Genomic DNA, 57,671 nt, shown 5'->3' with positions numbered 1-57,671 from the left:
ATACCGTATCTTCGTCGTACCAAACCGCTGCTTGTCCGGGGGTGATGCTGAATTGTGGTTCATCAAATACTAACCGGACGCGGGAATCTGGTAGGGGAATTACTGTGACGGGTACGGGCTGGGAACGATAACGGATTTGGACTTCGGCGCGAATGGGGGCGACGGGTTCAGCTATGGAAACCCAATTTATCCGATTTATTGTACATTCTGACTGAGTTCCTTTGGTGCGATCTCCTACAACTACCTTGTTATTTGCTGCATCTAATTCAATTACATACAAGGGTTCGGCGGCGGCGATGCCTAAGCCTTTTCGCTGACCAATGGTGTAATGGTGGACACCATCATGTTGTCCCAAAACTTTACCAGTGGTATCCACAATATCACCGGGTTTGGGGGCTAAATATTTATCTAAAAATGCCCGCATAGAACCATTGCTTTCTACTAAGCATAAATCTTGACTTTCTGGTTTATCGGCGGTTTTTAAGTTGTATTCAGTGGCAATTCGGCGAGTATCGGTTTTATTCAGTTCACCCAGGGGAAAAATTGTTGCCCCTAATAAGTCTTGGGATAAGTCATAGAGGAAATAAGATTGATCTTTGTTGCGGTCTACTGCTCGTAACAACTGGTAACGATTAGTGGTGTCATCGTAGCGGATTTGGGCATAATGACCTGTGGCGATTTTATCCGCTGCCAATTTTTCCCTTGCATATTCCACCATTGGACCGAATTTCACCGTTTTGTTACATTGGGAACAAGGCAACGGCGTAATGCCTACGCTGTAACCTGTCACTAAAAAATCAATAATTTCTGTTTGAAAGACATCCCGAATATCAACAATTTCATGGGGTATACCCAATTGTTCACAAATATCAGCCGCGTCGATCATTCCTTCAGAGCAACATTGCCCTTTGCCTTTCATCAGCCAAAGAGTTAAACCAATTACATCATAGCCTTGATTATGCAGCATAGCGGCGGCTACGGAACTATCAACGCCACCGGAAAGACCAACGACAACTTTTTTCATATTTTTCAAAGTCTTTGGGGCTTAATTGTTGCCACAAAGAGATTTTTATTTAACCACAAGGTGCGAGACTGCCCAATTATAGCACACATACTTATCAAGCCTGAAGAGGATGGCAAAAGTAAAGTCTCCAGATTGTCCAGATTAGTGAGAAAATAAAAACTTGCAATTATCTTTACCTTGTATTGTTGACGGACAAAAGGAATTTGAAAAAATGTGGCAAAGAATTACGTTCATTTTATTATTGGTGTTGAGCTTTAGCTTGAGTAGTGTTGGTGTGGCTAATGCGGCTGGACTGAATAGGTTTGTAGATAGTGCTGACGGTTATCAGTTTGATTATCCAAATGGTTGGTTACAAGTTAAAGTTGGTGATGGGCCTGATGTGGTGTTTCACGATTTAATTGAAGTATCAGAAAATGTGTCTGTGGTAATTAGTCCCGTTGCTTCTGGTAAAACTTTGGCGGAATTGGGAACGCCAACAGAAGTTGGTTATAAATTAGGAAAGGCGGCTCTTGCTCCTGTAGGTTCTAATCGGACTGCTGAGTTAATCAATGCGGCTGAAAGAGAAGTAAATGGAAAAATTTACTACTTTCTAGAATATGCAGTTAAATTTCCTAATGGACAGGAAAGACATAATATTTCTAGTGTGGCTATTAGTCGTGGTAAGCTGTTTACGTTTAATGCTTCAGTTCCTGAGCAACGTTGGAAAAAACTACAACGGATGATTGATGAAGTTGTGAGTTCTTTCAGTGTTTATTAATAATTACCCTGTGCAAAATTAATTGAACATTTAAAAATTCCTAAACTCATCAATTTTGTAGGTTCTACCCCCTGTGGTTTCCTCAAATATCGGGGTAGGCACGGGGGCGCTACACTTCATAAACCTCATGAAGTAACCCAATTTCGTGGTTTCCTCAAATATCGGGGTAGGCACGGGGGCGCTACCCCTACATTAAATTCAAATCTTCTAATTAATTTTGCCTGGGTACTGAATTAGAAATGGTGGTAATTGACAATTAACTATTATCAATTACCCAAAAAATTACTTATACAGAAATTTATGAAAATTCCACAATTTGTGCTTGCTTCTGCCTCCCCTGCCCGTCGTCGGTTATTGCAAACTGTGGGAATTGAACCAATAGTTTGTGCGAGTGATTTTGATGAGTCGCAAATACAACTAACTGAACCTGGGGAATTAGTGAAAACGCTGGCTAGGTGTAAAGCGGAAACTGTGGTTTCCCAATTTCCATCGGCTTTAGTGATGGGCTGTGATTCGGTTTTGGCTGTGGGTGGAGGGATTTACGGTAAACCAGGGGATGCTGAAGAAGCGATCGCTCGGTGGCAATTGATGCAAGGTAATTTTGGTGACTTGTACACTGGTCATATTTTGATTGATACTACTAAAAATCAAACTGTGGTTAAATGTCAAGTTACTAGGGTGTATTTTGCGAAAATGAGCGATCGCGCTATTCTTGCCTATGTAGCCACAGGTGAACCTCTTCAATGCGCTGGGGCGTTTGCTTTAGAAGGTTTTGGGAGTTTATTTGTGGAGAAAATAGAGGGTTGCCACAGTAATGTGATTGGTTTGAGTTTACCCTTATTGCGGCAGATGATCGGGGAATTAGGATATGAAGTTACAGATTTTTGGGGATAGTGACAATTGTTTTTAATAGCAAATGTGAGATTTTTTGAATGACTAAAATACCAGAAAATATTCGATTGAAGGAGCTAGTACCGCTTCGCAAAAGTCAAAAGTCAAAACGAATATACAATGAGCTTTCCAGTAGTGTTCCCAGTTAAGAGTTCCCTGTTCCCTTGCCCCAACGACAATTTTTAACGCCCACCTACTTATATTTATAGACGCAACAAAATGGTGCAGATGATTGTAAACTAGGAAATAAATTGTATTTCCTAAAGTAAGATGTCTTCTATTCCTTCCCTTCGTGAACAACAACATCCCCTGATTCATAAACTAGCTGATTGTATTGAAGCGGTTTGGCATAAACACCTAGACTTATCACCATACCATTTACCTGCGGAATTGGGATATGTAGAAGGTAAATTAGAAGGTGAAAAACTGATTATTGAAAATCGTTGTTATCAAAGTCCCCAGTTTCGCAAAATACACTTGGAACTAGCAAAGGTGGGGAATATGTTAGATATTCTGCACTGTGTGATGTTTCCTAGTCCAGAATATGATCTTCCCATGTTTGGCTGTGATTTAGTCGGAGGTAGAGGTCAAATTAGTGCTGCTATTGCTGATCTTTCGCCAATAAACTTAGATCGAATTTTACCAGATGGTTATAATTTGCAACTTAGTAAATTAACCACAGCCAATTTTTCTCAACCCCGTGAATTGCCAGAATGGGGAAATATTTTTTCCGATTTTTGTCTGTTTATTCGTCCTAGTTCCCCCGAAGAAGAGACAAGTTTTTTGTCTCACGTAGAATCATTTTTAGATATTCATTGTACCCAAGCGATCGCATCTAGTCCAGTTGCACCGGAAAAAGTGGCTCAAATTGTTGCTGGACAACATAATTATTGTACCAAACAACAACAAAATGATAAAACCCGTAGAGTTTTAGAAAAGGCTTTTGGTGTAGATTGGGCAGAAAATTATATGACTAAAGTTTTATTTGACTTGCCAGATTTACCAAAATAATCTGAGGAAATATTACCAAAAGTGTCAGCAATTAAAAATTGCTATTACCTTATCTGTAAAATGCGTTACGTTTTCCCTCAACTGATAAATGTAGAATTTATATGAAGTTATCACCACTGATACTTTTGGGAGGGAAAACTAACGTTAATCACTAAAATTCCTAGTTATCTGGTTTTGGCTGATAATTAGTAATTATTAATTGTTAAAATTCTTACCTATTTGCTCAAAAGTTTTATTTTCTCTTGTAAACTGCAACTTTTGAAGTTTCGCATATTTTCTTAAAAATGAAGTGTGAAATCTCAACTACTAATGATTTATTAAATCTACCAATTGTATCCCAGGTTGCTTTGAGACAAAAATTTTCATGTCAAGATAATACACCTGAATAATCACAGAGTGTAGTTTCTGCAAGGTTGATCATACCCAACAATAATTATAAACTTGCCAAAACAAAAGACCAAAAAGGTGTAAGTCTTGCATAAAGTTTGCTGTGGATTTTAATTACAGCTAATTTACTTTTTTAGTTTCATCACCATAATTCAGATAAATAGGTTAAATATCATGTCAAGGGTGAATGAAAAATCAAAATCCCCAGAAAAGGCGCTTGAGCAACCGAAAATTTGGTTGAGTATTGCCGTAGCTTTACCAGTCGCTATAGCGGCTGGGTTCTTAGCTACAGCAAGAATGGAACAATTAAAAAAACTAAGTTCTGCTGTAACTGTAGCCCCAGTTCCTAGTAGTATTACTGCCATAGGACGCTTAGAACCAAGAGGAGAAGTAATTAAACTTTCTGCCCCAGCGGGTTTATCAGGAAGTTCACGAGTCCAGCAACTTTTAGTGAGAGAAGGACAACGAGTACAGCAAGGACAGGTTGTGGCAATTTTAGATAGCCGCGATACTAGTATGGCTGTGGTGGAAGAAGCCAAAGCTAAATTGCAAGAATCCCGTGCGAATTTAGCCCAAGTTAGTGCTGGACCACCAAGAGATGCTCAAGCTCAAAGATTCATTATTTCTCGCTTACAAGCCCAATTGGCGGGGGAAAAAGAGGCTCAACAGGCGACAATTAGCCGAATTGCTGCCCAGTTAAGTGGTGAGAAGATTGCCCAACAAGCCACCGTTAACCGTTTGGAAGCGGAATTATTGGGACAAAGAAATTCCTTGAAAGCTAATATGGAGAGGATTCGAGCCGAACAACGAAATGCTCAGGTAGATTATGGGCGCTATGAATTTTTATACGGACAGGGTGCTATTTCTCAACAAGAACGCGATCGCCGCCGCTTAAGTGCGTTAACTACAAATCAACAGTTAATCGAAAGTCAAGCTAGTTTAAAACGGGCAATAGATACCATCCAACAGCAAGTTTCCGAAGCTAGAGCTAATCAAATTAAAACCCTGGCCACTCTACAACAGCAGTTAATTGAAGCCACAGTCAACCGTAACAAAACTGTCTCCACTTTACAAAGGCAAATAGACGAAGAAAGAGAAAGATTAAGCAGAATATTAGTAGTTAGTCCATTAAATGTCCAAGTAGCTCAAGCACAAGTTACTAATGCCATTGCCTTAATGAGAAAAGCTCAAGTAGAACTTCAACAAAGCTATGTTAAAGCTCCTAGTTCTGGTGAAATATTAAAAATTCACACCAAATCTGGGGAAATCATGGGAGCAAATGGAATTGCGGAAATTGGACAAACAGATCAGATGTTCGTAGTTGCAGAAGTTCCTGAAGATAGTATTAATAAAGTCCGTTTGGGTCAAACTGCTACTATCTCTAGTGACAACGGCGCATTTAACGGTCAATTAAAAGGCTCAATCACATCAATTGGTAGAAAAATTGGCAAAAAAGATGTCTTAAATAATGATCCAGCCGCAGACATTGATGCCAGAGTTGTAGAAGTGAAAATTGCCTTATCTCCGGAATTTACCAAGCAAGTTTCTGGTTTAACTAACGCTAAAGTCACCGTAGAAATTAATGAGAATTAACGTTATATTTCTATGCCAAATATTCATGTTCAACTACTTAATTAGTATCCAGATCAAAAGATTTAGAAAATGGCAGTAAAAATACCTTTATCTTGGCTACAACTGACAAGAGAAAAAACTCGCCTAGCCGTAGCTTTGTCAGGTATTGCCTTTGCTGATATTTTAATGTTCATGCAGCTAGGTTTCCGCGATGCACTCTATTACAGTAATGTCAGAATGCACAGTAGTCTAGTTGGCGATGTAGTTTTAATTAACAGTCAATCTAATGCTGTTTTGGCGATGAAAACCTTTTCCCAACGGCGTTTATATAAGGCGTTAGATTTGCCCACAGTTCAATCGGTACATCCTATATATTTAGACTATACAAGCTGGAGAAATCCTGTTACAGGTCGTCCTCGCAGTATCTTAATTTTTGGCATGAATCCAGAAGTTAATCTTTTTGATTTACCCGGAGTCGAGGAAAATTTAAATAAACTCAAACTGCCTGATGTGGTTTTATATGACCGTTCTTCTCGGGTAGAGTATGGTCCGATTGCTGATAGTTTTAATGCCGGAAAAGTTGTCACAGCAGAAGTTCGCAGAAGAAAAGTTCAGGTCGGTGGATTATTTACATTAGGAGCGTCTTTTGGTGCAGATGGAAATTTAATTACCAGTGATGTTAACTTTTTACGGATTTTTAATAACCGTCAACGGGGATTAATTGATATTGGTATTATTAAGTTAAAACCTGGTGCAGATCCCATAGTAGTAGCTCAGGAATTGCGGAGTTATCTACCTACAGATATTAATGTTTTAACTAAGGAAGAATTTATTGAATTTGAAAGAAATTATTGGGCAAGTAGTACGGCTATTGGCTTTATTTTTACATTAGGAACAATTATGGGTTTTATTGTGGGAACTGTAATTGTTTATCAAATTTTGTATACAGAAGTCAATGATCATTTATCTGAATATGCTACGCTCAAAGCTATAGGCTACACTCAAAATTATTTACTAACTGTGATTCTTCAAGAGGCTTTTTTATTAGCAGTTGTTGGTTACTTACCTGGATTTGGCTGCGCTCTGGTTCTTTATAATGTTGCTAGGGATGCTACACTTTTGCCTATATTTATGAGTTATAATCGCGCCATTATGGTAATCATGTTAACTATTTTAATGTGTTTTATTTCGGGGATGATTGCTATTCGGAAATTAAGCTCTGCTGATCCAGCGGATATTTTTTAGATTAGTTATTGGTCATTGGTCATTGGTCATTGGTCATTGGTCATTGGTCATTGGAAAAAACAATATTTATTTTTCCTTCTTTCTCCGAACTCCGAACTCCGAACTCCGAACTCCGAACTCCTTTTATTATGATCAACAAAGAACCTGTAATATCTATTAAAAATATCAATCACTACTACGGTAAAGGATCGTTGAGAAAACAGATTCTATTTGATATCAGCTTGGAAATATATGCCGGAGAAATTGTGATTATGACTGGACCATCTGGTTCAGGGAAAACGACTTTATTAAGTTTGATTGGTGGGTTAAGGTCGGTACAAGAGGGAAGTTTAAAATTTTTAGGTAATGAATTGTGTGGTGCTAGTCAAAACAAACTGGTACACATGAGACGTAAGATTGGTTATATTTTCCAAGCTCATAATTTATTGGGTTTTTTAACGGCTCGACAAAATGTGCAAATGGCTGTGGAATTAAATAATAGTATTTCCCAATCAACGGCTATTTCCCAGTCAGAGGAGATGCTGGCATCTGTAGGTTTACAAGAACGGGTTAACTACTATCCAGATAATTTATCTGGTGGACAAAAACAAAGAATAGCGATCGCTCGCGCCTTAGTCAATCATCCTCCCCTAGTCTTAGCCGATGAACCAACAGCCGCATTAGATAAACAATCAGGACGTGATGTAGTAGAAATTATGCAGCGTCTGGCTAAAGAACAGGGAACTGCTATCTTATTAGTAACTCACGACAACCGGATCTTAGATATTGCTGATCGCATTGTAGAAATGGAAGATGGTCTTCTCACTCGTGATGCTCAAAATATTACTTCTGGGCATAACTCGTAATTTGGGTGATCCGTCTTCTTAAATGCATATTATGTATTGCCAGTCAAAAGTTTTTCTCAGTTTTGAATTTTTTGATATTTGTTAGTAATTGAAAGTGGTGATTATTTCTGAATATAGTAGTATGCACTTGAATGAGATACAGAATTTACAATAAAAGCCATACGGTAAGAGACTCTTAACTCCTGACTCCTGGTATAGCATCTACAGGATGTTACCCTACTCACTACTGTTGTTTCGTCATAGGAGTTTGACGGCTAGTTCTAAATGTCACATTTACCCCCTCATTTGACTGTTCCAATACCAGCAACGGAGTCGGTTTAGCCTTTTGATCCCAGTGTATATAAACAATCTGACCTTTAATAGTAGGTTGCCAAGTATCGTCATCATCCCTGGGACTAAGGTATGTTTATTTAACCAGCGTTATTTTCCTATTTCCGTAGGTGTGGCAAATATACGCAATTATGAAAATCAGCTACAACATCAACCTACTTATGTGACTACAGCAGCCGAAGGAGATGGTTTTTGCGAGTTGTGTAGTTATATTTTACAAAACTGTCAGGGTTAGGAGGAGTCAGGAGTCAGGAGTCAGGAGTATGGCTAACGCCACGCTCCGCTATCAGGAGTATGGCTAACGCCACGCTGCGCTATCAGGAGAAAGAAGAAAGAAGAAAGAAGAAAGAAGAAAGAAGAAGAAAATTCCCTGTTCCCTCCGAGAAAGTAACCTTCACGACTTTTTTCTCGATCTGCCATCACCTAAAATTAATGTCATCATCTCCTAATGATTATGCAGTTCAGTTAAAGGAGAAAGCTAGATACATCAGTGTTTCCAGCAATTCTCCCTGGAATTACTGTGCTGTTTTCCCACCATTCATAGAGATATTATATATAAAAATACTATATTCAATATCAGAAATCTATAAGCTAAGACTATACTATTTTTATATTTTCTTTGTTATTTTGTATTCAACTGAACAGTTATTCCACACAAAGCCAGTTTAAATAAAAATTAGTTCAACTACTTTACCGTTCTTCAAGTTCAGTGAAAATTTCCCAGATAATTTGTTGTACTTGCCACATTGGCAAAATTCTCTCAATCTCATCTACATAGGACACACAATCATGCTAAAAACAAATAGTCAACCGATGATTCTCTCTAGTTTTGTCAACCCTATCACAGAAAACCATTCAGTTAAAAACAAGTTTGATTTACTGCAAAACATCCGTCAATGGTTCGACGAAATTGAAATTGATAATCGTCGAGTTGCTAGATTAATTGCTAGATTAATTCCTGCCCAATGTCCTTTTGAGCGTGATATCGTGGTTTTTGGTCGAAAAATTGCCCATATTCCACCTTTATGCAAATTTAACCCCCTGTATGAACAGTTTGTCGGCTTGCGTTTTCGTGCATTATGTTATTTAGTAGATAAGTGTGGAGAAGACATCCAATCTTATTGTTAAATACAACTAATGGAAATTAAAGTCGTACATCAACCAAATCTTGCACATCTTAATGAGTTAGATGTATTCAACTGGCCAATTTGGGAAAAGGAAATATCTAAATTTTCCTGGACTTACGATGATCAAGAAACTTGCTACTTTTTAGAAGGTAATGTTGTTGTCACTCCTGATGGAGGACAAGCGGTACAAATGGGTAAGGGAGACTTAGTAACTTTTCCCGCTGGGATGTCGTGTACATGGGAAATTACCAGCGACGTAAAAAAACATTATTGCTTTGATTAATATTTCTGCAATCTCAATAACTAATATCTGAAGATGTGGATTGGATATTATTTAGAGGTTGGCTAAGGATCCCAAAATATCATCTACAACTAAATTAATTTCGGGGAATGCTTGAATTGACATTTTTTCTCCTCGACTTAGTTTTTGAATGTCGCTATAACCATTTTCGCTAGAGTAGCGATAAACTTTTGCTAATTGTATAGTCATAATTAACTTCCTATATTTACCTTTATTTTTAATATAGCAATCAGATCCCCGACTTCTCAACTCAATTGATTGATTATTTATTAACAAGATATAACAAAGAAGTCGGGGATCTAGGTTTACAAATAATCAAAAAATACTTCGGGAACTAATCGTAATTCACCAGATTTGAACCGAGAAATATCTACCCACAATGCGCGATGTTGACGTTCTGGTGTTTCTGCAAAAGTTAAACTTTCGATTTGATAAAACTTGGAATCAGCAAAGTCACATTCATAGAGTTGAATGATTTCATGTCCTTGTCTACCGTCAAAGGTAAATAAGTTTTCAATACAAGTTAAATAGCGAATATTTGTTAATTCGGCTTGAATTTCTTCTTGAAACTCTCTAGCTAAGGCTATGCGGCTAGTTTCGCCAAATTCTACGCCACCACCTAAAGCTCGATAGAATGTCGATTGTTTTGTAGAATCGAATCCTTCAGAAACAAATATTCTATTACCATCTCGAATTAATGCTAAAACAATTACCCGGATTTGACCTTCTTTATTCATAACTACAATTAATTATCGTAAATGGAAGAGGGACGACTTTCACTATCTTCTATAGACCAATCTGGATTTTCGCCACCAATGTATAGTTCTTCGATAGTGACGTATTCTTCAGTTAGTTGAGTGAGGGTGTTGATGAGAATATCTAAGGCGATCGCATCACTTGTACCTAAATCAAACCAACAACGCCCCCATTCTCCTTCGTATTCAAATTCACCCATGTTGTGCATCAAAGCCATTAAGCTCTTATCATAGCCTTTTGCATCATAGTCCATGTAGCTGATATCAAATCCTGCGTCTTGGATTTGTAGATTTTCCGCATTAAATCCCCCTAATTTACCTAGATAAAACCAGGAATTGAATACTTCTTCTACATATTGTTTTTCCCGTTGGGAGGGAACATTGCTGAACTTAAACCAAATCCAAACATCAAAAGGATTAAACTCGCGGAATTGAACTTGCATTTTTGTAATTGGTAATTGGTAATTGGTAATTGGTAATTGGTAATTGGTAATTGGTAATTGGTAATTGGTAATTGGTAATTATTCCTCTTGCCTCTTGCCTATTCCCTCTTGCCTATTCTTTGAATACTAACAGCCTGATTGCGTTCATGTTCAATTTGTTTGACTAAATTAGCAGGAAGTTGGGATTTTTTGGCTAATGCTTTGTCAAAATAAGTTATTGCTTCCTTAATTAAATTCTGGCTTTTTTCCGCCTTCCCCTTTTCATGGAGAATTTGGGCTTTGAGATAGTGAATTTCCGGGTTGTCAGCAGTTGTTTTTAAAGCGCGGTTGACATAATCTGAAGCTTGGGAGTATTGTTTTAAATCTCGATAGGCTAAAGCAATACCTCTATTTACTAAATAATTAGGAGCAGCATTTTTTTCCAATCTTTCAATTACTTGATCTGGACTAGTAAAGGGTAAATTCACAGCTAACATTAAATCCATATAGCCGCGAATTAAGTTTAACTCTGGATCATTGGCAGAAATCTCTTCGGCTTTGTCAAGATATGTATAGACTTTTCTCAACCGACTTAAAGCTTGAGGTACACCATTTACAGTTCCTTCCCGATTCAAAATTACCGCCCCTGTCAAAAAATGACCAACCGCAGTATATAAGTTACCACGTAATGGATCACTGGCGATTAGATTTTGTCCAGTTTCTAGGGTTTTGCTGCTGTATTTTTCTAAACTAGCGCTATCTTGATTTTGATATGCTAAAGAAGCCTGAATGGCGTAAATCAAAGGTTCATTGGGTTCGCTGGAGGCAGCTTTTTGTAAAGCATCTTTGGCTGTGGGATAATTTCCTTGTTGAAAAATAGCATTAAAAGCGGCTTCTGTGCGATCGCCAATTTTACGCGGTTCTCGACTGCGAAAGGGATCACCCGCAAAGGAGGGATTTACCAACATATTGAAAAGGATGGAAGTAGCCACAGTCACCTTAAAAAAAGTAGGCGATCGCCAAAATATCCTTAATTGAGGAATTAAAAACTGTTTAAACATGATAGCCTTTCTGAATAATTACGGTTGAAATTGTTGTATCTATTACCTAAAATGCCAAAATAGTGAATTATAAATTAGTCTATTTCCGCCAAAAATTTTCATATACTAAACACGGGTGAGATTTAAACTTTTGCCAAATGACAAAGAACTCAGATGTGTAGGGGTTTAGAATCAAACAATCAAGCCGTTTTGAGTATAACTTGGTAATTTACACAAATGCTCTATCTTAGAAATCTAACTTATCATCCCACAGCCTGCCCAAAAGCCATTCTCCAAGCGATAAATTTAGAATTACCACCCCAGAAACTAGGTTTAATAATTGGTCCTAGCGGTTCGGGTAAAAGCACCTTATTAGAGATTTTATCTGGATTGGCTGCTCCTACTGCTGGTGGAGTTTTCTGGAGAGAACAGGGACTCATAGCCGAACAGTTACAACAATTAGCAGGTTTAGTATTTCAATTTCCAGAACGCCATTTCTGCGGAGGGACAATTTTAGAAGAATTACGCTTAGGACATCCTGAACTGGGAACGGAACAGGTTAAACAAGCATTAACAGAAGTTGGATTAGATCATTTATCCTTATCTGCATCACCTCATGCTTTAAGTGGTGGACAACAGCGACGTTTGGCTTTAGCGGTACAATTAATTCGTCAACCCAATTTATTATTATTAGATGAGCCTACAGCGGGTTTGGACTGGTCAATGCGTCGTCAACTGATAAATTTACTAGCCAAATTGAAAAAAGATTGGACACTGTTAGTTGTAACACATGATGCAGGTGATATGTTACCAATAGCTGATTATTGTTGGACATTAGATCATGGGGTTTTAACATCAGGAGTCAAGAGTCAGGGAGAAGAGGTAAAATCTGCTTAATTCTAAATTAATTTTCATAATTTTTAACCGCAGATAAACGCGGATAAATTAATGGATTTTATGATTTTGTGCAGCCTCACATAAAATTGGGATAAGACTGGATTTTTCACTAAAGATAACTTAAAAAAATTAATTTTCACCAATGGGTTTAGAATCTTTACCAATAGCTAATTTGCCAGAAATGGCGGAAATATGGCAAAAAACTCTGAATTGGCAACCAACAACTGATCAAGCACAGCAATTTCAAAAGCTTTATCAATTAATTATTGCTGGAAATCGTCAACTTAATTTAACTCGCATTACTGAACCTGACGAATTTTGGGAAAAACATCTTTGGGATTCTTTACGGGGAATTGCACCTAAACAAGTATTTATTCCTGGGATTGAAAAGGGTAAGCGGATAATTGATATTGGTACAGGTGCGGGTTTTCCTGGTATTCCTATTTCTCTGATTTTTCCTAATTCTCAAGTTACACTTTTAGATTCTACGGGTAAGAAAATTACTTTTATCGAGACAGTTTTATCAGCGCTTACTCTGAATAATGCTAAAACTTTACTGGGTAGAGTGGAAGAAATTGGTCAACAAATTCAACACCGACAACAGTATGATCTGGCTGTAATCCGGGCTGTGAGTAATGTTTTTGCTTGTGCGGAATATTCCTTACCTTTGGTGAGAAAAGGCGGTTTGGCGGTAATTTATCGCGGTACTTGGACTCAAGCAGAAAATGAAAGTTTAGAAGCTGCTGTTGAGCAATTAGGTGGAGTCATTGAATTAATCGAGGAATTTTCCACTCCCTTGAGTAATAGTATTCGTCATTGTCTTTATTTGCGAAAAGTATCCAGCACACCAATTAGTTTTCCCCGTGGGGTTGGTATACCTAACCAAAAACCAATTTAATCAACGGATTTCTCGATTTTAGATTAGATTGGTGATTAGATATCTAACAGCGCGAGAGCATCAACATCGTTATAAATGGCTGAACCAAAGGTTCAACAGTAGCTAAACGCTGATAGCGAAAACAAACCTAAAATCCCAAAATCCAAGTGTTAAATTTGTCTCAAAATGGGTGTTCTGTACGAGTTGCTTCTGCAACAGAAGAACTGCTGACACCAACTGCTGTTGCTCTTGGCAAATTTGATGGTGTTCATCTTGGTCATCAAAAAGTGATTCAGCCAGTATTGCAGTCAGCATGGAGTGAGGAGAATTCAGTCCGCCCCTACTCAACCGTTGTTACATTTGATCCCCATCCCCAAGAGTTTTTTACAGGACTTCCCCGTGATTTGTTAACACCACTAGATGAAAAAGTTGCACAATTGCGATCGCTTGGGGTAGAGCAACTGGTATTATTACCCTTCGATAGAGAACTATCTGCCCTTTCTCCCGAAGAATTTGTAGATAAAATCCTGGTTCAACAACTGCAATGTCAACAAATTAGCGTGGGACAAGACTTTTGTTTTGGCAAAAAGCGCATGGGTACTGCTCAAGACTTGCAAGCGCTCGCAGCGAAATACAACATACCCGTAACAATAGTTCCTATAAAAACTGATACAGATATTTTGCCAGCAACAGATGATGCTCGCATCAGTACCTCATTAATCCGCGAAAGTTTGGAAGTAGGTGATATTTCCAAAGCAAATCGGCTTTTGGGCAGACCTTACAGCCTCACAGGTGAAGTAGTAACAGGTGAAAAATTAGGGAGAACTATCGGCTTTCCTACCGCTAACATTCAACTACCAAAAGACAAATTTTTACCCCGTCATGGAGTTTACGCTATTGAGGCAATTCTCCCTAACGAAACTCCAGACAAATCACCCATTCAGCAATTTGGAGTCATGAATATCGGCAACCGTCCCACAGTCAATGGTATAGATACTCGTGTAGAAGTACATTTATTAGATTGGTCTGGTGATTTGTATGGAAAAAATTTGCTGGTACAACTAGTCAAATTTTTGCGCCCCGAACAGAAATTTACTTCCGTAGAAGCACTGAAAAATCAAATTCAACTTGATTGTACAGCAGCTCAAGGATTTTTTAATTCTTAATATTGGGGGAATTTTCAATGGTAATCTAAACAGTACAGTGATTTTTAGGTAAATAAACCAAATTTTAAAGTCTCACGCAAAAGACCAAAGGCGCAAAGTCGCAAAGGAAGAAATTGACACTCTCAACGGACTTAGCCGCTGAGAGTGTCAATTAATAAGGATCTGAATCAAACCTTCCCCGCTTCACACTTCTGAGATAATAACCCCGTGACGGTAATTTATTTAAGTCGAAAGTGTCACCTCTAGGCACTCGCCAGATTTTGTAGTCGTGATAGGTGAGAGGAGTACCCTTTTCACAAATTTCTGGGAGATGATCTCCTAAGACAAAATATGCTGAACCTTTACCCACAACTTTAGCAATACCATATTTATCAACTAGTAAAGATGTTTGTTCACTAATTGCTATCCCCAACGCTTTTGAAGATACACCATCTTGAATTTGTCGGGCAATAAAAACCATAATTCTTCCCATTCTTTTGCGTTCATCAAAGTGGGTATCAATGATAGTTCCCCGCAAATATTTCCACTGGAAAAAATTATAGGTAAAGGTAATATTCCCGTAAGGATCATCAAGGGCTTCATGAGTTTCAATACTATCTTCACAAGCACAAGAATCATAAACATATTCACTTTGAATCATCGCCCCGGCACTTGTACCCCCAATCGCACCGCCTTTATCGTAAACTGACTTAATAGCAACTTCTAACTTAGTGTTTTTCCAGTGGCGAATATATTCACATTGATCACCACCTGCAAAGAAAATTACGCCAGCATTTCTGACTTTATCAAAAATATCGGTTCTGTTCGCTTCTTGACGATTACGAATGATCAGAGTTTCTACATACTTGACACCTCTCATGCGATAAATTAACTGATTGTAATCATCATTACCAGCAGCCCGAATGACTAAAACATTAACTTTATTGTCGCTGTAACTACCGCCCCTGACTTGATTAATCATCCATTGGATAGCGTCATCAACATCAGTCCCACCTCCACCTAAGTTATGAACAGGACCAGCTAATTTAGGGAGTTTATAAGCTGGTTTAGAGGTGGGAGTCTGACTATCGGCGATGATATCCTCAAAGAACCGTTTTAACTTAGCTGTTAAACGATCTAGAATGCGATTTACCATCTTCAATAAGCTGTTTTTTGCATTCTGCAAACGCTTGGATGTATTTAGGAATGCCTTTGTCATATTCAAATCTTGTCAAGCAAACAGCAATCATTTCTAACTTTCGCATTGTCCGGGGCTAAATTCCTAGCGTACAGGGTTTGTAGTGTTTTTTTATGGCAAATTATCAGCGTAATCTTATCTTTGATTCTCGTTAAGTGGGTTGGCGTTAAAAATTGTCGTTATGGCAAGGGAACAGAAAAATCAGTTGTGTAATTAATTCTGTCCTATTACTTACCAAGCAATTTCTGCTCCTTCTTGCACTACTCTTTTATAAACCATTTCTGTTTGCTTACCTAATTTTGTCCAGCTAAATCTCTTGTCTAAATCTGCATAAGCGTTATTTACCAACCATTGACAATAATCTGGATTTTTCAAAACTTCTAATATTCCCCAAGCTACAGAGTCGGAGTTATTTACCCAAGTGGTAATTCCCGTTTTTCCGTGTTGAACTACTTCCGGTAAACCACCAGTATCGGAAACTATGACTGGTACGCGAGAGGCAAAACTTTCTAAGGCAACTATACCAAAGGGTTCATAAAGACTGGGAAAAACTGCACAGTCGGCAATGGTTTGAAATTTATCCAAGTATTCATCAGTCAGGAAACCAGTGAAGTAACACTTGTGCCAAATTCCTAAATCCCAAGCTTGACGTTTAAGATGGTCAGTATTACCGCCACCGACGATGACAAATTTAACATTACCTTTCATTTCCCATAGTACCTTGGGGGCAGCATTGAGTAATACGGGTATGCCTTTTTCATAGGTCATGCGACCAAGATAATAAACAATTTTTTCATAATCTGCGGCAAATTGTCGCCGAAAATCCTGAGCATGAAAATCTTGATGATGTATTTTCTTTTCTGGGCGGATACCATTATAAATTACGTCAATTTTATCATTACTAATATGCAGTGTTTGGATCATTTGCTGACGCATATATTCACTACAAACAATGACTCGCCAAGCATTGTGAGCTAGTGCATATTCTTTATCATGAATATAGCGTTGGGTATCATTATGAATGCCGTTATAGCGTCCATGTTCGGTGGCGTGAATTGTGGCAATGAGGGGAATTTTAAAGGTATGCTTGAGAGCGATCGCTGCATCTCCAACTAACCAATCATGGGCATGAATCAGATCAAATGGACCTTTTTCTAGCAACAACTTACCGCCATGTTCTCCCATGCTCTCATTTAAGTTCACCACCCAGTGGAAAAAATCGTTACTAGCAGGCACTGGGACACGATGGATATGAATTCCTTCAACTACCTCATACAAGGATGCTGGACCGAATTCTGGCGTGATTAGGTGGATATCATGACCTAGCTTGATTAGTTCCGGGTACAACTCAGCAACGTGACGAGCAATTCCGCCAACTATCCTCGGTGGAAATTCCCAACTCAGCACTAATATCTTCATTTGACTCCCCGATGATTGACAAAAATCTCAAAAGTTTAAAAACTATAATTATCTCAAAAAAAATAACTTTGGCTACTAAGATGAGCATTTTTACTAGATATTCATCAGACTAAACCATATTGCATGACTCGGTGACTCCTGACTGGGCGCGGGGACTGCGCCCCTACCTGCTGACTCCTTAAATTAAGTTGCAAGAACTTGATACAGCTTGTTTAAGTAAAACTGCATATTCTTCACTACTAATATGATAAGCGCCAAATCTAGCTAAATGAGGATTCATCATTTGTGCGTCAAATATTCTAAATTTCCGTTGACGCAATCTTGCCACTAACTTCACCATTGCTACCTTAGAACCTTCGGAAATGTTGAAAAACATGGATTCACCAATAAAAGCACCACCAATTACAATTCCTAATATTCCCCCAGCTAATTTATCACCTAACCAAGTTTCAAAACTATAAGCGTAACCATTTTGGTAAAGTAACTCATAAATCTTGACTAGTTCTGGAGAAATCCAAGTTGTGTCGCGGTTAGCACAGCCGGCAACCACGCCCAAAAAGTCCCGGTTAATGGCGACTGTAAACCTTTCTTGGTTAATGACGCGCTGTAATGATTTAGGATAGCGAAAGCGTTCATCTAAAGGAATGAGAGTTCGTTCATTACTTCCATACCATCCCAGGTTATTACTTTCATCAGACATGAGAAAATAACCTTGAGCATAACCCCGAACAATAGCAGCAACATCATATTCCATTATCTTCTTCTAAGATTACCCTAGCGAACAAATTCTATATAAAATATACAAAAATGACTTCAGTAATTCCATCCATTACCTTACCCCCTTCGGAAAATCCCCAGCAAGAAGGAGAATGGTTACAACAAAACCTGTTGCATTGGCTTGATGAAGAGTTTATTCCTGAAGCAATTAATCAAAATATTGCCCAGCGGGCATCACAGATTTTTGTGAGACAACGCATGGAGGGAGAAAATGATTTAGGTTCTCTGGTAATTGCCATTGTGACAGAGATGCAATCATTTGATTTTTCTAAAAGTTTTTTTGGAGAGTTTGCGATCGCCAACGCCGTTAGCGATCTACTCTTAGATAGCCTGGGAATTGATTATTGTTGTGGGCAATAATCCGGGAGGAGTCAGGAGTCAGGAGTCAGGAGTCAGGAGTCAGGAGTAAAACTATTTTGATACTTGATTTTTGGCTTAAATTTTTTCATTGATTTACCTGCAATCTACCGTATCTTGGTCATCAGTCATTGGTTCAAAGTAAATGACCATTGACAACTGACAACTGACAACTGACCATTGACAACTAACTCTACCAGCTAGACTTAACAACACCAGGTAAAAGACCTTCGTGAGCCCATTCCCGGAGTACGTTCCGAGACAAGCCGAAATCACGGTAAACGCCTCTAGGACGACCGGTTAACCAGCAACGGTTGTGCTTACGGGTAGGCGCACTGTTACGGGGTAATTGTTGAATTTTACGGTGAACTTCTAACTTCAGCAACGGAGATTCTGCTGTTCTGAACTCTTCTAATAGTGCTTCTCGCTTTTCAGCATACTTAGCTACCATTTTAGCGCGTTTCTTCTCGCGCTCAATCATACTTTTTTTCGCCATGAATTCCCTAATCTAATGAAAGACAGCATTCCCCATTCTACACCCTGATTGACAATTATAGAGAAATTGGCAATAAAGATAGTTACCAAGAATGTAAAGCACGTAGCTGGGGTGTTTTTTTGACTTGATGGGCTTGCATTCTCGTGAGGACATCATCTAAAATACCTACGGCTTCAATAATATAATCACCCTTATTGAGCATTACACATTCTGCCCGTTCTGACATGGCAGCATCAGTAATTTCTGCCCGTGACGGCATTCCGTGTTTAACAAGATTTTCTAAGACTTGAGTTGCCCAAATTACGGGGATATGGGCAGCTTCACATAACCATAGTATTTCCTCTTGAATTTCCGCCAGCCGTTGATAACCAATTTCCAGGGCTAAATCTCCTCTGGCAATCATAATTCCAAAGGGTTGTTTGCCGGCGGCTTGAATAATTAATTCTGGCAAATTACTCACTGCTAAAGGGGTTTCTATTTTCGCAACTATGGCAGGTATGGGAGAATTTTCTGGTAATCTTGTCGCTAATTCTTGTTGCAAAAGTTGAATATCTGCTGGTGTTTGCACATAGGAATAACCGATAATATCAACTTGATTAGCATGGCTGGCAATAAAATCTAAATCTTGTTGATCTTTTGTTGTTAAAGGACTCAAATGTAAGTCAGTGTCAGGAAAATTAATGCCTTTTTCTGGTAATATTTTCTCACCTTTGAGACGGGCATGGGTGATTTTCAACCACACTCCCTCGGATGTAATTGACTCGACATAAGCACCAATGCGCCCATCATCAATCCAAACTAATGTACCGATTTTCAGTTCTGTTAAGACTTCGGGAATTGTGCAAATAACTTGGAAATATTCAGAATCAATAATTGTGGGTAAATCACAGGTAAGGAGGAGAGATTCTCCTTTAAATATTCGCTGTTTGGGACTGGGGACAATGGCAAATTTAATTCTGGTTTTGGGACCACTCAAATCCATGAGAACTTTACAAGAAGATCCTAATTCTAATTCTGCTTGTTTAACATGATTAATCATTGCTAACCATTCAACAGAGGTATCATGGGCGCAATTAATTCTCACACAGTTTGTTCCTTGTCGAATTATATCTCGCAGGAATTCATAATTAGTAGCGGCTTCATTTGGTAAAGTTACCATGATTCTAACTCGACGCTTATTGAGAGTTTTGCCAAATAAATCTTCGGTATTTTGTTTAAGTAAGCGATCGCCTTCAAAAAATGCGTCCAAAGGTGGATGTATATTCATAGAATCCTTATCTGTGCCACAAACTGCCTGTAATGTGGCAATCACCGCATCTAAAGTCGGTAAAACCTTAGCTTCTATCCTCCCCAATGAGGACAAACCCCAAGGCATTAAAGCCGCTTGCAGTTCGCGTAAATCGTGTCTTCTTAGTGCCAAATAATAGGCAAGATTGAGACTACTATTAATAAAAGATTGTCGGTGAATTTGCTTTTTCCATCTTTGAAATATTTCCCTGCCTTCCTCATCAACAGATTGACGAAGTTCTTGTAATGTGGTAAGCAAAATACAAGGATCAGATAAGTCCAAGTCTATATTAGTAGACCGCATATTAATAAATTCAACTCCACTAATTTAAAAATCTTTTTTTATCTAACCACAGAGGCACAGAGGTAACAGAGAGAAGAAAAAATTATTGACTGAATTGTATTGGACTATAACGGATATTTAAATTCACTTTTTACCTACTGTTAACTAACCCTTTCAAAGAAAATAAAAATGTTAAAAAATTCCCTCCTAACCTCCCTCCTCTGTGTCCTCTGTGGTTAGATAAATTATTTTCAACCCACTTCAGACACAGAAAGCGCAGATTTTCGATTCACCTATTACTTATTCCCCTTTTTCCGCTTTCGCAATTTCTAACATTGTCTTAATCACAGAATCAGGGTTGAGACTAATAGAATCTATGCCTTGTTCAACTAAGAAACGAGCAAATTCTGGATAATCGCTGGGTGCTTGCCCACAAATACCAATTTTGCGACCATTTTGTTTAACAGTCGTTATGGCTTTTTCTATTATTCTTTTAACAGCTTCGTTGCGTTCATCAAATAAATGTGCCACTAACTCAGAATCTCGATCTAATCCTAATGTTAATTGGGTTAAATCATTAGAACCAATGGAGAATCCATCAAAGACTTGGCTAAATTCATCAGCTAATAAAACGTTACTTGGTAACTCGCACATAACGTAAACTTCCAAGCCATTTTCACCTTTAACTAAGCCATTTTTTGCCATTTCTGCTAATACCTGTTTTCCTTCTTCGGGAGTGCGACAAAAGGGAATCATGAGAATCATATTGGTTAAACCCATTTCTTCTCGTACCCGTTTCATTGCCTGACATTCTAATGCAAAACCTTCACGATAACGAGGATCATAATAACGGGAAGCACCACGCCAACCAAGCATGGGATTTTCTTCTTTGGGTTCAAATTGTCTACCACCTAAAAGGTTTGCATATTCATTACTTTTGAAATCAGACAAACGCACAATTACCGGTTTGGGATAAAATGCTGCGGCAATTGTGCCTATACCTTGCGCTAATTTAGCAATAAAGAATTCGGCTTTATCTTCATATTGTGCCGTTAATTCGCTAATTTTATATTTGGCAAGTTCGTCTTCTAGTTCATCAAAATGTAATAATGCTAAAGGATGGGCTTTAATATGGTTAGCAATGATAAATTCCATTCTGGCTAAACCAACACCATCATTAGGAATTGCGGTCAAACCTAAAGCTTCTTCAGGATTACCCACATTCATCATAATTTTAGTGCGGGTTCGAGGCAAGTTATCTAATGGTAATTCTTGAATTTCAAAGTTTAATAAACCTGAGTAAACTTGACCGGTTTCCCCTTCTGCACAGCTAACAGTAATCTCTTGTCCTGTTTGTAATATTTCTGTTGCATTTCCACAACCAACAATAGCAGGAATACCCATTTCTCTAGCAATAATTGCCGCATGACAGTTACAAACAACTACAGGAGTATATTTATCCGTAAAAACCAGATAATTATGATGATCCGCAACAGTAATATTATAAACTTCAACGTCTACTGTATCTGCAACTTTAACAACTCGTTGCATTCGGAAATCACCTTTTAAAATGTCTGCAAATTGGCTTATTTCCCGCAGTTGTTTCTCGGAGATCAATAAATTTTTATCTTTTCTAAGTTTGATTTGTCCGGTAACATTGTTGGGAAATAGTTGATTAGTAGCAAAAAACCGGGTTTGAATAGTTCTTGGAGTAACTTCTCCCTTAACTCGTTGGGTATATTCTAAAATTTCCTCTAATTTTTCTACAATTTGGACATTGTAGATATGACGATTTTTAGTAACTTGAGGAACAGTATTGATTTTTAAACAAGCAATAATCACAGCTTGTAGTAGATTCTCCTCAGAGATATAGATGTTAATGCGATTATTAGCATAGCAACCATCACCATCAATCACACCTCCTAAAAAGTGATAAGAAACTTCTGAAGTGTTTTCCAGGAGAATTTGAGTAATCTGTTGTTCTTTTTGTTTTAAGTCGTAAGCTATAGCTTTAGAATAAACACGATAAGCTGTAGCTTGTCCTTTTACCTGTTTTTCTCGGATATAACCTGAAGATACTGCTTTCTCACAAGGAGTAAAAGATTTACCATAAACAGCATTCATTTTGTCATTCATAGTAGCTATGAATGCTTGTTTTTCTGGTAAACATTTTTGAATAAACTGGACTTCCCCATGAGTTCGACTAGTGTAAATTGAACCGTCTGTGATGATTCCCCCAATCAGATAAGCTAAATCAGCTTCTTGATTTTTGTTGTCACCTAATGTGGGAATATTCTGAGATACAAGCACCATTTCCTGAGTATCTAACATTTCTTGAATCTCAGTTTTGGTATATTCACCATTCCGCAGGTTGACCATTTTATGATCAGGAGTTAATCGCAGGATATTATCTGTAACTTTCCCAGTTTGAGATACACTCACACCAATTGTTTTAGATGTCCGTTTCATGGCATCTGTAATGGGTTTCCATTCCATTTGATGGGTGTTGGTGTTGAGGGCTAAAGTTGATAATCCTTGATATCCCTGTTCATAAATTTGCTGAATGGTCATAAAACCTTGATTGGTGAGAATTTTTGTCTCTCCATCAAAACAAGTCCGTCCCCCAGAGTTAGTGACAATAGCACTGGCTTTTTTCATAATCGGTTCCCAGTCGGGGTCTGTGCGATTAGTAACTAACACTTCTCCGGCTTGGAAGAGATGAATTTCCGGCACATCTAGAATTACTCTAGCTTTACCTTGACCTATCATTTCGCCAACGCTGCGACCTGTTAATAAAACTTTGCTTTTTTCTTGGAGTTGATAAGTTCTGAGGACGGTTTTTGATTTTTGCGATTGAACTGTTTCTGGTCTAGCTTGGACAATAAATAATTCACCTGTTATGCCATCTTTTGCCCATTCAATATCCATTGGTGTTGCCATTCCCCGGACTTGGGAATAATGATCTTCAATAATACAAGTCCATTCAGCTAGTTGGAGAATTTCTTGATCATTTAGGGCAAATTGATGACGTTCAAGTTGAGGAACGGAGATATTTTTGGTTAATTTTGATCCGCCTAGATCATAAACCATTTTAATTTCTTTTGTTCCCAACCGCTTTTGGAGAATGGGTTTATATCCTTTCTTTAAAGTTGGTTTAAATACTAAATATTCGTCTGGGTTAACTGCACCTTGCACGATGTTTTCACCCAAACCATAAGCAGCGGTAATTAAAGCAGCATTTTGAAAACCTGTTTCGGTGTCTATGGAAAACATGACTCCAGAAGATGCTAAATCAGACCGGACCATTTTTTGGACACCAACTGATAAAGCTACTTCAAAATGATCAAAACCTCTGATTTGTCGGTAGGAAATTGCCCTGTCTGTGAAGATAGAAGCAAAGCACTTATGGCAAGATTCTAATACACCTTTGATGCCATGTACGTTGAGGTAGGTTTCCTGCTGTCCGGCAAAACTAGCATCTGGTAAGTCTTCGGCTGTGGCACTAGACCGAACAGCCACATCAGTATTAATACCGTATTCTTGACATAAACTTTGATAGGATTGAGCGATCGCTCCTTGTAATTCTAGCGGAAATGGGGTTTCCAACATCAATGATCTGGCTTTTTTCCCACATTCCTGCAAATTATCCATATCTTCCACATCTAAATCTGCAAAAATCTTCCTCAGTTTTTCCTCTAAACCAGCCGCAGTAATAAAGTATCTATAAGCATAAGCAGTAGTGGCAAATCCAGTGGGAACTTTCACTCCTTGGGAACTGAGTTCTTGAATCATTTCCCCTAAAGAGGCATTTTTACCACCTACTAAGGGAATATCTGCAATTCCTACGGCATTAAAGGGTAATACTAAAGCTTCTTGATGAATTTGGCTATTTTCTTGGTTGCGTTTAATTTCCAACATATTCTGAGATTCCTTAAATAGCTACTGTTATTTAATTCAGAACCCATTCTGTTTATGCACGGACAGTTTAAAGATGTTGCGAGGATATAGAGGAGGGGACGGGATTTACTACCAGATGTCTCATCCATTTAAGATTACTCTAGTTTAGAGTGTAAATAAATATAGAGGCAATATAGCGAAATATTACGTAATATATTGTTCTTGCAAATATTCTCACAATCCCCCCATCCTTGAGAGTTAAAATTCAGGAATGTACATAAGAAGTTTTATTTTATCTCAATTCATTACATGACTACATTTAGCCAACCGCTTACAAAGAAGGACTTAAAACTATTATGCCTCAATGCCCTTGTTGTTCCGATTCACTCTTACACCATATTCGTGGTGCTGAATCTTATTGGTTTTGCCGTAGTTGTTGGCAAGAAATGCCTGTATTAATGCAACGTCACACTGCTGAAGTCCCAAAACCGATTTTAGCAAAATTAGCTAAAAAAATCGCCCTACCAGAACATTGTCTCGGTTCTCATGGTTTGATTCAACCAAATTCTTTCCAATCAAGATTAGAGGGAAACTGGGATAGAGAGATTGTCACCAACGTTCCTAGAGAATTTTAATTTGTAATTTGTGGTGAAAATTTTCTCGCTAAAGCTGGAATACAATTTATGGCGTTGGTGAATTGGGGTATGAAAGTCGAAAATTCCATCTCTCAAACTCTTACTCTCTTTTCCATTTGGTAGTTTAAAACCTGTGGAAGAGTCAAAACCTTTACCTAATTTTGTTTGTTTATTCCAAATTCCTAATTCCACAGCAATATCGAAGTTTCTATTTCCCGTATCGCTACCAGTTGGTGGCATAATTATTAATTCCCCTGCTGCTGTGCGTTCAAATCTCAAATCACGGTTATTTTGACAGAGTTGGAAAAATTGCTCATCTGTTAAATTGATATTTAATGTTAGGTGAGGAGGTAAAGTTGTGGTATTCATTGAATATTACACTCTTGCTCTATTTTTTGTCAAAAAGATTAGACCACATTTATTGATTACCAAATCTGACTTAAATCTAAAACAAATCCGGGTAATAAATCTTCACCAGTTAATGTTTGGGGATTATCTAATTCTTCTACAGCTTGACCAGGACGATAAATAAATACTTTCTGTTGTTTTCTATCAATTAACCATCCTAATTGTGTACCATTATCTATATATTCTTGCATCTTTTCTTGCAGAATCTTTAAATTATCAGTTTCTGAACGCAATTCAATAATGAACTCAGGACAAATAGGAGCAAATTTTTTCCTTTGTTCTACTGGTATTGCTTCCCATTTTGTGCGGTTTATCCAAGCTGCGTCGGGAGAACGCACTGCACCATTAGGTAAGGTAAAACCACCACTAGAACCAAATCCCACTCCTGTACCATTTTGCTTTGTCCAAACACCTAACTGAACAATTAAGTCAAAATTGCGTTCCTCTGTTTCTGAACCTGTGGGGGACATAATTAATAAATCTCCTGTTTGATTACGTTCAATGCGAAAATCCCGATTTAGCTGACAGAAATCATAAAAATTATCATCAGTCATGATAATATTTGGTTGCATTTGCAATACCATTGGTAAAATTTCTAAAGCTACAGATAATTGTGTGACCATAATAATTAAAGATGGTAATGAATGAAGATTCAGATCCCCGACTTCTTTTTTATTATAAACAAATTATAAATTGATGGCAGAAGTCGGGGATCTTATTGTTATTGTTTTAGAACTCTCCAGCTAAAGCGGGAATACAGCGTTCACACAATAATGGATGTTCTGCTGATTCACCAACATGGGGAGAATAGTTCCAACAGCGATCGCATTTCTGATATGATTTTCCATCATGTTCGTAATCTGCGGCATTGACTACGCCAATATCCCAATTATCCTCACCTTGAACCCGCAAAGTTTTTAATCCTTTTAATGCGTCAGGAGTATCTAATAATTGCACATTGGAAGTTAGGAACAAATACCGTAATTCATCAATTCCATTACCGCTAACATTCAAAGGTTCGATAGCAGTGGATAATTTTTCATCACTCAGATAAATCAAAGCAATAGCTTCTAGAGAAGAACCAATTAACTTTTCTGTCCGTGCTTGTTCTAAAACCTTATTAACATCACCACGAATCCGGCGCAGTGTTTTCCAAAATTCCGCTAATTCAGGATTATCCCATTTATCATCCACTTGCACCCAACCAGCTTGAAACACTGATTTATATTGTGTTTCGTAGGGGATAAATTGCCAGATATCCTCCGCAGTATGACACAAAACAGGGGCGATCGCTCTGGCTAAATTCTCCAAAGCAACTTGCAACACCGTTTGACAACTACGACGACGGAAAGCATCAGCACAACTGATATATAATCTATCTTTCGCAACATCCAAATAAAAGTTCGACAAATCCACAACACAGAAATTCTGCACAGTTTGGAAAAAGCGGAAAAACTGGAAACTATCAAAAGCTTCCGTCACCTCATTAAACACCTCACGGATGCGGTGCAGCATATATTTATCCAAATCTGGCAAATCATCAAAAGCTACAGCATCCTTCTGAGGATCAAAATCATGCAAACTCCCTAATAAAAACCGCGCCGTGTTGCGAATCTTATTTCTCACATCAGCTAATTGCTTGATGATGTTACCACCCAACCGCACATCACCAGAATAATCAACCGAAGAAACCCACAATCGCAAAACATCCGCACCATAAGCAGGTTGTTGTTTTTGGTTAGTCCCACCTTGAATCATCAATTGAGGATCTACCACATTCCCCACCGATTTGCTCATTTTTCGTCCATTTTCATCCAAGACGAAACCATGAGTCAAAACCGTTTTATAAGGTGCAATGCCATTAACCGCCACACTGGTTAACAAAGAAGATTGAAACCAACCGCGATGTTGGTCAGAACCTTCCAAATACATATCCACAGGATAGCACAACTCCGGTCTTTGCTTCGCCACCGCTGCCCAAGAAGAACCAGAATCAAACCAGACATCCATTGTATCTGTACCTCGGCGGTAAGTCTTGCCATTATTGCGATATGTTTCCGGTAACAACTCCTCTACCGACAACTCCCACCAAGCATCAGAACCCTTTTCGGCAAAAATAGCTTGAACGTGGTTAATCGTGTCCGCATTCAGCAAAACTTCCCCAGTCGCTTCATCATAAAACACCGGAATCGGCACACCCCAAGAACGTTGACGAGAAATACACCAATCGGATCTTTCTGCTATCATCGGCGTGATGCGGTTTTCACCTTGCGCCGGAATCCAACGCACAGATGAAATAGCCTTTAAAGCCTCCTCCCTAAATCCTGCCACAGAAGCAAACCATTGTTCAGTAGCGCGAAAAATCGTTGGTTTCTTCGTTCTCCAATCATAAGGATACTTGTGAGGATAGGCTTCCTCCTTCAACAGAGAACCCGCTTCATTCAAAGCGTCAATAATCCCTTGATTACCATCACCCAAAACATTTAAACCAGAAAACTTACCAGCCTCATCCGTAAAATTACCACTATCATCAACAGGGGCAAGAATCGGCAAACCGTAACGCTGACCAACAATATAATCCTCTTGACCATGACCAGGCGCAGTATGAACCAACCCAGTCCCCGACTCAGTAGTGATATAATCACCACCAACCACCACCGGACTTTCACGGTCAAAAAGAGGATGACGGTAAATAGTACCTTCCAAATTCTGACCAGAGAATTTAGCTTTTACCGTTAACTCACAATCTAAAACCTCTCCTAACCTATCAACCAACTCAGCCGCAACAATGAGATATCGAAACCTCACCCCCTCAGTCCCCCTCTCCGCAAGCAGAGAGGGGGAGGTAAATTCTTCATTTCCTGCTTGTGGGGTGGAAGCAACTTCCTCTTTCTCATCCCCCCTCCTCGCTTGCGGGGAGGGGGTTAGGGGGTGGGGTTCTACTTCCACCACCGCATACTCCAGCGCAGCATTCACAGCCACAGCCAAATTACCGGGGATAGTCCAGGGTGTAGTAGTCCACACAGCCACGTCCAAATCAGGCAAGAAGCCATCCAAACTAGCTTTTAACCCTTCGGCAACCTTAACCACCGGGAAAGCGGCGTAAATACTGCGAGAAACGTGACCTTCAGGATATTCTAACTCTGCTTCTGCTAAAGCGGTTTTAGAACTAGGACTCCAATGCACAGGCTTTAAACCGCGATAAATATAACCTTTGAGGAACATTTCCCCAAAAACGCCAATTTGCGCGGCTTCGTATTCCGGTTTTAAGGTTAAATAAGGATTTTCCCAATCACCCCAAATCCCATAGCGTTTAAAGCTTTCTCGTTGTTCATCAACCGTCTTCAGTGCGAACTCTTTCGCTTTTTGACGCAATTGCAAAGGAGTGAGATTTTGCCGTTCTCCCTGTTTCATATTTTGCAGAACTTTCAACTCAATAGGCAATCCGTGACAATCCCAGCCAGGAACGTAGCGAATTTTACGACCTTGTAGCAAATGGTAGCGGTTAATAATATCTTTGAGAATCTTATTTAAAGCATGACCAATATGCAACTGACCGTTAGCATAGGGAGGACCATCGTGCAGTATAAATAATTCGCCAGGATTGTTTTGTGCCAGTTGAGAATAAATGTGGTTTTCTTCCCAGAATTTTTGGATTTCGGGTTCGCGCTTGATTGCGTTTGCCCGCATATCGAAGTTAGTCTTGGGTAAGTTGACGGTATCTTTGTATTTTCCAGTTTCGGTCACAGTTTCATGCCTAAATGTAGGTGTGCAGGTTATCCGATCAATTATAGGAGATGGTATGATTGTAGGGTGCGGTGAGCGATCGCTTTGTTCGCCGAAGGCATCGCTATATTGATCAGATATTTATAGTCATACTTTCAGACAATAGATCACATCTGTAGGGAAATATTATATGACTGAAGTAATTGAGATCCCCGTTGGTTTGACTTATTTTCAACTTCCTGAAGCTGTGCAAGCACGGTTACAATTTTTATTAGATCGTCAAGATGCTGGGGAAGAATTGACTTTAGCCGAAAGAAATGAAGCTGAAGGTTTAGTTGATTTGGCGGAATTTTTATCTTTGCTTTCCTTGCGTTCTCAGCGTATCATGCGGGCGGGATAAATGGGGAAAATTGCAAGTTCGCTACGTCAATTAGTTATGCAGCGTGCAAAATTTAGGTGTGAATATTGTTGTTTGTCTCAAGCAGGACAAGCTGCAACATTTCACATAGATCATATTATTCCGGTTGTGGCTGGTGGTGGAACAACATCTGATAATTTAGCTCTTGCTTGTGTGTCATGCTCACTGCGTAAATCTGCTAGACAAACAGTAACAGATCCAGAAACAAAAAAAGAAGTATCTATTTTTAATCCCCGTCAACAAGTATGGACAGAAAACTTTCGCTGGGATGATGTGAGAGTGGTAGGATTAACAGCTACAGGAAGAGGAACGCAATCTTGCCGTTGCTAAACAAACAGAAATTGCTGAAGCTGAATTTTATCAGGGGTTAGTAGATAGCCCTGGAGCAGAACAAGTTGAGGAATTGTTTAAAGAAGCGGTATGGGATACCAAAATGGTAATTAGGGCGTTTGCCTCCGTACCTGAAGTTCGCCAAAAACTTGAAGAAGAAGGATTCACTCTGGAAAAGATTATCAAATTAACTTCGGTAAATCTCCTTCCCAATTCCGAAAATGCAGTTGTTGACATTCGTAAATTGCGTGACTACTCCCTTAATCGAGATCATTCTACAGGAAAGGATAAAGCTCGTCTATTTTCATCAATTTTAGGTATGACTGCTGAAAATGCTGAGGAATTACGCCAGATTATTTTAGAAAAAGTAAAAACTCAAGAAGTTAGTTTGAATAGGTATGATGAATATGGACAACGCTACACACTAGACTTTACTCTGCAATGGCAAAATAGAAGTGCAACTATTCGCACTGGTTGGATTATTAAATCTGGTTCTGATATTCCAAGCTTAACTTCCTGCTATCCTTTAGTATAAAAATACATGGAGATTATAGAAAATGAGCAAAATTTTTGTACCTAATCTACTAGACGTAGTAGCACTCACAGTTGATTTACCTGAATATAATTTGTTACGTGGTCAAGTTGGTACAATAGTTGAATTATTAGCCGATGGTGCTGCGTTTGAAGTAGAATTTAGCGATAGTAATGGACAAACCTATGAATCTGTTGGTTTACGTCCAGAGCAAATTATGGTGTTACATTTTGAGCCAACATCACCTAATTTAGTGCCGGAAATGGTTACAGCGTAAATAGTTGTAATTTAGCTTTGAAATTTTTACCAAAGCTACCAGCAGAGGCTTATGCATCATTGCAACATATAGAGGTAATAGCTTCACCTGAAGATTGGCAAAAAATCACTTATCAAATAGCACGTACTTTAGTAAATGCTCAATATGAAATCACTCATCGTCAAATTATGGAAAAGATGAAGGTGGATAATTTAGATGAGATGGAATCTGATGATGATATTTTAGCTGCTGCTTTGAAACTTACGAGTTAGTTTATTTTTACCAAGCTAAAAATAGATAGAGTTACTCACAATAGATTTATGACCTTAACCCTCAATTTACCACCAGAATTAGAACAGTATTTAATAAAGCAAGCACAACAGCAAGGACTTTCTGTGGAAACTTATGCACTGCAACTTATTCAAAAATCTATTTTCCAATTAGAGAAAAATTCATCTCTTGAAGAAACACCCACAGAAATTGTCATTGAAGGTATTCATCAGGGAATAAAAGAAGCATTAAGTGGACAAACTATACCCCTTTCACAAATGTGGGAAGGAATAGATGCAGAATAATAATGAACCACTACCAATTGAAATTGCTCTTACTCCTCGTTTTCAAAGAGATTTAAGAGAACTGGCTAAACGCTATCACTCCATTCGTAGTGATATTCAACCTTTAATTGATCAACTACAAGCAGGTGAAATTCCTGGAGATAGAATTGCGGGAATTAAATATTATCTTTTTAATCTCCAATAGAGATTTTGCCAGTAGTGAGGATCAGTTAATTTTAATCCCTATAGGGATTAAAATTAACTGGAATAGGAATCTCTACCCACTGCCTATAGCGGTTATCCTTCGGATGTAATACAGTCTAGGGCGGAGAAAACCGGCCCCTACTAAACACTGGATTGCGTATTTTTAAGCATCCGACGTGCTAATTTAAGATGGGTTTTCGCTGTGGTGTAAGGTATTTCTCAATCCTTGGCTATTACCTGTAATGATATTAACTGGTGAGTGATGTGGTCAAGTCATAATTTTGACATAGATTGATGAGTTTTTCTTTAATACGCGATCGCACATTCTCCGGTGAAACTACAATACAATCGGAGGAATATTGCATGATTTCCCGAATAAACCAGAATGTATTTGATACTTGTCTAATTACTCGCTTCACTTTTGATTTTTCTGGTATCCATTCAACTATTGAATCCTCTGGTTTAGTTTGATAGGCAAAAGCTAAGTTGTTTAGTAGGTGCATTTCTACATCTATTTGATCTAACTGCGATCGCCATTTACCAGCAATTTCCGTAATAGCTGCTTCGTTAATTCTGTCTAAACGAAAACACCAGTTATGCTGTAGTTCTTCTATGTCATGATTATTTAATGTTTCCTCACACCAGCAATCAAGATATAGACGTTTTTCATGGGGGGTAATCTTAGCATAGTGAACTGTATAATTTAATATTCTTTCTGTTGCATCTTGATAGGAAAGTTGAAACGGTTGTTGACGCAAGATATAGTGGTCAATTTGTAAACGCCAAGATGGAAGTAAATTGTTTAAAACCTTTTCAATTTCTTTTCGCATTGGTATGGACAATTCACTGCGTTCGAGTAGCAAATTGGCGATAATCTGAGCTTGTTCCACTTGTCCAATGTCTGTTAATGCACTTATACAACGGTATAATGTGCGGATACGTGATTCCTGCCAGTCATGATTTTTGCCAATGATTAATTCATGTTGAGCGATCGCTTTGATCAGTTTGGAGATATTGGGATCATCTCCCCACATCATCCCGAATTCTAGTGCGATCGCTTCTAGTTCGGCTTTGTCTCGTTCTGATACCGACAGGGTAATAGACTGACCTTTTCTACTCATTTTGTACGGACACTTTTACACTAATATCTCTTGTCAACTTTTATTTTCGGTGTCATTATAGATTTTAACAACGAGTTACGGACACAATATGAGGTATTTAAAAAAGATATTAAAAAAGCTAGAGTCTAGCTCTAGCTTACAAGCCCTGATAGGGATTAATGAGTTATGTTAATGCCTTGATCACTTCTTTACTACAGTTTCAATCCCTTATAGGGATTAGGGTCTAGTCTCAAGGCTTCTTTAGTATATATCCTAAAAGTTTCATGGAACAATTTTTTTACCAGATTTTTACTCACATCTTTACTACAGACAAATTTTTGCTGCTATATTAGAGGTAACCGAAACAAAGCTGTTTCAGTTCACCTATTTTGAGTGGTATCTCATAGGTTAGCACTGATATGGCTATTTCGGCGCAAACTTATTGAGGTAATTTCTTGTGAAAGACAATCTCCCAGATCGTATGCTTTAAGTGATGTCAGATTCTTGCTGGCATTCTACAGAAGAACTAGTCGAAAAAATTAGCCACCGATTTTCTGCAACTATGCACGTCCTCAAGAAAAGAGGTTATCAGTTTGATAAACGTCGTATTCAAGGTCAACAGCATGAGTATAAACTGGTAATCGAGTCAAAAGCGATCGCTTCGCTCACTATAGGCAACGCTTAAAAAGAATTTCTGACATACTGGGGGTAGTTTCTCCTACTCCCATTTCTTGAAAATAGTAGTTAGTGAGGTCAAAAACTATGACCGATAATTTACTTTATCGAAATTCCATTGATACAAATCACGAATTTTTCGCTAAATAGGTAAACCATGAACGAACAAACATTACTAGAAAGAATCACATTTAACCCCCAAATATTTGGAGGTAAACCAATCATTCGTGGTCGTCGTCTAGCTGTCGAACATATTTTAGGAATGTTAGCAGTAGGAGATACTATTGAAACTTTGCTAGACGCATATTCCTGGTTAGAACGGGAAGATGTGCAAGCCTGTTTAATTTATGCACGGAGGTTAGTAGGTCATGAAAGAGTTGAACCTTTATTGTAATTTTTAATCCCAAAAATGGATAATGATAAAATGCAAGATAAAATTCCAACAATTGCAGAACTTCGAGAACTTTCTTTACAATTTCTTGAAAAAATACCCTACTTAAAAATGTTAGTTCTCTTTGGTTCTAGAGCAACAGGTAACATTAACGCCAATAGTGACTGGGATTTTGCTGTTTTATATGATGAAGAAAAATATAATTTATACATTCAAAATAATCCATTAGCTGCATTTGCAATACCTGGAATTTTAGGAAAAATATTTAAAATAAATTCTGACAAAATTGATATTGTGGAACTTAATCACTGTTCCAAATTAATAGCCCATTTTATAGCTCGTGATGGAAAGGTATTATATGAAGAACAAAGAGATGAATTTGATAAATTTCAACAAAGAGTGTTATTGAGTAATACAGAAATTAAAAAGATTGAAAAAACTAAATTAGAAAACATTGAGAATTTTTTACAAAGGTGGGGAGTATGACAAATATAGAACCTGTGATTATTGAAACTAGACTGGAGTTGATAGGTCGTTATCTTGATCACCTCAAAAAATCTGAAGGTATTAGTTTAGATGATTATTTGAGTAGTTTTGAACAGCAATTAATTACAGAAAGACTATTGCAATTAATGACGCAAGCTGCAATAGACATCAATGATCATATATTGTCAAAACTAAACTCTGGAAAGACTTACACTAATTTTGAGGCTTTCATTGAATTGGGTAAATATCAAATTCTTACTCCCGAACTAGCAAAACAGATTGCACCATCATCAGGTTTAAGAAATCGTTTGGTTCATGAATATGATGATATAGATCCGAATCAGGTTTTCATGGCAATTAGTTTTGCGTTACAGCAATATCCGCTTTATGTGAGACAAATCAACTCTTATTTAATTACATTGGAAGAAGAAAATGATTAAACGCGGTCGTCTTTTAAATCGTCCTCCTATATCCTTAGAAGAAAGTTATTTCAGCGAAATTCGCCCCCAACTGTATGAAAATCATGCACATCATCATCAATATGGTGTGAGAAAGGGTACAACTCTTGCAGAACATTTAGACTCTGCCTGTCAGTTTATTTTAACAGTCAGTCGTATAGGAGAAGTACCAGAAGATAAACGACCTTTATTATTAGCTGCAACTGCTGTTCACGACCTCAATAAATTAGACTCTCAAGGACGTAACGTTAAAACTTTAGCTAGGGATAAAGACTTTCTAAAAGAAGAATTAAAAAAGGCTTGTGTTCTTAGCTTTGTAAACACAGAAGATGATTTAGAATTAGTCAGAAAACTGATTGAACGCCATTCAGGTCATAATGTTAGCGATGGGGCGAGATTTTTACCAGAAGACCCAAATATTGAACGTTGGGCAGCTATGCTTACTGCTGCTGATTTGTTTGATTTAGGTATTCCTGATCAGCTAAGATTTCGCAAAATAGAAACAGAATTAACCGTTGCTTTTGGCAGAAAATGTAATCTTTTTCGAGTGCGTTTATCGGAAGATAAAGGTTATATTACATCCCTGTTACTAGGTGCTTGTGAAGAAGTTTTACAAAAGTATGGCTTCCATCCAATCGCAATTTTTCCAGATAGTGAACTGTTTGAAGGTGGAAATTTACCAAATGTAGATTTAACCAAAGAAATCGCTGCTGTTTGGCAAAGTAAAATTGATCAAGTTTTTGGTAATAATATTGAGAAACTTGTCAGACCTACTAAAGATGGTATTCAAGTTACTCATCAAGCTATTCAACAAAATGTTGATGAAGTTTTGGTCAATGTTCAGGCTCTTTTAGAAAAGAAAAAGGCTGGTTATAAATCAGACAAAGTTGCTGAATCTGTAACTAAATGGGGTGAAGATGCTGGTGAGGAAGCACTAAGAAAAGCGGCTGAACTTGGATTATTACCTGTAAGTAATGCAGAAGAATTTGCTATATCTGAAGGTTTAAAGGCAGCTTATAATAGTTATATAAAAGCAAAACTTAAACCTAAAGATGCTTGGAATAAAATCGCTTACCACACAGGTATCTCTGAACAGCAACGTATTACACTTGAAGCTTTTAATTGTCTATATGGACGACCTTTATTTGCAGCCAAAGTATCCATTAAAGGAATTGAAGGTATTAAAGAAGCTCTCAAAGAATCTTTTCAGTTAAGAAATCAAACTAGAGAAACTTCTGAAGAAATAGAAGTGTCTGAAGAAATGATTTTAGCAGTTAAAAGAATGGTAAATTTACCTTTTGCTACTCAGTTAATTGGAATTAATGAATTAGATACTTATGTAGAAGCTAATCCTAAAAAAAGATGTTCTTTAGGTGCTACATCCACTGAAATCAATGAGTTAATTTCTCCAAATATGCCTCCTGGAACAAAAGTACAGGCTTTTTCTAATCGTTTACCAGGTGGTATTAGTGACGAACCAAAAAGACAAGCAGATTCTATTGCGGCCTTAGCTTATCAACTAATGACAGTTGGTGCAAAATTCCCTAAAGTTAGCAAACAAGAACCTCTTTATTTACATTTAGCATTACCTAAAGGTTCTTCTCCTGAACTTTTGAGAATTTGGCGCGAATTTATAGAACAACTTTCACATACAAATGCTGAGGGTGGTCCTGTTACTGTTGATCAATTACAACTTTATCGAAATCATAAACTGGAATTTAAAGCTAATAAAGTAGTTGGTGCAGCATTACCTAAACGACCAGATTTTATTCATATATCTGTGATTAGTGCTTTAGTTTGGGGAGATGTTAATACTTCTTTAGCTTTACTAAAATCACTGAGACTAGGATTAGAAATATCTTTATCTTTAGATATTGGTTTTCCTTTTACTTTAAGCAGCAATATGGAGGTAGATTTATTTGATGATGTGTATGGCAGAGTTGAAGGTATTCCTTCTGCGCTGCAACCTTTACTGGGAAATGGACAATATGATCAAAGTCAGGATGCAGAAAAAATTCTTGAAAGATTACGTTGTCTTGGAGAATTAGCAATATCTGTTGCCAGCATTCAGAAATCTGATGACTGTTTGTATGATTTGGCTCGTACTTGTGATAGACCAATTGAACTTTACTATGTTTTGTTACGTTGGATTTTACGAGAACAAGATGAACCAAATCTGAGTGTTATTTGGAGTCGTATTTGTAACCCGTTAAATACTTTATTGGAGAGCCTTATGCCGAATGAAAACTCACTTTTAACCAAGTATTTGAAAGAAGCTGCTCAAATTGCAGCAGAAGCGAACCTCAAGGGAAGTTCTTTCAAACGTACTGCTCAAACAGAACCTTTCACAGCTTTTATTACTGCTGTAAAAAATCAAAAACCTCATTTAGATTTGGAGGTAATGTTTGCAGCTTTAACCGAGCAATATTACATACGATTAGACCGCATTAATCGTGAATATCATGTAGGAGTAAAAAAACTTGAACAAGTTAAGCATTATTACAATGTATTACGCAACCTATATGAGAAGGTTTACTCTGCACGTCCAGAAAAGTTGTTATCTGATCAAAAAACTTTAGAAGCTGCTTATTTATTCTTTCTTGAAGAAGCACGTAAACAGCTTAAAAATAAATCAGAAGATGATTCTGATGAAACAAATACAACTGTTTAATTAATCATTAACTAACTAGGAGTTTATCATGTCAATTCAAAAGCTTTCCCCTGTTCTCGCAACTACCTACGAAAATTTCCCCAAAGGTCGGTTTATTACTTTAATTGTTCTCAGAACAACTCACTCAGAAACTATTTTTCGCACAGAAGGTTCTGGTGAGTCAATGTGTAATGAATTTGTTCAAGCTGGTGTGAATAATGATAATATTATTCAACGGTTGGTGATGACTAAACGTAAACAAGTAGCACCAGAAAGACGTTATGGAAGAGAACATTTAAGAGCGCACGAACTTTTATACACTAACGTCAAAGATGGCTCTATTTGCTCTTTAAATACTAATGCACCTTGTGAAATGTGTGTAGATTGTTTCCTTTATGGTTTTGCTGCTGGTGGAGGTGGCGCACAAAAAAGCCGTATTTGGACTGAAGATGCTTTTAGTATATTATCCGCTACTGATGTGGTAGGCGATCGCACTATTAACGCCATCTACGAAAACGGCACAATGCGAGATGAAAAAGGTAATCCTTCTACCGCTTTAAATACCAGCGAATACATCAAACCAGGAGTTCATTTTTTAGATGTTGTCACACTCAAAGATGTAACTGCTGATGAACTGCGCTACATTATCGGAAATATTCTTTTTACCAGTCGTTATGGTGCTGTTTCCAGTCGTGTAGGAAGAATGGAAAATCAAATATTAGGTATTTTTGGCAGTATTACCGAATTACCTAGCTCCTTGGAACTTGTACAAGCTACATACAGTGCTTTAGGTGAACCTTTAGAACATCCTTTAAATATTAATCGAGTCATCACAGCAACCAAACAAGTAATTACAAATTGGCAAAATAGAAGAGGGGTTTCTGTGCAATTATCTGATGAAGAATTAGCAACTTTAATTACTGATGTAGAAACCCACTGGTCAGAAGCAGAACGTGATACTTTTCTCAAACGTTTAAGTCAATCCTATGAACCTTTCCGTCAAGTTGCACCTGAAAAAAACAAAGGTAAAGGTAAAGGTAAAAACAAAAATACTCAAGTTGAAGTAGAGAACTAAATTATGTCAACAATTCCTTTTTCACAGGCAAAACTTATTGAATTAAACTGTCTTGAACCAGTCTTTTTTGCCTCTAGGGAGTTGTCTGATACCTATTACACTGAGGGGTTACTTGGGAATTATGCTTTAACCTATGCTTTAGGTTGGGTAAATTCCCCCTATCGTCTCCAAGGTCAGGCTACAGGACGACCCACCTACAAAGAAGATTTTCAAGCAATAGCGCCATCTTGCTACATTTTACCAGCTTCACCAATAGGCAGAGTTACATTTAGATTTGAAAGATTTAACGCTCTTTCTGATGCTTATTGGTACACCATGACTAATAATCGTGTAGCAACTGCCAGAGAAGATTTACCATTACAACGTCAAGGTACAAAACCTAGTTCATTTAGAGCAAGTAATTTTCCCCAAACTGGAAGATTACGCATGATTGAAAGGGGTAATAAATTTCAAACATTAGTATTTGGAAATCAACAATTACCAGATTATATTCGTGTGGGAAAATTCGCTAGTAAAGTTAAAGTGAAGGTCTTAAAAGAGTTTCCTATAAATTTACTCCCAGAAGGCGAATATAAAAGTCAATTTTATCTAAATGTGGCTGATTTACCAAGACAAATAGAAGTATTTGCTTTTGATTTAATCTCTATACCTCCTGCACCGATATTAAAAAATCTTCATTTTCGAGGTGCAGCTTGGCAAATTGGCGAAATGATTGTACCCGCAGGTTTACATTATTGTGGTAGAGAAAACAGAAATGAGTAATCAAAAATTAGTTATCAGGTTAGAAAATCGGAGTATTTCAGCTTGTGCATCTCCAGATGAATTATCTTTCATGGGTGGTAAACCACTACAACATCAAATTGATGTATTTGAAAAATCAAAAGATGCCGATATTATTCTTGATTTAGCACCAACTGGAACGGGAAAAACTAAAGCCGGATTAACAGTTTTATTACATCAACCTACAAAAAGTGCTGTTTATATCGCTCCCACTAATGCTTTAATTGAACAACAAACAGAAGCAGCACAAAAATTTGTTAAAGATGCCAATTTACCTCATGTAGTTAAATCAGCTTCAGCTAAAGATATTAAAAGTTGGCCTAGTGATAAAGTTGGCAATCGTCCAGGAGAAAAACTATATAATGTTTTGCGAAATCCGGCAACTGTTTTTAGTGATGTTGGTGCTAATACACCAATTCTGCTAGTAACTAACCCTGATATTTTTTACTATGCAACTTTCTTTGCATACAACAGGTTAGATAAAGGTAATATTGCTAGTGGTTTCTACACTAAATTCTCTACAGTCATCTTTGATGAATTTCATCTTTATGATGCTAAACAGCTAGTAGGGATGTTATTTTATCTTGCTTATTCTCACGTTTTTAAATTTTTCCAGCATGGACGGAAAGTAGTATTATTGACAGCAACACCTGAACCAGCTTGTGAATTAGCATTAGAAAATTTACAAAATACAGGTGTGAGAATAGCAAGAATTGATGGAGAAGCAAATAATGGTGAGCTTTTACCATCACAAACAGCAGTTAATTTAGAATTACGACCTAAACCAGACAATAAAGAAAAATGGATAACAGAACTAACAGCAGAAGTTGTTAAACGTTTTCAAGAAAAACCAAATGAAAATGGTGCTGTAATTCTTGACTCACTTGATAATATTAATTATCTTAAAAAGGAGTTAGAAAAGCAAGGTCTGAATAATTTTATAGGACGTATCACAGGACCCGCACCGAAAAAAGATAGACATATTGCTATGCAACGCCAAATCATTTTAGCAACTAGCACTGTAGATGTAGGATTTAATTTTGAAAGAACTCCTGAACCCACACGACAAAATTTAGATTGGTTGATTTTTTCAGCACGCGATCGCTCGGCATTTTGGCAGAGAATAGGTAGAGTAGGCCGTGTTTTAGGTAAATCTGAAACTAATATTGATTCAGAAGCCATTGCTTACTTACCTGCTGACGCTTGGGAACAAAATATAACTTCTCTTGATACTTCTGGTGGACGTGCAGCACTCAAAGAGATGTTAGATAATCTTACCTGTTTAGATAAACCTTTCCTCAAAGCTTATTGGTATTCAGAAGCATCACTAGAAATAGCACGTCCTTTATTAGAATTGGAAGAATTACTTGATAAAATACCTGGTGCTGAATTAATTCCCAAACTGTTTGATACATTAAAAACAATTTTTGAAAGTAAACGGACTTGGGAAGAATGTCGTTACAGAATGAAAGTTTTACAAGGTGCTGAAAACATAGCTAAAGTACCATTAGAAAAAATCAGAAAAGATTGGAAATACATTAAAGGTGGTCAAGCTTTTGTTAAAAGATTTATCAAAGTAAAATCACCTGAAGAATGGGATGATTTAGAAACTGGACGTACAACGATAGAAGAATATGAGGAGATGTTTAAAAACAATCATGATTTACTATCTGATTTAAAAGAATTTGCTGAGATATTTAGTGCCAGCTATGCACCTTTATTTAGTTTCCGCTATAGCTTATTTGACACTCTTCCTATACGAGATCCGCATGGATTTATTTTAGATGAATCTGAAGAAACACAATTAGATCCTTTTCATTTATTGCGGTATTATGAATTTTTACAAAATAGTGAAGTTATAGAAATTCAAAGTCGTGCTAAGGAAATCTATAACATCAGCTTTAGAATGCGTTACCCTGATAGTAAACGAGAGTTTGCTAGTACGGAAATAAATAAATTAACAGCTTTTCCTAATTGTCAAGTTGTTCGCAAGATTGGAGATGCAATTAGACCAACACCTGCATTACAAATGTTATCAAAATATCTCTTACCAGGAGTAATCATTTGTCCAATAACTAATGCTGCTGTTATTTTTCAATTACGTAAACAAGGAATAATTTCCTATCCTATAACTATTGTTTGTAATGATGGAGAGAAAGAATATCAATTTTTAACAGGTTTATCAGGTATTTTAACAATTGCCATGAAATGTAAACAGTTACAACTTCCAGATGATGAAGTATTGATTGCTTAATTCACAATATACCAATTAATTTGATTCAAATATCATCAGTGGGCATTGCCCACCCTACTTTTAATCATTAATTATGCCCCATAGTCTCATTCTTAACATTATCCCCCAATCTCCAATTTACCCCAATTTCCTCACAGGTAGACATTACCACGCCTTATTTCTTAACTTAGTGAGTTCTGTTGATAGAAAATTAGGAGATCACTTACACGCATCCAATGCTGATAAAGCCTTTACTCTCTCACCATTGCAGGTAGAAAACAAACATAAAACCCAATCTTATACTTTGCAATATGCCCATCAAAACCCTATTCCTGCTGGTACTTCTTGTTGGTGGCGTATTTCTTTATTAAATGACAATTTATTTAGTCAACTGACACCTTTATGGTTAAATATCAACCCCAAACAACCTTGGCACTTAGGTTCAGCTAACCTATATATTACTAGCATTCAAGGTACACCCCAATCTAAACAACCTTGGGCTAATGCTTGTAGTTATTCCCAATTATATCAACAAGCAAGCGAAACAGAACGCAATCTTAATTTCATCTTTTCTACACCTGTAGCTTTTCGTCAAGGTGCATTTGATAATGTTTTACCAACACGGGAATCTGTATTTAATAGTCTACTAAATCGGTGGCATAAATATAGCGATATTGAATTAACCAATATTTCTTTTGAATCAATTTATGCTAGTGCTTTTAATATCAAAACTGAAGTTATTAGCAACTATGATAATAAATTTATTGGTTGTTTAGGTGAAATTAGTTATCGCATTCTTGGCAATGTAGAAACAACAACAATTAAACAAATTAACGCCTTAACTGATTTTGCTTTATATGCGGGAATCGGACGTAAAACAACAATGGGCATGGGCATGGTGAGGAGGAAATTGTAGGTTGGGTTGACGCAAGGAAACCCAACATGATCATATTCATTATCAACGCTTTTGTTGGCTTTCATCAATCAACGTTTACGGGATTTTCTTTAGCCAACATGATCATATTCATTATCAACGCTTTTGTTGGGTTGCGCTATCGCTTAACCCAACTTACAAATTAATCAATTTTTTATATCCTATGCTACTTGAAAATATCAATTCCGATGATTACGTTAATATCGCTTCTTTAAATCAATATTCCTATTGTCCTCACCGTTGCTGGTTGATTCATTGTGCAGGGGAATTTATTGATAATCAATACACAATTGAAGGTACAAGTTTACATGAACGAGTTCACACGGTTGGGGAAGTAAATCGTGATGAAACTTGGCAGATACGCGCTATTTATTTGAAATCAGATCAATATAAACTTATTGGTAAATCTGATTTAATTGAATTTGAAGATGGCGAATTTTACCCTATTGAATACAAAAGAGGACGCAGGGGAGAATGGGATAATGATGAATTGCAAGTTTGCGCTCAAGCTTTGTGTTTGGAGGAAATGACGGGAAAAAATATCAATACTGGCTATATCTATTATGCTCAAACTCATCAACGGAAGTTAGTAGAAATTACGCCAGAATTACGAGGTAGTACCATTGCGACTATTGAAGCTATCCAAACGTTACTGTTTACAGGTGCTATGCCAAAAGCTGTAAAAACAAAACGCTGTGATGGTTGTAGTCTTTATTCTCGATGTTTGCCACAACTTGCTGATAAAGTGGGGCGTTATCAAGAGGCAAATTGAGAAATTTATACTTGATGCAAAAACCTTTCTCAAACTCTTTTTACTGTTACCTGTCACCTGTCTCCTGTCACCTATTTTGAGGATTTAATTATGGGTACTCTTTACATCGTACAAGATGATGCTTTTATCGGTAAGGTTGATGAACGGATTAATGTGAAATATGAAAAGAAAATTCTTCAAGATGTTCCGTTTATTCATCTTGAGGGTGTAGTTGTTTTAGGACGAGCAACTATTTCACCGGCTGTTGTGGATGAATTGATGCAGCGTCATATCCCTCTATCTTTTATCAATAAAATTGGTCATTATTTGGGACGGTTAGAACCAGAAATGACTGGTAATATTTTCATTCGCAAGGCACAATGGCAAGCAGCAGGAGAAACTCCCCAATCTATTCATCTGGTGCAAGGGTTTGTGAGGGGAAAATTAAAAAATTATCGTCAAACTTTGATGCGTTATCAGCGTGAATTTAATGATGTTGATTTATCTAAAAATATGGCTCGCATTGAACAGGTAATTGCTGCAATCAATTCAACTGAAAATATCAATTCTTTGCGTGGTTTAGAAGGTTCTGGTAGTGCTGCTTATTTTGGTTGTTTTGATAGTCTGATTCGTAATTCTAAATTTTCTTTTACTAAGCGTGTCCGTCGTCCAGCTACAGATCCGGTAAATTCGTTATTAGGTTTTGGGTATTCTTTATTGCGTCATGATGTGCAAAGTGCTGTGAATATTGTCGGTTTTGATCCATATTTAGGATATCTACATTTTGATCGCTATAATCGTCCTTCTTTAGCTTTAGATTTAATGGAAGAGTTTCGTCCTTTGGTGGTAGATGCGGTAGTTTTATCTATTTTGAATAAGCAATTATTAACTCCAGCCGATTTTGTAACTGAACCGTTAAGTGGTGCTGTTTCTCTCACTCCAGAAGGACGTAAGACTTTTTTAACTTTGTACGAAAAGAAAAAAATATCGGAGTTTAAACATCCAGTAATGGGGCGTAAATGTAGTTATCGAGAGGCTTTTGAATTGCAAGCAAGATTACTGGCTAAGTATTTAATGGGAACAATTGATAAATATCCCCCTTTGGTATTGAAATAAAATTTCTTTACAGCAATAAAATATGACTTGGCACAGAATTTATGAATGTTGTTGTTTCTTACGATATTTCTGAGGATAAACGCCGGACTAAAATCCATAGTATCCTCAAATCCTATGGACAATGGGTGCAGTATAGTATTTTTGAATGTGAGTTAACTGATACTCAATATGCTAAATTGCGATCGCGTCTCAATAAACTCATAAAACCTGAAACCGACAGCATTCGCTTTTACTTTCTTTGTGCTTGCTGTTTTGGTAAAATAGAAAGAATCGGTGGTGAACAGCCCCGTGATCAGACGATTTTCTTCGCTTAATGCGCGAGGGGGTGGGTGTAAAAAATTCAATTTCTCAAAAAATGCCTGAAATCATTTCTACACAAGCTTTTCATGCAGTTCATGGAGTTCACCCATCCGCGCACCTTGCACAGCAGGAGTTTCAGCTATTTTACTCCTTGACACTTTTCTTGAAATGGATTATCATGAGAACATCCGCGCAACTGAACCTTGAAAACTACATATATATAGGCTTTCAGCACCCCGCGATTGCAATTTCACTTACTCCCTATTAGGGATTGAAACTACATGAGAATCAGGATGCAACTTAGCGTTATGCTCATAAGATTGCAATTTCACTTACTCCCTATTAGGGATTGAAACAAACTTGGTAGATTACAAAGCACCTAACTATCGTAATGATTGCAATTTCACTTACTCCCTATTAGGGATTGAAACTGCTACTTAAAGCTCACTCTGAAACTTTTTTATTCATTGCAATTTCACTTACTCCCTATTAGGGATTGAAACCAAAGGCTGCATTGATGCAAACATGGGCGGATATGAATTGCAATTTCACTTACTCCCTATTAGGGATTGAAACAAACTCGTGTAATGCTGCTAAAAATTGATCATTCATTGCAATTTCACTTACTCCCTATTAGGGATTGAAACAACTTGAGACTTGGTATGAATAGCAATGTCTTCACTATTGCAATTTCACTTACTCCCTATTAGGGATTGAAACTATTTGGGTGGATTTTTCAGTAGTCATTCGATTTTATTGCAATTTCACTTACTCCCTATTAGGGATTGAAACATCTCGCAGTTGGGTGCGATGCGGACAAAATACATAATGATATTGCAATTTCACTTACTCCCTATTAGGGATTGAAACTGTTGCCAGATGGAACGACTCCTAGTTCAGCAGCAATATTGCAATTTCACTTACTCCCTATTAGGGATTGAAACATTGATACTGCTACCGTAACCATAATTGGATTAGCATTGCAATTTCACTTACTCCCTATTAGGGATTGAAACTTATCTTGCCTATGAGGGTGAAATAGGCGGACGTTTTGCTACTCCAATTGCAATTTCACTTACTCCCTATTAGGGATTGAAACAACAGACGCTTGCGCTTCTCTAGCCAAATACTCTCTAATTGCAATTTCACTTACTCCCTATTAGGGATTGAAACCAGTTTCTACAGATTCAGTTTCTACTGGTTCAACATTGCAATTTCACTTACTCCCTATTAGGGATTGAAACAAGTTTGATTGAATCCAGAATTAGTCAAGTAGAACTTGCATTGCAATTTCACTTACTCCCTATTAGGGATTGAAACAGATCATGCAGCCAAACTGCACATAACTTTTATCAAATTGCAATTTCACTTACTCCCTATTAGGGATTGAAACACATCCTGTCTGCCGGGAGGCAATAAATACAGATTGCAATTTCACTTACTCCCTATTAGAGATTGAAACTAAAGCATTGACCTTCTCTGATTCTGTCTGCAAGAATTGCAATTTCACTTACTCCCTATTAGGGATTGAAACTTTTCTTGTAATTGGGGATAAAAATTAGGATCTCCATCAAATTGCAATTTCACTTACTCCCTATTAGGGATTGAAACTCTCCCAGTAGATCACCATTCCCAATCTTGGGAATAATTGCAATTTCACTTACTCCCTATTAGGGATTGAAACTTCCAAGATTTCATAAACAGCAAACTTTCAGAAAAAAATTGCAATTTCACTTACTCCCTATTAGGGATTGAAACAGAGGCGGAAAAATGGTTATTTCTTGCAAAAAAAGATTGCAATTTCACTTACTCCCTATTAGGGATTGAAACTTATGTCAACGGATAAGTAAAATAAAATTTCCTGTAATTGCAATTTCACTTACTCCCTATTAGGGATTGAAACGAATGGGAGTTACCAGAAGATATGGCAGCGAGAGATTGCAATTTCACTTACTCCCTATTAGGGATTGAAACAGTTTGAGTCACTTGGCTCACTAGTCTATGGGAAGAGATATTGCAATTTCACTTACTCCCTATTAGGGATTGAAACTAAAAAAGTTTTGACAACGGGCGATAGCAAGCCAGCAAATTGCAATTTCACTTACTCCCTATTAGGGATTGAAACTTGCGCAAATACCATATTGCCTATTTTTGGGCGGATTGCAATTTCACTTACTCCCTATTAGGGATTGAAACACGAGTTTGGGAATTAGCTAAGATTTGTTCGTTGCATTGCAATTTCACTTACTCCCTATTAGGGATTGAAACGCCACTAAAAACCTGTTACACCATTATCTAAACATATTGCAATTTCACTTACTCCCTATTAGGGATTGAAACAGAAAACCCGGAAACCCTTATCCCACAGGAATTACATTGCAATTTCACTTACTCCCTATTAGGGATTGAAACTAATACCTCTTGCATCAAATCCAACTAATTGCCGATTGCAATTTCACTTACTCCCTATTAGGGATTGAAACAATGCAAAACGTTGAAACTGAAATTATTCTCACTAATTGCAATTTCACTTACTCCCTATTAGGGATTGAAACCTGGTTTGGTGGTATCTTTAATGGTTTATTTGGATTGCAATTTCACTTACTCCCTATTAGGGATTGAAACATTGGCGATCAAAAAGGGAGTAATATTAATCTTAAAATTGCAATTTCACTTACTCCCTATTAGGGATTGAAACCCCAAGACAGATAACCAAGACATTAAAACTCGAAATTGCAATTTCACTTACTCCCTATTAGGGATTAAAACTACGCATGAGGGTTTACGCCGTAAACCCCCACGAAATTTCAATTTCACTTAGAGAACTCCACAAAAAGATGAACTGCTTGCAGCAGCGCTAGTTCCCTGCGGGACGCTCCGCGAACGCTATCCAATTTTGTGGGATGGGCATCTTGCCCGTCCTTCTATTATTAGCGGGCAAGATGCCCGCACCACAAGAGATTTTGGGATATTTTTTTAATTGGAAGTCTCTTCCTCTTTTCCTCCCTATTAATGCTTTTTTAAGGAGTCTATAAGTCCCGTTTTGCCTCTTGTTACTAATCTTAAAAAAAATCGTAATAAGAATTTAACACCATCTGGCAATAGAAAGACTAAAATCAAGACGGACAGATTAGCCCTGTAATAAAGGAGCATTATAAAACAATGTCCGATTTAAATCGCGGAATCATGAAATTTGAAGGTGCAGATTCACCTAAACTGATTACAATCTCCACTGTGGTACTTTTAGGATCAATTGCTGGTCTGATTATTTGGTCGCTTACTGCCGCTTATGCACTAGGCTAAATTCCTTAAATAACATTATGGGACACTAGTAAGACTATCATTGTTTTCTAGTGTCCTTATATTTAAGAGGAGTCAGGAGTTCGGAGTTCGGAGGAAGAAAGAAGAAAAAAGAATTATTTTGAATTTTAACAAGTGGTTGAGGTTTCATGGTATTAAGAGTGATTATTTTGATATTTTCGACCTTGAAAGTCCTTGCAAATATTGAGTTACAGTAGGTTGTGTAGTTAAGAGATACAGAATCTACAGTAAAGGCCATACGGTAAGAGACTCTTAACTCCTGACTCCTGACTCCTGACTCCTGCTATATATGTGTCATCAAATTTTAATTTTTAGATTAGAAAATCATGATTAATTTTTTCAGTATCGTCATTATTTTAATTGTTTGTCCACTCTTAGGAGCAATACCACTAATTTCCTGGATTACTTATGCCTTGAGTGGTAAGCAATTAGCCAAGGTGGGTACAGGAAATATTAGTGTAGCAGCCGCTTTTTATCATGGTGGTAAGTTGGCGGGAAGTATCTGCGTGGTTTCTGAAGCCCTCAAGGGTGTTGCCGTTGTGACAACTGCCCAATATTATTTTCCTTCCCAACCAGTCTGGGAACTCATTGCTTTAATTGCTTTGGTTATCGGTAGATATCTGGCTACTAAAGGCGCGGGAACAACTAATGTTTCCTGGGGTTTGTTAGCACATGATCCGATGGTAGCTGCTTTTGTGAGTTTACTGGCGGCGATGGGGTTTTTAATTACTCGTTCTAAGGAAACTATTAAGTTGGGGGTATTAGTGATATTTCCCCTGTTTGTGGGGATTATCCATTCCCAAGATATACCAAGGATTATCGCTGCTTCCGCTTTGTCGGGGTTAATTTACTGGATTTATAACCAAATTCCTGATGATATGAATCTCCCTGTGGAGGAGGCGGCGCTAGAATCTCAACCAATGATGGAATATTTAAATAATCAGGAGAGGATTATTACTTTAGATGATGATTTAGATGGGGAAGTGGTAGGAGCTAAAGCGGCGACATTATCGCAAATTAAACGTTGGGGCTATGCAGTTCCTAAAGGCTGGGTACTGGCTGCTGGTGAAGATCCTAATATCTTAATTGATTTTCTGCAACCGTCGCCACTTTCGCCCTTGGTAGTGCGTTCCTCGGCCATTGGGGAAGATTCCCAGCAAGCTTCGGCGGCGGGACAGTATGAAACGATTTTAAATGTGATTAGTAAGGTAGAATTGCGACAAGCGATCGCTCAAGTTCAAGCTTCCTATAATCATCCCAGTGCCGTCGAATATCGCCGTCGCAGTAGTTCGGAAGATCGGGAAATGGGGGTACTCATTCAACAACAAGTCCAAAGCGTATTCTCTGGGGTGGCTTTTAGCCGAGATCCGATTTCTCAACAGGGTGAGGCGGTAGTTATTGAAGCGGTGTCTGGTAGTCCTACACAAATTGTCTCTGGGAAGGTGACACCGGAACAATATCGGGTGGTGATTGCGGATAATGAAAAATTATCTTGTCTGCAATTTGAAGGTAATGGCAAAGTTCCTGAAGCATTAATTAAACAGGTTGCATACTTAGCTCGGCGGTTAGAAAAACGTTATTTGGGCATTCCCCAAGATATTGAATGGAGTTATGATGGTCAAAATTTGTGGGTATTACAGACAAGACCTATCACTACGCTTTTACCGTTATGGACAAGAAAAATCGCCGCTGAGGTGATTCCGGGAGTGATTCATCCCTTAACTTGGTCTATTAATTCACCTTTAACCTGTGGTGTGTGGGGGGAAATTTTTAGTATAGTATTAGGCGAACGCGCTAACCGATTAGATTTTACCACCACAGCCACACTGCACTACTCTAGAGCCTATTTTAATGCTTCTTTATTAGGAAAGATCTTCCTGGAAATGGGATTACCGCCAGAAAGTTTGGAATTTCTGACTAGAGGTGCAAGCATGAGTAAACCTGCTCTAGATTCTACCTTGGCTAATTTACCAGGACTGACAAAGTTACTCAAGCGAGAAATTGATTTAGACAAAGATTTTAAATTGGACTATCGCCAAGTTTTTATTCCCGGATTAACCCAATTATCAAACGTTGTCATTGAGGAATTATCACTAGATCAATTATTAGGTAGAATAGATTTAATTCTCGACTTACTCCACCGGGGTACTTATTACAGCATTTTAGCCCCCTTGAGTGCAGCCATCCGTCAAGCGGTTTTGGGGGCAAAAGTAGAAGAAATTGATAATAGCGTCACCCCAGAGGTAGCATCATTAAAAGCTATGCGTTTGCTTGCGGCGGATGCTAGGCAAATTTTAATCGCCGGTAACTATGAATTTAAACAAGAACAAGTATTTACACAATTAGCACAAACGGCCGCAGGGGCAAGAATTTTAGCCGAACTTAACGAATTGATTGAGGATTATGGCTATTTGAGCGAAGTTGGTACAGATATTTCCGTCCCCACCTGGCGAGAAAATCCCCAAATAGTCAGACAATTATTCATCCAGTTGCTACAAGCACCGGAATCACCAAATTTAGATGATTCCCGTTCAGAACAGCCAAATTTAGTGCAAAAACGAGTTGATCTTAAAGGTAGGGTGACAGAAGTTTATTCCCGATTGTTAGCGGAATTACGCTGGACATTTTTGGCGCTAGAACAGATGTGGCTTCAGTCTGGGGTATTAACTCAACAGGGAGATATTTTCTTTCTCAAGTTAGCGGAAATTCGGCATTTAGCGGTTAATTCAGATGTAGCTTTTAGGAATCATATCTGGGAATTAATCGAAAATAGGCGATCGCAATTTATCCAAGATAGCCAAATTCCCCAAATTCCTCCCGTAGTTTACGGTTATAACCCCCCTCATCCCATTAAACCCGTAATTGATCCCTCTGACAACATTTTATTAGGTATTCCCGCCAGTCAAGGACAAATTCAAGGCCGGGTAAAAATAGTCCGAACCTTACAAGAAGCCCATAATATTGATAAAAACACCATCCTTGTCGTCCCTTATACAGATTCCGGCTGGGCCCCTATCCTTGTCCAAGCTGGAGGCTTAATTGCCGAAGCAGGTGGTAAACTTTCTCACGGAGCAATTATCGCCCGTGAATACGGCATTCCTGCGGTCATGGATGTACGTGGTGCCACATACTTACTTCAAGACGGTCAACAAGTCCAAATTGATGGCTATAAAGGGACGGTGGAAATACTCTAGAAGAAAGAATCATGTAGAAATTAACATTATGCAAATATAATTTAATTTTCTCTAATCCAAAGAGCTAAACCACCTCCGCGTCCCCGAGCAGCAATCATATCTTCAGTAACTAAGAAGAACGCGAAAAAAGCCTGTTTAGCTATAGGTTGCCTATCAAAATCTTTATTTTCACCTTTACTTGTAGAAATATTTTTATTGACAACCATCCAATTAAATAAACTAATCTGCATTTTGATAAAATCAAAGGCCAATAAATTCTTTTTTCCTAAATATTTTATTGGTCCGGTTAATTTAAGTAATATTCCTCCCAGTTGGACTTGATTCGCAATTTCTCCCGTTCCCAAAGCCTGTGTTTCCAATGGATTCAAGCAAATATGAATCCTCATAAATCTTGGCACATACCAACCCTTACCTAAAATAATTCCCCCACGATTTCTGACTTTTTTAGTACCAGTAGCAAAACAAAGTCGCCATTTACCATTAAGAGATGCAAAAGGATAATTTAACTTTTGTAGCTTGGCAGCTTTTTCCGCCTCCAGCAACGCATTCACTATTATTTCCGCCGAGGGTAATTGATTTCCGGCTCGGTACGCAGTCGCAGCACTGGATAAAGAGTTGATAAAATCAGAGGTCGAATTAGATATTAAATTAGCTGTCATAAAAGGATTATTGATCTAAACTATTGCTATTTTTTTCATAAACTACATAGATTGTAACGTTTATTTAATTATTTTCTTAATTAAGGGTATAATGAATACAAGATTTTTAGCTAAAATTGCGATCGCTAGAATCTCAAGTAATTGTCTGTGGTTTGGGAAGTGTAATAACTCACCTGTAGACACAATGAGGTGGAAGTATGGATACTCAAAAACTTCTGAAGTCTTATAAATCAGGAGAAAGGAATTTCCCAGCAATAAATCTGCACCAAGCTATGTTAAGACGTGCCGATTTGAGAGGCATAAATTTAGAAGCGGCAGATTTAAGCGGAGCGGATCTTGCTCAAGCAAATTTGAGTGGGTGTAACCTCAGTAGAGCCAATCTCACTAATGCTGATTTAAGTAGAGCAAATTTAGAAAATGCCAACCTAAGTGAAGTTAACTTAATTGGTGCTGATTTAACTAGAGTCAACCTCAGAAAAACTAACCTGAGGGGTGCTGATTTGCGAACTGCAAATTTAACTTCAGCAAACTTAGTCGGTGCAAATCTCAACCAAGCAGAAATAAGTGGTGCTGACTTTACAGGCGCTAATCTCCATCATGCCAATTTAATTGATAGTAATGTCAATGAAGCTGAATTTATGGGCGTTGATTTAACAACAACAATTATCACAGAATTCGAGAGAACTGGAGAAATTTTGCATATAGGTTTATCCCATAAATGGATAACTTGGGCTGGTCGTTGTTGATCTTTTAACAGTAGGGGCAAACCCCCTGTGGTTGCCCCAAATACCGGGGTAGGCACGGGGGCGCTACCCCTACATTAAATATTTTGTAGGGGGCAAGCCCTCTCTGGTTGCCCCAAATACATTTTGTAGGGGGCAAACCCTCTCTGGTTGCCCCAAATATCGGGGTAGGCACGGGGGCGCTACCCCTACATTAAATATTTTGTAGGGGGCAAACCCTCTCTGGTTGCCCCAAATATCGGGGTAGGCACGGGGGCGCTACCCCTACATTAAATATTTTGTAGGGGGCAAACCCTCTCTGGTTGCCCCAAATATCGGGGTAGGCACGGGGGCGCTACCCCTACATTAAATATTTTGTAGGGGGCAAACCCTCTCTGGTTGCCCCAAATATCGGGGTAGGCACGGGGGCGCTACCCCTACATTAAATATTTTGTAGGGGGCAAACCCTCTCTGGTTGCCCCAAATATCGGGGTAGGCACGGGGGCGCTACCCCTACATTAAATATTTTGTAGGGGGCAAACCCTCTCTGGTTGCCCCAAATATCGGGGTAGGCACGGGGGCGCTACCCCTACATTAAATATTTTGTAGGGGGCAAACCCTCTCTGGTTGCCCCAAATATCGGGGTAGGCACGGGGGCGCTACCCCTACATTAAATATTTTGTAGGGGGCAAACCCTCTCTGGTTGCCCCAAATATCGGGGTAGGCACGGGGGCGCTACCCCTACATTAAATATTTTGTAGGGGGCAAACCCTCTCTGGTTGCCCCAAATATCGGGGTAGGCACGGGGGCGCTACCCCTACATTAAATATTTTGTAGGGGGCAAACCCTCTCTGGTTGCCCCAAATATCGGGGTAGGCACGGGGGCGCTACCCCTACATTAAATATTTTGTAGGGGGCAAACCCTCTCTGGTTGCCCCAAATATCGGGGTAGGCACGGGGGCGCTACCCCTACATTAAATATTTTGTAGGGGGCAAACCCTCTCTGGTTGCCCCAAATATCGGGGTAGGCACGGGGGCGCTACCCCTACATTAAATATTTTGTAGGGGGCAAACCCTCTCTGGTTGCCCCAAATATCGGGGTAGGCACGGGGGCGCTACCCCTACATTAAATATTTTGTAGGGGGCAAACCCTCTCTGGTTGCCCCAAATATCGGGGTAGGCACGGGGGCGCTACCCCTACATTAAATATTTTGTAGGGGGCAAACCCTCTCTGGTTGCCCCAAATATCGGGGTAGGCACGGGGGCGCTACCCCTACATTAAATATTTTGTAGGGGGCAAACCCTCTCTGGTTGCCCCAAATATCGGGGTAGGCACGGGGGCGCTACCCCTACATTAAATATTTTGTAGGGGGCAAACCCTCTCTGGTTGCCCCAAATATCGGGGTAGGCACGGGGGCGCTACCCCTACATTAAATATTTTGTAGGGGGCAAACCCTCTCTGGTTGCCCCAAATATCGGGGTAGGCACGGGGGCGCTACCCCTACATTAAATATTTTGTAGGGGGCAAACCCTCTCTGGTTGCCCCAAATATCGGGGTAGGCACGGGGGCGCTACCCCTACATTAAATATTTTGTAGGGGGCAAACCCTCTCTGGTTGCCCCAAATATCGGGGTAGGCACGGGGGCGCTACCCCTACATTAAATATTTTGTAGGGGGCAAACCCTCTCTGGTTGCCCCAAATATCGGGGTAGGCACGGGGGCGCTACCCCTACATTAAATATTTTGTAGGGGGCAAACCCTCTCTGGTTGCCCCAAATATCGGGGTAGGCACGGGGGCGCTACCCCTACATTAAATATTTTGTAGGGGGCAAACCCTCTCTGGTTGCCCCAAATATCGGGGTAGGCACGGGGGCGCTACCCCTACATTAAATCCAAATCTTTTATATAATTAGTTTTGGCTCTTGCGCTACTTTTATGGTGCTTGAGGATTGATTATAAAAAAACCCTTACAGGACAAGGGTTATAAACAACTATATCCATGTTTTCAATAAAATGCCTACACAATAAGGCTACCAATGATTTTGAACCAGGTTTTCCATAAAAAGAACCGAATAACCCATTTTTCTTTTATCTTCCCTGTTCCCTGAATCCTTACTAAATTTTCAATATACAATTGTCATTTTTTTTAAGAATTTATAATAAGTAAAATGTCCGCAAGGGCGGACATTATCAGGGCTTCTGTCACTTTTATTGGCTACAATCATGTCTGAAACATGATGTTTTTATTGTTGATGATGAGAATAAAAAAATCAAGTCTTTCTCAGATATAAACTAGACATAATTAAGAGAGTTATATCTTAAAGGAGTCCGGGGAAAGGAAGAAAGAAGAAGGATATTATGTTTAATAGAAAAAACATCATTCCTGAGAATTATATCGGCGGGAAGTATAAACCCAAATATTATGATCTTGCTGGATTTGTCGAGTGTGGGAAGAACCAATAATAATCACAGTTCGCATATCTGCTAATGCTGGTTCTAATTCCTTTAGAGTCGTAACCTTGACTTCTTCTCCCTTTCTTCCTAAATTTCGTCCCAACACAACTGGGGTATTGGGTTTACGGTGTTCCATTAAAATCTTTTTCGCAGCGGCTAGTTGCCAAGTGCGTTCTTTTGATACAGGGTTATAGAAAGCAATGACAAAATCACTTTTAGCCGCAGCGGTAATTCGTTGAGCGATAATTTCCCAAGGTTTCAAAATGTCAGAGAGAGAAATCACACAGAAATCATGCCCCAAAGGCGCACCAATAGTGGCTGCTGCGGCTTGCATAGCCGAAATACCAGGGGCGACTTGAATATCAATGGTTTGCCATTCTGGTTTATGATATTGCTCTAGAACCTCAAACACTGCCGCCGCCATTGCGTAAATACCGGGGTCGCCAGAAGATACAACTGCTACATATTTTCCCGATGCAGCTAAATCTAGCGCCTGATATGCCCTCTCTGCTTCCACGCGGTTATCTGATTCATGAATTCGCTTACCATCTGCGAGATGTCCAATTAAATTAATATAAGTTTTATAACCGACTAAATCCGTCGCTGATGCCAAAATTTCCTTTACCTGGGGTGACATCCATTGAGATGCACCAGGACCCGTACCAATAATCGCTAATTTGCCCTGGGGTTGTCCAATGGTGTCAGGGTTGATAATTTGCGTGGAAATGGCAACAGCTATCTGGGAAAATGGGGATGATACAATTCGACTATCTGCACCTGTAGCCGCCAAAACCAATTCCGTTAGTTCATTGGTGTGTAGGAAACGGGTAGGAACTCCCAAAGTTGTCGCTATAGAGTGAAGTTGGGAATTATTCGCCAGTTGTAGCGGTGCAAATATTCCTGCCACTGCGGCAGGTGCTAAATTAGATGCTGCGAGGATTTGGTGAATTTGAGTGATTGTATCTGGTTCTGGGCTGGTGAGAGCGATCGCAATTTTCCCAGGATGATAAACTAAACAATTAGCATCAGAATTACCCAAATTTTCAGTAATTTGAATAATTAACTCACCATTTTCATCAATAGGTAAATTACTCTCACTCAACCAATGTGCTATTCCTTGTAATTTAACTTTTCCCCCAGCCAATAAATCAGCAATAAATTTTTTCCCATGTTCTGGGTTAGCTAAATGATATCCAGCAGGAGGAGATAACAAAGCAGTGTGAAAGCGGATATCTCCCGTTGTGGTAATTGCTGGTTGGATATTCAGTGCTGACCCCACTTGACGCGCTAAATCATTTACACCACTTAAACCACCCAAAAGCGGAACAACAGCACTACCATCTTCAGCTACAGCTAAAACTGGCGGTTCTTGTCCCTTGTCAGTTAACAATGGTGCAATTGTTCTAATTAGAATCCCCGCTGCACAAATACCAATTATCGGTGTACCAGCAGCGAATAGTTCTCGTAAAGTTTCGCCAAAATTGGTAAAGGTAATATCAACATCATGAGTGCGATTAACCAAACCATATAATTTCGCACCAGCTAAGACATTAGTAATTTTGCGCCCCACTGTAACGCTATTTTGACTCAAGACCACAACCGCAGGGCATACCCTAATATTCATAAAAATTTTTAATCTTGTAAATCCTGAAATTTTGGGCGTTGCTGAATATACTCTAAACGGCTTAATCGTTTGATTCTATAGGTAGGGGTTTAGCACTGCTGATATGTGTCAACTTAACGTAAAACAGGCGGTTAGAAACTGCGTCTACACAGGCAAAACCCACCTGCGTGGGTTTCAATCCTTGATTTTTCCTTAGTCCGCGCAGGCGGACTTTGTTTGTGTAGCCGTGAATTCCATTCACCAGGGCTTAAGTTGACACCATTAAGCTTTTGCTTTACCCCTACACATCTAGCTTTTTTGTTATTTTGTAAAAATTCAAATCTCCGCCGTTTTTAGTATAACTTTAGATAACATCCTGGTTCAGTCAACGACAAAAACTTAGGAATGTGAATTAAGGAACTTCCAATTAAAAAAATACCCAAAAATTTCTTGTGGTGCGGGACGAATTGCCCGCTAATCATCAAGGACGGGCAGGATGCTCATCCCACAAAATTGGGTAATTTATTTTTTGGTGTTCCCTAAATTAAATAAATTGCAAAAGTAGGGTGTGTTAGCGACAGCGTAACGCACCATTCCCAGTTTAAATCAGAATTGCAGGTTATTAAATTTGCATTCCTAACTATCCATCAGCTTGATCAAAATTGCTTCTAGTCTTTCTAAAGCAGCATTGGTTGATTTTTGATTCTCTGCAAAATTGCTTTGGAGAGTAGCAAGGTTAGTATCTAATCTTCCTACCGTTTCATTTAGTCCTACTACCACATCCTTAAGGATGGCATTTCTCCCCAAAACACGAACTCCTAACACCGAACTCAGGTATTGTTGGGTTTCCTTGCGTCAACCCAACCTACTAAATTACTAGGTAATTAATATAACTTTCCTCTGGATTTTCTGAATCTAAGCGAATTACACCTATTAGGCTTTGTGTCCAGGGGTCAAGTTCAGATAAGGTTTCTAGGGTAGGTTGAGGAGGAATAGAAGATAGTGTTTCTTGTTGAATTGATGCTAGTAAGGTTTGTACAAGAGTCCAGCGTTCTTTGATTGGTAATTCCAATACCTGTTCTTGCAATTCTTGTAATTTAATCATTACTTTGCTGGTAACTTTATCATTCACCATTGTAACAGATAAGAAGATGTAACGTATTTGCGTTAATCTGTTCCTAGTAAAGAATAAGGAATAATTTGATTTAAAGTTTCTCCTAAATTTCTTTTTGCTGCCATTATTTCATAAGCATTTTGCAATCTTAAGAAATAACCATCTATAGCGACAAAGGCGTAAATCTATATCTGCTGTCATTTTAAGTTTACCTGTAATAATTCCTTGAATAGTAGGATAAGTTAAACCTAA

The 57,671-nt window shown here is 38.3% G+C and carries 54 protein-coding genes, 3 pseudogenes and 1 CRISPR repeat array (1 of these 58 running past the window's edge); of the genes and pseudogenes, 37 read left to right on the top strand and 20 right to left on the bottom strand.

Annotated elements, in window-relative coordinates; all coding sequences use genetic code 11:
- Positions 1 to 1,024, bottom strand: the 5' portion of a protein-coding gene (gene mnmA / locus CA730_RS09690; RefSeq protein ID WP_096666804.1) for a tRNA 2-thiouridine(34) synthase MnmA. The gene continues 29 nt to the left of window position 1, outside the view; 1,024 of the gene's 1,053 nt are visible here — the first part of the coding sequence; the start codon lies at positions 1,022 to 1,024; its stop codon lies beyond the left edge, outside the window.
- Positions 1,025 to 1,235: 211 nt separating this feature from the next.
- Here mnmA and psbP point away from each other — a divergent pair, with 211 nt between their 5' ends.
- The 6 genes from psbP to CA730_RS09660 all read left to right on the top strand — a co-directional run bounded on the left by psbP (position 1,236) and on the right by CA730_RS09660 (position 7,732).
- The gene (gene psbP, locus CA730_RS09685; protein ID WP_096671416.1) at positions 1,236 to 1,781 is read left to right on the top strand and encodes a photosystem II reaction center PsbP; all 546 of its coding nucleotides are present in this window, start codon (positions 1,236 to 1,238) and stop codon (positions 1,779 to 1,781) included.
- A gap of 300 nt (positions 1,782 to 2,081) precedes the next feature.
- The gene (locus CA730_RS09680; protein ID WP_096666802.1) at positions 2,082 to 2,675 is read left to right on the top strand and encodes a Maf family protein; all 594 of its coding nucleotides are present in this window, start codon (positions 2,082 to 2,084) and stop codon (positions 2,673 to 2,675) included.
- A gap of 267 nt (positions 2,676 to 2,942) precedes the next feature.
- Positions 2,943 to 3,683, top strand: a complete 741-nt coding sequence (locus tag CA730_RS09675; RefSeq protein ID WP_096666800.1) for a phycocyanobilin:ferredoxin oxidoreductase — start codon at positions 2,943 to 2,945, stop codon at positions 3,681 to 3,683.
- Positions 3,684 to 4,244: 561 nt separating this feature from the next.
- Positions 4,245 to 5,663, top strand: a complete 1,419-nt coding sequence (locus CA730_RS09670; RefSeq protein ID WP_096666798.1) for an HlyD family efflux transporter periplasmic adaptor subunit — start codon at positions 4,245 to 4,247, stop codon at positions 5,661 to 5,663.
- 69 nt (positions 5,664 to 5,732) lie between these two features.
- Positions 5,733 to 6,887 carry an ABC transporter permease DevC gene (gene devC / locus CA730_RS09665; protein WP_039203688.1) on the top strand — a complete coding sequence of 385 codons (1,155 nt, stop codon included), beginning with the start codon at positions 5,733 to 5,735 and terminating at the stop codon, positions 6,885 to 6,887.
- Between the two features lie 128 nt (positions 6,888 to 7,015).
- On the top strand, positions 7,016 to 7,732 hold the full coding sequence (locus CA730_RS09660) for a DevA family ABC transporter ATP-binding protein (protein WP_096671414.1): 717 nt from the start codon (positions 7,016 to 7,018) through the stop codon (positions 7,730 to 7,732).
- 223 nt (positions 7,733 to 7,955) lie between these two features.
- On the opposite strand, the pseudogene CA730_RS25560 reads toward CA730_RS09660, so the two are convergent.
- A pseudogene (locus tag CA730_RS25560) lies at positions 7,956 to 8,138 on the bottom strand (hypothetical protein); the annotation flags it as partial.
- On the opposite strand from CA730_RS25560, the pseudogene CA730_RS09655 reads away from it, so the two are divergent.
- The 4 genes and pseudogenes from CA730_RS09655 to CA730_RS09645 all read left to right on the top strand — a co-directional run.
- Positions 8,139 to 8,297 (top strand): annotated as a pseudogene (locus CA730_RS09655) (HAD family hydrolase); the annotation flags it as partial. It abuts the pseudogene before it with no gap.
- Positions 8,298 to 8,356: 59 nt separating this feature from the next.
- Positions 8,357 to 8,731, top strand: a complete 375-nt coding sequence (locus tag CA730_RS24275; protein ID WP_157749947.1) for a hypothetical protein — start codon at positions 8,357 to 8,359, stop codon at positions 8,729 to 8,731.
- Between the two features lie 120 nt (positions 8,732 to 8,851).
- Positions 8,852 to 9,190: a Mo-dependent nitrogenase C-terminal domain-containing protein gene (locus CA730_RS09650; protein WP_096666795.1), complete on the top strand. Its 339-nt coding sequence runs from the start codon at positions 8,852 to 8,854 to the stop codon at positions 9,188 to 9,190.
- 9 nt (positions 9,191 to 9,199) lie between these two features.
- Complete coding sequence (locus tag CA730_RS09645; protein ID WP_096666793.1) at positions 9,200 to 9,472, top strand: cupin domain-containing protein; 273 nt, start codon at positions 9,200 to 9,202, stop codon at positions 9,470 to 9,472.
- A 51-nt stretch (positions 9,473 to 9,523) separates the two neighbouring features.
- On the opposite strand, the gene CA730_RS24270 is transcribed toward CA730_RS09645, so the two are convergent.
- From CA730_RS24270 to CA730_RS09630, 4 genes are all read right to left on the bottom strand, one after another.
- Entirely contained in the window at positions 9,524 to 9,679 is a 156-nt protein-coding gene (locus tag CA730_RS24270; protein WP_157749946.1) for a hypothetical protein, read from the bottom strand.
- Between the two features lie 116 nt (positions 9,680 to 9,795).
- Positions 9,796 to 10,227, bottom strand: coding sequence for an NUDIX hydrolase (locus tag CA730_RS09640; protein WP_053538962.1), 432 nt, complete (start codon positions 10,225 to 10,227; stop codon positions 9,796 to 9,798).
- An 8-nt stretch (positions 10,228 to 10,235) separates the two neighbouring features.
- The gene (locus CA730_RS09635) at positions 10,236 to 10,688 is read right to left on the bottom strand and encodes a DUF3531 family protein (RefSeq protein WP_096666791.1); all 453 of its coding nucleotides are present in this window, start codon (positions 10,686 to 10,688) and stop codon (positions 10,236 to 10,238) included.
- Between the two features lie 98 nt (positions 10,689 to 10,786).
- Complete coding sequence (locus CA730_RS09630) at positions 10,787 to 11,728, bottom strand: Sll0314/Alr1548 family TPR repeat-containing protein (protein WP_096666788.1); 942 nt, start codon at positions 11,726 to 11,728, stop codon at positions 10,787 to 10,789.
- Positions 11,729 to 11,944: 216 nt separating this feature from the next.
- Here CA730_RS09630 and CA730_RS09625 point away from each other — a divergent pair, with 216 nt between their 5' ends.
- The 3 genes from CA730_RS09625 to CA730_RS09615 all read left to right on the top strand — a co-directional run bounded on the left by CA730_RS09625 (position 11,945) and on the right by CA730_RS09615 (position 14,647).
- Positions 11,945 to 12,604 (top strand): ABC transporter ATP-binding protein, encoded by a 660-nt coding sequence (locus CA730_RS09625; RefSeq protein ID WP_096666786.1) that lies wholly within the window; start codon positions 11,945 to 11,947, stop codon positions 12,602 to 12,604.
- A 142-nt stretch (positions 12,605 to 12,746) separates the two neighbouring features.
- Positions 12,747 to 13,502: a 16S rRNA (guanine(527)-N(7))-methyltransferase RsmG gene (gene rsmG / locus CA730_RS09620; RefSeq protein WP_407919781.1), complete on the top strand. Its 756-nt coding sequence runs from the start codon at positions 12,747 to 12,749 to the stop codon at positions 13,500 to 13,502.
- Between the two features lie 146 nt (positions 13,503 to 13,648).
- Positions 13,649 to 14,647 carry a bifunctional riboflavin kinase/FAD synthetase gene (locus CA730_RS09615; protein ID WP_096666783.1) on the top strand — a complete coding sequence of 333 codons (999 nt, stop codon included), beginning with the start codon at positions 13,649 to 13,651 and terminating at the stop codon, positions 14,645 to 14,647.
- 151 nt (positions 14,648 to 14,798) lie between these two features.
- Here the strand turns inward: CA730_RS09615 and CA730_RS09610 are convergent, their stop codons facing one another.
- The 3 genes from CA730_RS09610 to aat form a co-directional block, all read right to left on the bottom strand.
- Positions 14,799 to 15,845 carry a cyanophycinase gene (locus CA730_RS09610; protein ID WP_172891168.1) on the bottom strand — a complete coding sequence of 349 codons (1,047 nt, stop codon included), beginning with the start codon at positions 15,843 to 15,845 and terminating at the stop codon, positions 14,799 to 14,801.
- A gap of 210 nt (positions 15,846 to 16,055) precedes the next feature.
- Positions 16,056 to 17,243: a glycosyltransferase family 4 protein gene (locus tag CA730_RS09605; protein WP_096666777.1), complete on the bottom strand. Its 1,188-nt coding sequence runs from the start codon at positions 17,241 to 17,243 to the stop codon at positions 16,056 to 16,058.
- Between the two features lie 178 nt (positions 17,244 to 17,421).
- Positions 17,422 to 17,997: a leucyl/phenylalanyl-tRNA--protein transferase gene (aat, locus tag CA730_RS09600; RefSeq protein ID WP_096666774.1), complete on the bottom strand. Its 576-nt coding sequence runs from the start codon at positions 17,995 to 17,997 to the stop codon at positions 17,422 to 17,424.
- 53 nt (positions 17,998 to 18,050) lie between these two features.
- Here aat and CA730_RS09595 point away from each other — a divergent pair, with 53 nt between their 5' ends.
- A complete protein-coding gene (locus tag CA730_RS09595) occupies positions 18,051 to 18,380 on the top strand; it encodes a hypothetical protein (RefSeq protein ID WP_096666770.1) in 330 nt (109 codons plus the stop codon).
- Positions 18,381 to 18,570: 190 nt separating this feature from the next.
- On the opposite strand, the gene rpsN is transcribed toward CA730_RS09595, so the two are convergent.
- From rpsN to ppsA, 3 genes are all read right to left on the bottom strand, one after another.
- Positions 18,571 to 18,873, bottom strand: a complete 303-nt coding sequence (gene rpsN / locus CA730_RS09590) for a 30S ribosomal protein S14 (RefSeq protein ID WP_027404105.1) — start codon at positions 18,871 to 18,873, stop codon at positions 18,571 to 18,573.
- An 82-nt stretch (positions 18,874 to 18,955) separates the two neighbouring features.
- Positions 18,956 to 20,464 (bottom strand): pyruvate kinase, encoded by a 1,509-nt coding sequence (locus tag CA730_RS09585; RefSeq protein ID WP_096666767.1) that lies wholly within the window; start codon positions 20,462 to 20,464, stop codon positions 18,956 to 18,958.
- Between the two features lie 279 nt (positions 20,465 to 20,743).
- Positions 20,744 to 24,361, bottom strand: coding sequence for a phosphoenolpyruvate synthase (ppsA, locus tag CA730_RS09580; protein ID WP_096666764.1), 3,618 nt, complete (start codon positions 24,359 to 24,361; stop codon positions 20,744 to 20,746).
- Between the two features lie 335 nt (positions 24,362 to 24,696).
- Here ppsA and CA730_RS09575 point away from each other — a divergent pair, with 335 nt between their 5' ends.
- A complete protein-coding gene (locus CA730_RS09575) occupies positions 24,697 to 24,975 on the top strand; it encodes a hypothetical protein (RefSeq protein ID WP_096666761.1) in 279 nt (92 codons plus the stop codon).
- Positions 24,976 to 25,080: 105 nt separating this feature from the next.
- Here the strand turns inward: CA730_RS09575 and CA730_RS09570 are convergent.
- From CA730_RS09570 to ileS, 3 genes and pseudogenes are all read right to left on the bottom strand, one after another.
- A pseudogene (locus CA730_RS09570) lies at positions 25,081 to 25,344 on the bottom strand (Uma2 family endonuclease); the annotation flags it as partial.
- Between the two features lie 56 nt (positions 25,345 to 25,400).
- Positions 25,401 to 26,006: a Uma2 family endonuclease gene (locus CA730_RS09565; RefSeq protein ID WP_096666758.1), complete on the bottom strand. Its 606-nt coding sequence runs from the start codon at positions 26,004 to 26,006 to the stop codon at positions 25,401 to 25,403.
- 106 nt (positions 26,007 to 26,112) lie between these two features.
- The gene (gene ileS, locus CA730_RS09560) at positions 26,113 to 29,130 is read right to left on the bottom strand and encodes an isoleucine--tRNA ligase (protein ID WP_096666755.1); all 3,018 of its coding nucleotides are present in this window, start codon (positions 29,128 to 29,130) and stop codon (positions 26,113 to 26,115) included.
- Positions 29,131 to 29,299: 169 nt separating this feature from the next.
- Between ileS and CA730_RS09555 the strand changes: the two genes are divergently transcribed.
- The 7 genes from CA730_RS09555 (at position 29,300) to CA730_RS09525 (ending at position 31,404) form a co-directional block, all read left to right on the top strand.
- The gene (locus CA730_RS09555) at positions 29,300 to 29,509 is read left to right on the top strand and encodes a hypothetical protein (RefSeq protein WP_096666752.1); all 210 of its coding nucleotides are present in this window, start codon (positions 29,300 to 29,302) and stop codon (positions 29,507 to 29,509) included.
- A gap of 36 nt (positions 29,510 to 29,545) precedes the next feature.
- Complete coding sequence (locus CA730_RS09550) at positions 29,546 to 29,857, top strand: HNH endonuclease (protein ID WP_231940064.1); 312 nt, start codon at positions 29,546 to 29,548, stop codon at positions 29,855 to 29,857.
- Between the two features lie 73 nt (positions 29,858 to 29,930).
- Complete coding sequence (locus CA730_RS09545; protein ID WP_231940063.1) at positions 29,931 to 30,392, top strand: DUF6883 domain-containing protein; 462 nt, start codon at positions 29,931 to 29,933, stop codon at positions 30,390 to 30,392.
- Positions 30,393 to 30,414: 22 nt separating this feature from the next.
- A complete protein-coding gene (locus tag CA730_RS09540; RefSeq protein ID WP_096666746.1) occupies positions 30,415 to 30,666 on the top strand; it encodes a DUF4926 domain-containing protein in 252 nt (83 codons plus the stop codon).
- A 17-nt stretch (positions 30,667 to 30,683) separates the two neighbouring features.
- Positions 30,684 to 30,917, top strand: coding sequence for a hypothetical protein (locus CA730_RS09535; RefSeq protein WP_096666743.1), 234 nt, complete (start codon positions 30,684 to 30,686; stop codon positions 30,915 to 30,917).
- Positions 30,918 to 30,965: 48 nt separating this feature from the next.
- Positions 30,966 to 31,220, top strand: a complete 255-nt coding sequence (locus tag CA730_RS09530) for a hypothetical protein (protein WP_096666740.1) — start codon at positions 30,966 to 30,968, stop codon at positions 31,218 to 31,220.
- Positions 31,210 to 31,404, top strand: a complete 195-nt coding sequence (locus tag CA730_RS09525; protein WP_231940062.1) for a type II toxin-antitoxin system RelE/ParE family toxin — start codon at positions 31,210 to 31,212, stop codon at positions 31,402 to 31,404. Before CA730_RS09530 ends, CA730_RS09525 begins: the two co-directional genes overlap by 11 nt.
- 247 nt (positions 31,405 to 31,651) lie before the next feature.
- Here CA730_RS09525 and CA730_RS09520 read toward each other — a convergent pair whose 3' ends face one another.
- Positions 31,652 to 32,524, bottom strand: coding sequence for a helix-turn-helix transcriptional regulator (locus CA730_RS09520; protein ID WP_096666737.1), 873 nt, complete (start codon positions 32,522 to 32,524; stop codon positions 31,652 to 31,654).
- A gap of 472 nt (positions 32,525 to 32,996) precedes the next feature.
- Here CA730_RS09520 and CA730_RS09515 point away from each other — a divergent pair, with 472 nt between their 5' ends.
- From CA730_RS09515 to CA730_RS09450, 14 genes are all read left to right on the top strand, one after another.
- Complete coding sequence (locus CA730_RS09515; RefSeq protein WP_231940061.1) at positions 32,997 to 33,188, top strand: hypothetical protein; 192 nt, start codon at positions 32,997 to 32,999, stop codon at positions 33,186 to 33,188.
- A gap of 147 nt (positions 33,189 to 33,335) precedes the next feature.
- Positions 33,336 to 33,572 (top strand): DUF433 domain-containing protein, encoded by a 237-nt coding sequence (locus CA730_RS09510; RefSeq protein ID WP_096666734.1) that lies wholly within the window; start codon positions 33,336 to 33,338, stop codon positions 33,570 to 33,572.
- 30 nt (positions 33,573 to 33,602) lie between these two features.
- Complete coding sequence (mntA, locus tag CA730_RS09505) at positions 33,603 to 34,055, top strand: type VII toxin-antitoxin system antitoxin protein adenylyltransferase MntA (protein WP_096671408.1); 453 nt, start codon at positions 33,603 to 33,605, stop codon at positions 34,053 to 34,055.
- On the top strand, positions 34,052 to 34,495 hold the full coding sequence (gene hepT / locus CA730_RS09500; RefSeq protein ID WP_096666731.1) for a type VII toxin-antitoxin system toxin tRNA nuclease HepT: 444 nt from the start codon (positions 34,052 to 34,054) through the stop codon (positions 34,493 to 34,495). Before mntA ends, hepT begins: the two co-directional genes overlap by 4 nt.
- Positions 34,488 to 37,184 carry a CRISPR-associated protein Csc3 gene (locus tag CA730_RS09495; protein WP_096666728.1) on the top strand — a complete coding sequence of 899 codons (2,697 nt, stop codon included), beginning with the start codon at positions 34,488 to 34,490 and terminating at the stop codon, positions 37,182 to 37,184. The genes hepT and CA730_RS09495 overlap by 8 nt, the downstream gene beginning before the upstream one ends.
- A 28-nt stretch (positions 37,185 to 37,212) precedes the next feature.
- A complete protein-coding gene (gene cas7d, locus CA730_RS09490; RefSeq protein ID WP_096666725.1) occupies positions 37,213 to 38,238 on the top strand; it encodes a type I-D CRISPR-associated protein Cas7/Csc2 in 1,026 nt (341 codons plus the stop codon).
- 3 nt (positions 38,239 to 38,241) lie between these two features.
- Positions 38,242 to 39,000 carry a type I-D CRISPR-associated protein Cas5/Csc1 gene (gene cas5d / locus CA730_RS09485; protein ID WP_096666722.1) on the top strand — a complete coding sequence of 253 codons (759 nt, stop codon included), beginning with the start codon at positions 38,242 to 38,244 and terminating at the stop codon, positions 38,998 to 39,000.
- Positions 38,993 to 41,272, top strand: a complete 2,280-nt coding sequence (cas3, locus tag CA730_RS09480) for a type I-D CRISPR-associated helicase Cas3' (protein WP_096666719.1) — start codon at positions 38,993 to 38,995, stop codon at positions 41,270 to 41,272. The genes cas5d and cas3 overlap by 8 nt, the downstream gene beginning before the upstream one ends.
- A gap of 73 nt (positions 41,273 to 41,345) precedes the next feature.
- Positions 41,346 to 42,167, top strand: a complete 822-nt coding sequence (cas6, locus tag CA730_RS09475; RefSeq protein WP_096666716.1) for a CRISPR-associated endoribonuclease Cas6 — start codon at positions 41,346 to 41,348, stop codon at positions 42,165 to 42,167.
- Positions 42,168 to 42,348: 181 nt separating this feature from the next.
- Complete coding sequence (gene cas4 / locus CA730_RS09470) at positions 42,349 to 42,957, top strand: CRISPR-associated protein Cas4 (protein ID WP_096666713.1); 609 nt, start codon at positions 42,349 to 42,351, stop codon at positions 42,955 to 42,957.
- A gap of 90 nt (positions 42,958 to 43,047) precedes the next feature.
- Complete coding sequence (gene cas1d / locus CA730_RS09465; protein ID WP_096666710.1) at positions 43,048 to 44,052, top strand: type I-D CRISPR-associated endonuclease Cas1d; 1,005 nt, start codon at positions 43,048 to 43,050, stop codon at positions 44,050 to 44,052.
- Between the two features lie 41 nt (positions 44,053 to 44,093).
- Positions 44,094 to 44,366 carry a CRISPR-associated endonuclease Cas2 gene (gene cas2 / locus CA730_RS09460; RefSeq protein WP_053539699.1) on the top strand — a complete coding sequence of 91 codons (273 nt, stop codon included), beginning with the start codon at positions 44,094 to 44,096 and terminating at the stop codon, positions 44,364 to 44,366.
- Between the two features lie 227 nt (positions 44,367 to 44,593).
- A CRISPR array of direct repeats spans positions 44,594 to 47,121; the repeat unit is 37 nt; unit sequence ATTGCAATTTCACTTACTCCCTATTAGGGATTGAAAC.
- A gap of 393 nt (positions 47,122 to 47,514) precedes the next feature.
- Positions 47,515 to 47,655 (top strand): hypothetical protein, encoded by a 141-nt coding sequence (locus tag CA730_RS24865; protein ID WP_172891167.1) that lies wholly within the window; start codon positions 47,515 to 47,517, stop codon positions 47,653 to 47,655.
- A 344-nt stretch (positions 47,656 to 47,999) separates the two neighbouring features.
- Complete coding sequence (locus CA730_RS09450) at positions 48,000 to 50,867, top strand: glycerol-3-phosphate acyltransferase (protein WP_096666703.1); 2,868 nt, start codon at positions 48,000 to 48,002, stop codon at positions 50,865 to 50,867.
- Positions 50,868 to 50,908: 41 nt separating this feature from the next.
- Here CA730_RS09450 and CA730_RS09445 read toward each other — a convergent pair whose 3' ends face one another.
- Entirely contained in the window at positions 50,909 to 51,526 is a 618-nt protein-coding gene (locus CA730_RS09445) for a hypothetical protein (RefSeq protein WP_096666700.1), read from the bottom strand.
- A gap of 197 nt (positions 51,527 to 51,723) precedes the next feature.
- On the opposite strand from CA730_RS09445, the gene CA730_RS09440 reads away from it, so the two are divergent.
- On the top strand, positions 51,724 to 52,272 hold the full coding sequence (locus CA730_RS09440) for a pentapeptide repeat-containing protein (RefSeq protein WP_096666697.1): 549 nt from the start codon (positions 51,724 to 51,726) through the stop codon (positions 52,270 to 52,272).
- A gap of 2,353 nt (positions 52,273 to 54,625) precedes the next feature.
- Here the strand turns inward: CA730_RS09440 and cobJ are convergent.
- From cobJ to CA730_RS09425, 3 genes are all read right to left on the bottom strand, one after another.
- Positions 54,626 to 56,326, bottom strand: a complete 1,701-nt coding sequence (gene cobJ, locus CA730_RS09435) for a precorrin-3B C(17)-methyltransferase (protein ID WP_096666694.1) — start codon at positions 56,324 to 56,326, stop codon at positions 54,626 to 54,628.
- Between the two features lie 615 nt (positions 56,327 to 56,941).
- On the bottom strand, positions 56,942 to 57,130 hold the full coding sequence (locus tag CA730_RS09430; RefSeq protein ID WP_096666691.1) for a hypothetical protein: 189 nt from the start codon (positions 57,128 to 57,130) through the stop codon (positions 56,942 to 56,944).
- Between the two features lie 43 nt (positions 57,131 to 57,173).
- Positions 57,174 to 57,440: a hypothetical protein gene (locus tag CA730_RS09425; RefSeq protein ID WP_096666688.1), complete on the bottom strand. Its 267-nt coding sequence runs from the start codon at positions 57,438 to 57,440 to the stop codon at positions 57,174 to 57,176.
- Positions 57,441 to 57,671 lie beyond the last annotated feature (231 nt).

The sequence above is a fragment of the Dolichospermum compactum NIES-806 genome (genome assembly GCF_002368115.1).
Taxonomy (GTDB): Bacteria; Cyanobacteriota; Cyanobacteriia; order Cyanobacteriales; family Nostocaceae; genus Dolichospermum; species Dolichospermum compactum.
The sequence above is the reverse complement of the archived record's forward strand: the minus strand, read 5'-3'. Positions and strand labels throughout refer to the sequence as shown.

Coding starts and splice junctions, on each gene's coding strand:
- hepT (WP_096666731.1), top strand. CDS start 34,052: ATGACAAATATAGAACCTGTGATTATTGAAACTAGACTGGAGTTGATA.
- CA730_RS09660 (WP_096671414.1), top strand. CDS start 7,016: ATGATCAACAAAGAACCTGTAATATCTATTAAAAATATCAATCACTAC.
- cas1d (WP_096666710.1), top strand. CDS start 43,048: ATGGGTACTCTTTACATCGTACAAGATGATGCTTTTATCGGTAAGGTT.
- cas6 (WP_096666716.1), top strand. CDS start 41,346: ATGCCCCATAGTCTCATTCTTAACATTATCCCCCAATCTCCAATTTAC.
- cas4 (WP_096666713.1), top strand. CDS start 42,349: ATGCTACTTGAAAATATCAATTCCGATGATTACGTTAATATCGCTTCT.
- CA730_RS09440 (WP_096666697.1), top strand. CDS start 51,724: ATGGATACTCAAAAACTTCTGAAGTCTTATAAATCAGGAGAAAGGAAT.
- CA730_RS09530 (WP_096666740.1), top strand. CDS start 30,966: ATGACCTTAACCCTCAATTTACCACCAGAATTAGAACAGTATTTAATA.
- CA730_RS09635 (WP_096666791.1), bottom strand. CDS start 10,688: ATGCAAGTTCAATTCCGCGAGTTTAATCCTTTTGATGTTTGGATTTGG.
- CA730_RS09575 (WP_096666761.1), top strand. CDS start 24,697: ATGCCTCAATGCCCTTGTTGTTCCGATTCACTCTTACACCATATTCGT.
- CA730_RS09495 (WP_096666728.1), top strand. CDS start 34,488: ATGATTAAACGCGGTCGTCTTTTAAATCGTCCTCCTATATCCTTAGAA.
- CA730_RS09555 (WP_096666752.1), top strand. CDS start 29,300: ATGACTGAAGTAATTGAGATCCCCGTTGGTTTGACTTATTTTCAACTT.
- CA730_RS09675 (WP_096666800.1), top strand. CDS start 2,943: ATGTCTTCTATTCCTTCCCTTCGTGAACAACAACATCCCCTGATTCAT.
- rpsN (WP_027404105.1), bottom strand. CDS start 18,873: ATGGCGAAAAAAAGTATGATTGAGCGCGAGAAGAAACGCGCTAAAATG.
- devC (WP_039203688.1), top strand. CDS start 5,733: ATGGCAGTAAAAATACCTTTATCTTGGCTACAACTGACAAGAGAAAAA.
- CA730_RS24270 (WP_157749946.1), bottom strand. CDS start 9,679: ATGACTATACAATTAGCAAAAGTTTATCGCTACTCTAGCGAAAATGGT.
- CA730_RS24275 (WP_157749947.1), top strand. CDS start 8,357: ATGGCTAACGCCACGCTGCGCTATCAGGAGAAAGAAGAAAGAAGAAAG.
- cobJ (WP_096666694.1), bottom strand. CDS start 56,326: ATGAATATTAGGGTATGCCCTGCGGTTGTGGTCTTGAGTCAAAATAGC.
- aat (WP_096666774.1), bottom strand. CDS start 17,997: ATGGAATATGATGTTGCTGCTATTGTTCGGGGTTATGCTCAAGGTTAT.
- CA730_RS09605 (WP_096666777.1), bottom strand. CDS start 17,243: ATGAAGATATTAGTGCTGAGTTGGGAATTTCCACCGAGGATAGTTGGC.
- CA730_RS09525 (WP_231940062.1), top strand. CDS start 31,210: ATGCAGAATAATAATGAACCACTACCAATTGAAATTGCTCTTACTCCT.
- CA730_RS24865 (WP_172891167.1), top strand. CDS start 47,515: ATGTCCGATTTAAATCGCGGAATCATGAAATTTGAAGGTGCAGATTCA.
- cas2 (WP_053539699.1), top strand. CDS start 44,094: ATGAATGTTGTTGTTTCTTACGATATTTCTGAGGATAAACGCCGGACT.
- CA730_RS09610 (WP_172891168.1), bottom strand. CDS start 15,845: ATGACAAAGGCATTCCTAAATACATCCAAGCGTTTGCAGAATGCAAAA.
- CA730_RS09445 (WP_096666700.1), bottom strand. CDS start 51,526: ATGACAGCTAATTTAATATCTAATTCGACCTCTGATTTTATCAACTCT.
- cas3 (WP_096666719.1), top strand. CDS start 38,993: ATGAGTAATCAAAAATTAGTTATCAGGTTAGAAAATCGGAGTATTTCA.
- CA730_RS09640 (WP_053538962.1), bottom strand. CDS start 10,227: ATGAATAAAGAAGGTCAAATCCGGGTAATTGTTTTAGCATTAATTCGA.
- psbP (WP_096671416.1), top strand. CDS start 1,236: ATGTGGCAAAGAATTACGTTCATTTTATTATTGGTGTTGAGCTTTAGC.
- CA730_RS09585 (WP_096666767.1), bottom strand. CDS start 20,464: ATGCGGTCTACTAATATAGACTTGGACTTATCTGATCCTTGTATTTTG.
- rsmG (WP_407919781.1), top strand. CDS start 12,747: ATGGGTTTAGAATCTTTACCAATAGCTAATTTGCCAGAAATGGCGGAA.
- ppsA (WP_096666764.1), bottom strand. CDS start 24,361: ATGTTGGAAATTAAACGCAACCAAGAAAATAGCCAAATTCATCAAGAA.
- CA730_RS09595 (WP_096666770.1), top strand. CDS start 18,051: ATGACTTCAGTAATTCCATCCATTACCTTACCCCCTTCGGAAAATCCC.
- CA730_RS09520 (WP_096666737.1), bottom strand. CDS start 32,524: ATGAGTAGAAAAGGTCAGTCTATTACCCTGTCGGTATCAGAACGAGAC.
- CA730_RS09625 (WP_096666786.1), top strand. CDS start 11,945: ATGCTCTATCTTAGAAATCTAACTTATCATCCCACAGCCTGCCCAAAA.
- cas7d (WP_096666725.1), top strand. CDS start 37,213: ATGTCAATTCAAAAGCTTTCCCCTGTTCTCGCAACTACCTACGAAAAT.
- CA730_RS09565 (WP_096666758.1), bottom strand. CDS start 26,006: ATGGTCACACAATTATCTGTAGCTTTAGAAATTTTACCAATGGTATTG.
- CA730_RS09510 (WP_096666734.1), top strand. CDS start 33,336: ATGAACGAACAAACATTACTAGAAAGAATCACATTTAACCCCCAAATA.
- CA730_RS09515 (WP_231940061.1), top strand. CDS start 32,997: ATGTCAGATTCTTGCTGGCATTCTACAGAAGAACTAGTCGAAAAAATT.
- CA730_RS09680 (WP_096666802.1), top strand. CDS start 2,082: ATGAAAATTCCACAATTTGTGCTTGCTTCTGCCTCCCCTGCCCGTCGT.
- CA730_RS09645 (WP_096666793.1), top strand. CDS start 9,200: ATGGAAATTAAAGTCGTACATCAACCAAATCTTGCACATCTTAATGAG.
- mntA (WP_096671408.1), top strand. CDS start 33,603: ATGCAAGATAAAATTCCAACAATTGCAGAACTTCGAGAACTTTCTTTA.
- CA730_RS09650 (WP_096666795.1), top strand. CDS start 8,852: ATGCTAAAAACAAATAGTCAACCGATGATTCTCTCTAGTTTTGTCAAC.
- CA730_RS09550 (WP_231940064.1), top strand. CDS start 29,546: ATGCAGCGTGCAAAATTTAGGTGTGAATATTGTTGTTTGTCTCAAGCA.
- cas5d (WP_096666722.1), top strand. CDS start 38,242: ATGTCAACAATTCCTTTTTCACAGGCAAAACTTATTGAATTAAACTGT.
- CA730_RS09540 (WP_096666746.1), top strand. CDS start 30,415: ATGAGCAAAATTTTTGTACCTAATCTACTAGACGTAGTAGCACTCACA.
- CA730_RS09670 (WP_096666798.1), top strand. CDS start 4,245: ATGTCAAGGGTGAATGAAAAATCAAAATCCCCAGAAAAGGCGCTTGAG.
- CA730_RS09630 (WP_096666788.1), bottom strand. CDS start 11,728: ATGTTTAAACAGTTTTTAATTCCTCAATTAAGGATATTTTGGCGATCG.
- CA730_RS09450 (WP_096666703.1), top strand. CDS start 48,000: ATGATTAATTTTTTCAGTATCGTCATTATTTTAATTGTTTGTCCACTC.
- CA730_RS09425 (WP_096666688.1), bottom strand. CDS start 57,440: ATGGTGAATGATAAAGTTACCAGCAAAGTAATGATTAAATTACAAGAA.